At 60.8% G+C, this 43,443-nt stretch carries 44 protein-coding genes and 2 pseudogenes (1 of these 46 running past the window's edge); 30 read left to right on the top strand and 16 right to left on the bottom strand.

Features of this window, described 5'->3' with window-relative positions; genetic code table 11:
* The 11 genes from groEL to NKG99_RS10705 form a co-directional block, all read right to left on the bottom strand.
* Positions 1-892: chaperonin GroEL (gene groEL / locus NKG99_RS10755; protein ID WP_352867064.1), on the bottom strand; the 892-nt coding region annotated here is incomplete at its 3' end.
* Between the two features lie 63 nt (positions 893-955).
* Entirely contained in the window at positions 956-1,252 is a 297-nt protein-coding gene (groES, locus tag NKG99_RS10750; RefSeq protein WP_019863563.1) for a co-chaperone GroES, read from the bottom strand.
* Positions 1,253-1,682: 430 nt separating this feature from the next.
* On the bottom strand, positions 1,683-2,666 hold the full coding sequence (gene bioZ, locus NKG99_RS10745) for a 3-oxopimeloyl-[acyl-carrier-protein] synthase BioZ (RefSeq protein ID WP_023766585.1): 984 nt from the start codon (positions 2,664-2,666) through the stop codon (positions 1,683-1,685).
* The gene (locus NKG99_RS10740; RefSeq protein ID WP_352794782.1) at positions 2,663-3,928 is read right to left on the bottom strand and encodes an adenosylmethionine--8-amino-7-oxononanoate transaminase; all 1,266 of its coding nucleotides are present in this window, start codon (positions 3,926-3,928) and stop codon (positions 2,663-2,665) included. Before NKG99_RS10740 ends, bioZ begins: the two co-directional genes overlap by 4 nt.
* On the bottom strand, positions 3,928-4,563 hold the full coding sequence (bioD, locus tag NKG99_RS10735) for a dethiobiotin synthase (protein ID WP_023735844.1): 636 nt from the start codon (positions 4,561-4,563) through the stop codon (positions 3,928-3,930). Before bioD ends, NKG99_RS10740 begins: the two co-directional genes overlap by 1 nt.
* Entirely contained in the window at positions 4,560-5,714 is a 1,155-nt protein-coding gene (locus NKG99_RS10730; protein ID WP_352867060.1) for an 8-amino-7-oxononanoate synthase, read from the bottom strand. Before NKG99_RS10730 ends, bioD begins: the two co-directional genes overlap by 4 nt.
* The gene (bioB, locus tag NKG99_RS10725; protein ID WP_352867087.1) at positions 5,711-6,709 is read right to left on the bottom strand and encodes a biotin synthase BioB; all 999 of its coding nucleotides are present in this window, start codon (positions 6,707-6,709) and stop codon (positions 5,711-5,713) included. Before bioB ends, NKG99_RS10730 begins: the two co-directional genes overlap by 4 nt.
* Before the next feature lie 94 nt (positions 6,710-6,803).
* Positions 6,804-7,658 carry a carboxylating nicotinate-nucleotide diphosphorylase gene (nadC, locus tag NKG99_RS10720; RefSeq protein ID WP_023766589.1) on the bottom strand — a complete coding sequence of 285 codons (855 nt, stop codon included), beginning with the start codon at positions 7,656-7,658 and terminating at the stop codon, positions 6,804-6,806.
* Complete coding sequence (locus tag NKG99_RS10715; protein ID WP_352752706.1) at positions 7,658-9,199, bottom strand: L-aspartate oxidase; 1,542 nt, start codon at positions 9,197-9,199, stop codon at positions 7,658-7,660. The genes nadC and NKG99_RS10715 overlap by 1 nt, the downstream gene beginning before the upstream one ends.
* Complete coding sequence (nadA, locus tag NKG99_RS10710; RefSeq protein WP_352867057.1) at positions 9,196-10,170, bottom strand: quinolinate synthase NadA; 975 nt, start codon at positions 10,168-10,170, stop codon at positions 9,196-9,198. Before nadA ends, NKG99_RS10715 begins: the two co-directional genes overlap by 4 nt.
* A gap of 67 nt (positions 10,171-10,237) precedes the next feature.
* Positions 10,238-11,206, bottom strand: coding sequence for an NUDIX hydrolase (locus NKG99_RS10705; RefSeq protein WP_352867055.1), 969 nt, complete (start codon positions 11,204-11,206; stop codon positions 10,238-10,240).
* Between the two features lie 173 nt (positions 11,207-11,379).
* Between NKG99_RS10705 and panB the strand changes: the two genes are divergently transcribed.
* The 7 genes and pseudogenes from panB to NKG99_RS10670 all read left to right on the top strand — a co-directional run bounded on the left by panB (position 11,380) and on the right by NKG99_RS10670 (position 16,626).
* Positions 11,380-12,240 carry a 3-methyl-2-oxobutanoate hydroxymethyltransferase gene (gene panB, locus NKG99_RS10700; protein WP_352867052.1) on the top strand — a complete coding sequence of 287 codons (861 nt, stop codon included), beginning with the start codon at positions 11,380-11,382 and terminating at the stop codon, positions 12,238-12,240.
* Positions 12,237-13,100 carry a pantoate--beta-alanine ligase gene (gene panC / locus NKG99_RS10695; protein WP_352867049.1) on the top strand — a complete coding sequence of 288 codons (864 nt, stop codon included), beginning with the start codon at positions 12,237-12,239 and terminating at the stop codon, positions 13,098-13,100. The genes panB and panC overlap by 4 nt, the downstream gene beginning before the upstream one ends.
* Before the next feature lie 94 nt (positions 13,101-13,194).
* The gene (locus NKG99_RS10690) at positions 13,195-13,920 is read left to right on the top strand and encodes a LuxR family transcriptional regulator (protein ID WP_352867046.1); all 726 of its coding nucleotides are present in this window, start codon (positions 13,195-13,197) and stop codon (positions 13,918-13,920) included.
* A 93-nt stretch (positions 13,921-14,013) separates the two neighbouring features.
* A complete protein-coding gene (locus tag NKG99_RS10685; RefSeq protein WP_023766595.1) occupies positions 14,014-14,646 on the top strand; it encodes an acyl-homoserine-lactone synthase in 633 nt (210 codons plus the stop codon).
* 22 nt (positions 14,647-14,668) lie between these two features.
* Positions 14,669-15,043, top strand: a complete 375-nt coding sequence (locus NKG99_RS10680) for a transcriptional regulator domain-containing protein (protein WP_350314065.1) — start codon at positions 14,669-14,671, stop codon at positions 15,041-15,043.
* Between the two features lie 58 nt (positions 15,044-15,101).
* Positions 15,102-15,512, top strand: coding sequence for a DUF2285 domain-containing protein (locus NKG99_RS10675; protein WP_023766596.1), 411 nt, complete (start codon positions 15,102-15,104; stop codon positions 15,510-15,512).
* Between the two features lie 155 nt (positions 15,513-15,667).
* A pseudogene (locus NKG99_RS10670) lies at positions 15,668-16,626 on the top strand (hypothetical protein).
* 492 nt (positions 16,627-17,118) lie between these two features.
* Here NKG99_RS10670 and NKG99_RS10665 read toward each other — a convergent pair.
* The 3 genes from NKG99_RS10665 to NKG99_RS10655 all read right to left on the bottom strand — a co-directional run bounded on the left by NKG99_RS10665 (position 17,119) and on the right by NKG99_RS10655 (position 19,252).
* Positions 17,119-17,898: a Crp/Fnr family transcriptional regulator gene (locus NKG99_RS10665; RefSeq protein ID WP_023766597.1), complete on the bottom strand. Its 780-nt coding sequence runs from the start codon at positions 17,896-17,898 to the stop codon at positions 17,119-17,121.
* A 458-nt stretch (positions 17,899-18,356) separates the two neighbouring features.
* Complete coding sequence (locus NKG99_RS10660) at positions 18,357-18,815, bottom strand: hypothetical protein (RefSeq protein WP_023766598.1); 459 nt, start codon at positions 18,813-18,815, stop codon at positions 18,357-18,359.
* Positions 18,812-19,252, bottom strand: a complete 441-nt coding sequence (locus NKG99_RS10655) for a hypothetical protein (protein ID WP_156934443.1) — start codon at positions 19,250-19,252, stop codon at positions 18,812-18,814. The genes NKG99_RS10660 and NKG99_RS10655 overlap by 4 nt, the downstream gene beginning before the upstream one ends.
* Before the next feature lie 730 nt (positions 19,253-19,982).
* On the opposite strand from NKG99_RS10655, the pseudogene bluB reads away from it, so the two are divergent.
* The 5 genes and pseudogenes from bluB (at position 19,983) to NKG99_RS10625 (ending at position 24,109) form a co-directional block, all read left to right on the top strand.
* Positions 19,983-20,603: pseudogene (bluB, locus tag NKG99_RS35945) on the top strand (5,6-dimethylbenzimidazole synthase).
* Between the two features lie 315 nt (positions 20,604-20,918).
* Positions 20,919-21,095, top strand: a complete 177-nt coding sequence (locus tag NKG99_RS10640) for a class I SAM-dependent methyltransferase (RefSeq protein ID WP_352867041.1) — start codon at positions 20,919-20,921, stop codon at positions 21,093-21,095.
* A complete protein-coding gene (locus NKG99_RS10635) occupies positions 21,079-21,231 on the top strand; it encodes a hypothetical protein (protein WP_352867039.1) in 153 nt (50 codons plus the stop codon). Before NKG99_RS10640 ends, NKG99_RS10635 begins: the two co-directional genes overlap by 17 nt.
* A gap of 282 nt (positions 21,232-21,513) precedes the next feature.
* Positions 21,514-23,334, top strand: a complete 1,821-nt coding sequence (gene glmS / locus NKG99_RS10630) for a glutamine--fructose-6-phosphate transaminase (isomerizing) (RefSeq protein WP_352867037.1) — start codon at positions 21,514-21,516, stop codon at positions 23,332-23,334.
* Positions 23,335-23,854: 520 nt separating this feature from the next.
* Complete coding sequence (locus NKG99_RS10625; protein ID WP_023735822.1) at positions 23,855-24,109, top strand: helix-turn-helix domain-containing protein; 255 nt, start codon at positions 23,855-23,857, stop codon at positions 24,107-24,109.
* Between the two features lie 927 nt (positions 24,110-25,036).
* On the opposite strand, the gene NKG99_RS10620 is transcribed toward NKG99_RS10625, so the two are convergent.
* A complete protein-coding gene (locus NKG99_RS10620; protein ID WP_023735820.1) occupies positions 25,037-25,426 on the bottom strand; it encodes a hypothetical protein in 390 nt (129 codons plus the stop codon).
* A gap of 403 nt (positions 25,427-25,829) precedes the next feature.
* On the opposite strand from NKG99_RS10620, the gene queC reads away from it, so the two are divergent.
* From queC to queE, 3 genes are read left to right on the top strand one after another with little or no spacing between them, the layout of a single operon-like run.
* Positions 25,830-26,528 carry a 7-cyano-7-deazaguanine synthase QueC gene (gene queC / locus NKG99_RS10615; RefSeq protein WP_352867034.1) on the top strand — a complete coding sequence of 233 codons (699 nt, stop codon included), beginning with the start codon at positions 25,830-25,832 and terminating at the stop codon, positions 26,526-26,528.
* Complete coding sequence (gene queD / locus NKG99_RS10610; protein WP_023673552.1) at positions 26,528-26,884, top strand: 6-carboxytetrahydropterin synthase QueD; 357 nt, start codon at positions 26,528-26,530, stop codon at positions 26,882-26,884. Before queC ends, queD begins: the two co-directional genes overlap by 1 nt.
* The gene (gene queE, locus NKG99_RS10605) at positions 26,881-27,615 is read left to right on the top strand and encodes a 7-carboxy-7-deazaguanine synthase QueE (RefSeq protein WP_023735817.1); all 735 of its coding nucleotides are present in this window, start codon (positions 26,881-26,883) and stop codon (positions 27,613-27,615) included. The genes queD and queE overlap by 4 nt, the downstream gene beginning before the upstream one ends.
* A gap of 336 nt (positions 27,616-27,951) precedes the next feature.
* Here queE and hemN read toward each other — a convergent pair whose 3' ends face one another.
* Entirely contained in the window at positions 27,952-29,301 is a 1,350-nt protein-coding gene (gene hemN / locus NKG99_RS10600; RefSeq protein WP_352441141.1) for an oxygen-independent coproporphyrinogen III oxidase, read from the bottom strand.
* 152 nt (positions 29,302-29,453) lie between these two features.
* Between hemN and NKG99_RS10595 the strand changes: the two genes are divergently transcribed.
* From NKG99_RS10595 to NKG99_RS10525, 15 genes are all read left to right on the top strand, one after another.
* Complete coding sequence (locus NKG99_RS10595; protein WP_352631725.1) at positions 29,454-30,200, top strand: Crp/Fnr family transcriptional regulator; 747 nt, start codon at positions 29,454-29,456, stop codon at positions 30,198-30,200.
* Positions 30,201-30,747: 547 nt separating this feature from the next.
* Complete coding sequence (gene ccoN, locus NKG99_RS10590; RefSeq protein WP_352867030.1) at positions 30,748-32,358, top strand: cytochrome-c oxidase, cbb3-type subunit I; 1,611 nt, start codon at positions 30,748-30,750, stop codon at positions 32,356-32,358.
* An 11-nt stretch (positions 32,359-32,369) separates the two neighbouring features.
* The gene (gene ccoO / locus NKG99_RS10585) at positions 32,370-33,101 is read left to right on the top strand and encodes a cytochrome-c oxidase, cbb3-type subunit II (protein WP_352809714.1); all 732 of its coding nucleotides are present in this window, start codon (positions 32,370-32,372) and stop codon (positions 33,099-33,101) included.
* An 11-nt stretch (positions 33,102-33,112) separates the two neighbouring features.
* Positions 33,113-33,262 carry a CcoQ/FixQ family Cbb3-type cytochrome c oxidase assembly chaperone gene (locus NKG99_RS10580; RefSeq protein ID WP_023766610.1) on the top strand — a complete coding sequence of 50 codons (150 nt, stop codon included), beginning with the start codon at positions 33,113-33,115 and terminating at the stop codon, positions 33,260-33,262.
* Positions 33,263-33,264: 2 nt separating this feature from the next.
* Entirely contained in the window at positions 33,265-34,128 is an 864-nt protein-coding gene (ccoP, locus tag NKG99_RS10575; RefSeq protein WP_023809313.1) for a cytochrome-c oxidase, cbb3-type subunit III, read from the top strand.
* 129 nt (positions 34,129-34,257) lie between these two features.
* On the top strand, positions 34,258-35,817 hold the full coding sequence (ccoG, locus tag NKG99_RS10570; protein ID WP_352867028.1) for a cytochrome c oxidase accessory protein CcoG: 1,560 nt from the start codon (positions 34,258-34,260) through the stop codon (positions 35,815-35,817).
* A complete protein-coding gene (locus NKG99_RS10565; RefSeq protein WP_352867026.1) occupies positions 35,814-36,311 on the top strand; it encodes a FixH family protein in 498 nt (165 codons plus the stop codon). Before ccoG ends, NKG99_RS10565 begins: the two co-directional genes overlap by 4 nt.
* Complete coding sequence (locus tag NKG99_RS10560; protein WP_352867024.1) at positions 36,308-38,590, top strand: heavy metal translocating P-type ATPase; 2,283 nt, start codon at positions 36,308-36,310, stop codon at positions 38,588-38,590. The genes NKG99_RS10565 and NKG99_RS10560 overlap by 4 nt, the downstream gene beginning before the upstream one ends.
* The gene (gene ccoS / locus NKG99_RS10555) at positions 38,587-38,757 is read left to right on the top strand and encodes a cbb3-type cytochrome oxidase assembly protein CcoS (protein WP_023762793.1); all 171 of its coding nucleotides are present in this window, start codon (positions 38,587-38,589) and stop codon (positions 38,755-38,757) included. Before NKG99_RS10560 ends, ccoS (NKG99_RS10555) begins: the two co-directional genes overlap by 4 nt.
* 66 nt (positions 38,758-38,823) lie before the next feature.
* Positions 38,824-39,099, top strand: coding sequence for a CBS domain-containing protein (locus tag NKG99_RS10550; protein ID WP_245272648.1), 276 nt, complete (start codon positions 38,824-38,826; stop codon positions 39,097-39,099).
* Positions 39,099-39,266 carry a CBS domain-containing protein gene (locus tag NKG99_RS10545; RefSeq protein WP_348625571.1) on the top strand — a complete coding sequence of 56 codons (168 nt, stop codon included), beginning with the start codon at positions 39,099-39,101 and terminating at the stop codon, positions 39,264-39,266. The genes NKG99_RS10550 and NKG99_RS10545 overlap by 1 nt, the downstream gene beginning before the upstream one ends.
* A gap of 69 nt (positions 39,267-39,335) precedes the next feature.
* A complete protein-coding gene (locus NKG99_RS10540; protein ID WP_352656962.1) occupies positions 39,336-39,494 on the top strand; it encodes a BON domain-containing protein in 159 nt (52 codons plus the stop codon).
* 169 nt (positions 39,495-39,663) lie between these two features.
* Positions 39,664-39,780, top strand: coding sequence for a cbb3-type cytochrome oxidase assembly protein CcoS (ccoS, locus tag NKG99_RS10535; RefSeq protein WP_084025756.1), 117 nt, complete (start codon positions 39,664-39,666; stop codon positions 39,778-39,780).
* A 418-nt stretch (positions 39,781-40,198) separates the two neighbouring features.
* A complete protein-coding gene (gene ubiM, locus NKG99_RS10530; RefSeq protein WP_352867084.1) occupies positions 40,199-41,380 on the top strand; it encodes a 5-demethoxyubiquinol-8 5-hydroxylase UbiM in 1,182 nt (393 codons plus the stop codon).
* A gap of 294 nt (positions 41,381-41,674) precedes the next feature.
* A protein-coding gene (locus NKG99_RS10525) for a putative bifunctional diguanylate cyclase/phosphodiesterase (protein WP_352752676.1) crosses the window boundary here: on the top strand, positions 41,675-43,443 show its 5' portion. The gene runs 142 nt beyond the window's last position; only the first 1,769 of its 1,911 coding nucleotides appear in the window; it begins with the start codon at positions 41,675-41,677; the stop codon falls past the right edge of the window.

Genomic DNA, 43,443 nt, shown 5'->3' with positions numbered 1-43,443 from the left:
CACCGGTGAGGATGGCGATGTCTTCCAGCATGGCCTTGCGGCGATCACCGAAGCCCGGCGCCTTGACGGCGGCGATCTTCAGGCCGCCACGCAGCTTGTTGACGACCAGCGTGGCCAGGGCCTCGCCTTCGACGTCTTCCGAGATGATGAGCAGCGGCTTCGAGGTCTGCACGACGGCTTCGAGAACCGGCAGCATCGCCTGCAGGTTGGACAGCTTCTTCTCGTGCAGGAGGATGTAGACGTCCTCGAGCTCGGCAACCATCTTGTCGGCGTTGGTGACGAAGTAGGGCGAGAGATAGCCGCGGTCGAACTGCATGCCTTCGACGACCTCGAGTTCAGTCTCGGCGGTCTTGGCTTCCTCAACCGTGATGACGCCTTCGTTGCCGACCTTCTGCATCGCTTCGGCGATCATCTTGCCGACCGACTCGTCGCCATTGCCGGCGATCGTGCCGACCTGGGCAACTTCCTCGGAGGTCTTGATCTTCTTGGCAGCCTTGCCGAGCGCCGCGACGACTTCGGTCACGGCCAGATCGATGCCGCGCTTCAGGTCCATCGGGTTCATGCCGGCGGCAACGGCCTTGTTGCCTTCCTGGACGATCGACTGCGCCAGAACGGTCGCGGTTGTGGTGCCGTCACCGGCGATGTCGTTGGTCTTCGAAGCAACTTCGCGGATCATCTGCGCGCCCATGTTTTCGAACTTGTCGGAAAGTTCGATTTCCTTGGCGACGGTGACCCCGTCCTTGGTGATGCGCGGTGCGCCGAACGACTTGTCGATGACGACGTTGCGGCCCTTGGGGCCAAGGGTGACCTTCACCGCGTCGGCGAGGATGTTGATGCCGTGAAGCATGCGCTCACGGGCATCGCGGGAGAATTTTACGTCTTTAGCAGCCATTTTTTTACTCCTGGGCATCTCGCCCGAAATTCAGATTTGATGGTGCGAAGGAAAGGCCTGATATCAGCCGATGATGCCCATAATGTCGGATTCCTTCATGATCAGAAGGTCTTCGCCATTGAGCTTGACTTCGGTACCCGACCACTTGCCGAACAGGATGCGGTCGCCGGCCTTGACGTCCAGCGGGACCAGCTTGCCAGCTTCGTCACGAGCGCCGGAGCCGACGGCGATGATCTCGCCTTCCTGCGGCTTTTCCTTAGCCGTATCCGGGATGATGATCCCGCCGGCGGTCTTGGATTCGGATTCGACCCGGCGAACGACCACGCGGTCATGCAGCGGCCGGAAATTCGACTTTGCCATTTTTGGATGTCCTTGGTGCGGATGTTGAACGGTTCTCCGTTGCCGGAGCGTGCTTAGCACTCAGCGGAAGCGAGTGCTAACGCGGCAATGAGATAAGCCGCATGCTCCTGCTAGTCAAGACGAAAGAGCAAAGAGCAAAGAGAAAAGAGCAGACAGCAAAGAGAAGAGAGCAAAGAGCGTGTAAGCATCGAGCCTTTTATGTGAACAATGTCGGGTATCAGACATATATGGGGCGGCTCACCCTTTGTATTTGAGCTTTATTCAGATGGCACGAATGATGCAACAGGTGATGCATTTGATCTCATCCAGAGGCTCGCACGGGGTCGTGCTGCGTCAGCTCGGTCATGTCGAGCTTCAGAAGGCCATTTTGGCATTGGTTCTGTTGCCCTATTCCCATTCATGACCAGTCCTGCGCGCGTGAGCCGGCCGGCTAGATTCCAACCACGAGAGCGCCGCCGCTGAGACCCGCACCCGCCGCCGACAGAAGGATTTTCTCTCCAGGCTGGAATGGCTCCGTCTGGTTGGCGAGCGAGAGCGACAGCGGGATCGTCGCGGCCGAAGAGTTGCCGTATTCGGCAATCGTCTTGACAATTGCTTGGTCCGCGATGCCGAGGTTCCTCCCGACCGCGTCGAAAATCCGAGTATTGGCCTGATGGGGCACGAACCGGCCGAGATCGTGTGGCCGCACTCCGGCAGCGGCTAGCGCGCTTATTGAGCAATTGGTCATCATCTCGACGGCCTTTGCGAACACTTCGCGGCCGTCCGTCATCCTCATTCGGGTTTGCGCGAGATCGAGGTCACCGTGGAACGGCTTGTTGCTTCCTCCTGCGGGAATCTGGATCAGCCCGTATCGCGAGCCGTCCGAAGCCACCGAGGCACCGAGAATGCCCCGATCAGCATCATCGCACTGACCGATCACCAGGGCGCCGGCGGCATCGGCAAACAGGACCGAGCTTGCGCGCTCGGCTGGATTGATGCGGCGGCTGAGGATATTGGCGGCGATAACAAGGCTCGCTTTGCCGTGCAGGCGGGTAAATCCGTCCGCAAACATCAGCGCATAGATGAAGCCGGCGCAGGCGCCTGTCAGATCCACCGCGCCTGCGCTGCCAAGGCCAAGCTTGTGTGCGACCAGCGGCGCGCTCGGCGGCAGAAGATGGTCGGGCGTCGAGGTGGCAAGCAACAGCAGACCGATGTCGTGGCGCGCAATACCGGCGTTCGCCAGCGCCATGTCGCCGGCCTGCGCAGCAAGACCAGACAGCGTGTCTTCGTCGGTTGCCCAGAAGCGCGACCGTATCCCGGTACGCCTTTCGATCCAGCCTGGATCAAGACCGAGATTGCTCTCGATTTCGGCATTCGCCACCTTTCGCCCAGGCGCATGATGGCCAAACCCGAGAATGCGCGACGACTTGCTCATGGCCTGGACCCGAAGCGTTCGCCCGCCTCCTCAATGGCGTCATAGAGTCGCTCGAGCTCGTCGCCGGTGATGCAATAGGGTGGCAGAAGGTAGAGGACATTGCCGAGCGGGCGCACAAGTAGCCCTCGCTCGAGGAAGAAAGCGCGCAGTTTCGGTCCGATCTCGGCGAGATAACCTGCGGAACCGGTTCGCAGGTCGAGCGCCGCGATCGTGCCGGTCGCCCGGCAGTCGGTGAAGAAGCTGTTGTCGCGAAAGCGTCGAAGCCCGGTGGCCTGCATTGCGCTCAAGGCCGCAATGCGCTCGGCCACCGGCTCGTCCCGCCAGATCTCGACATTGGCAAGTGCTGCCGCGCAGGCAATCGGGTTGGCAGTGTAGGAGCTCGAATGGAAAAATGTCTTCTTCCGGTCCTCGGAATAATGAGCCTGGAAGATGGCATCGGTGGCAAGCGTTACGGCCAGCGGGATGGCGCCGCCGGTCAGGCCTTTCGAGGTGCACAGGATATCTGGAGAGATCGATGCCTGCTCGCAGGCGAACATGGTTCCGGTCCGCCCCCAGCCGGTCATCACTTCGTCGGCGATCAGCAGCGTGCCGGAGGCCTCAGTGATCTTCTTCAATTCGGCCAGAACTGAAGCCGGATACATCAGCATGCCGCCGGCGCCCAGCACCAGCGGCTCGACGATTAAGGCTGCGGCTCGTCGATCGCGGGTCACAGCCTCAAAACGATCCAGCGTCTCTTGCTCGCGCCCCGCTGCCGGAAAGGGGATGGTGGCGACCTCGAACAGCAAGGGTTCGTAGGCGGCGTTGAACACGCCACGCGCACCGACGCTCATCGTGCCGATCGTGTCGCCATGATAGCTGTGATCCATGACGACGATGCGCGAGCGTGGGGCGCCGATATTGCGGAAATAACCGAGCGCCATCTTCAGCGCTACTTCGACCGAGGTCGAGCCACTGTCGGAATAGAACACCCAGTCGAGTCCAGCGGGAGCGAGGCCGACAAGCGCCTTGGCCAAGCGCTCTGCCGGCTCGTGCGTGAAGCCCGCAAAGATAATCTGGTCGAGGCTCGACGCGGTTGTCTCGATTGCCTTCATGATGCGGGGATGGCGGTGGCCATGTGTGACGACCCACCAGGAGGAGATGGCGTCCAGGATGCGGGCGCCGTCGGCCCTGCGGAGATAGGCGCCTTCAGTCCGGACGATTTCTGGGATCGCAGGCTCGAGCGCGTGCTGGGTGAAGGGATGCCAGACATGGGACTGCGACATCAGTCACCTCCAGTAATCGAGGCGAAGGCGAAGCCGGCAATCATTGCGTCCCTCAGTGTCTTGCCGGTCAGCAGATCGAGGTGCGGCAGCCTGCCGAGCTGCGGCGCACCGCTGAATTCCACGATGGTCCGTTGCGTATCGGCCATCTCATCGCCGATGAAAGCGATGCCGGCCAACGGGATGGATCGGGCGCGGAGCGCCTCGATCGAGAGCAAGGTGTGGTTGATGGTGCCGAGCGTGGTGCGGGCGCACAGAATAACGGGCAGCCGCCATTCAGCGAAGATGTCGATGAGCCTTGTGCGCCGGTTAAGCGGCACCATCAGGCCGCCGGAGCCTTCGATGACGAGCGGCGTCGGTAGGACGGGAAAAGCAAGATCGGCAGCCTTGATCGCCACGCCGTCGATCTCGGCCGAACGATGCGGCGACAGCGGGCTCCGCAAGCGGTAGGCTTCCGGCAGCACGCGCTCTGAGGGCAAGCCGGCAAGCCGCGCGACCACTTCGCTGTCGGTCTCGCCGTCGAGGCCCGATTGCACCGGTTTCCAGTAAAAGCCGTCGAGCAAACCGGCGAGCCCAGCCGCAAACACGGTCTTGCCAACTCCCGTGTCGGTTCCGGTGATGACGATGCGTTGGGTCATACCGCCTCCGGTGATGTTTGGGCCAACACCTCGACCAGCGCCTCGACCATGGCGGAAATGTCGGCTTCGCCGATATTGAGCGTCAGTGAGATGCGCAGCCGCGACGTGCCCTCGGGCACGGTCGGAGGACGAATACCGCGTATGTCGAAGCCGCGGGCCTGCAGGCGCGCCGCCACTGCCATGGTGCGCCTGATATCGCCGATTACGAGGGGCTGGATCTGCGAGCCGCTGGGTATCACGCCGCAGCGCTCGGCCAGCTGGCGGCCGGCGAGGGCAACGCGTTCATGCAGCTGAACACGCCGCATAGGCTCGTCGGCGAGCATTGCGAGTGCTTCGCGCACTGCCACTGCCATCAGCGGCGATGGCGCGGTGGCGTAGATGAATGGCCGGCAACGGTTGATCAGATACTCGCACAGTGCCCTCGGCCCGGTCACGAGCCCACCAGATGCGCCGAGCGCCTTGCCGCAGGTGTGGAGCGCGACGATGTTGTCGCGGCCCTCGAAAGCGGCGGCAAGCCCCCGGCCGTCCGGTCCCCAGACGCCGGTCGAATGCGCCTCGTCAATGACGATGAATGCGCCGTGCCGATCGGCAAGCGCGACCAGGCTCTCCAAAGGCGCGCAGTCGCCATCCATGCTGTAAAGGCTCTCCACCGCGATCCAGACGCATCCCATGCCGCCTGCGGCGCGCCAACGTGTGATCGCATCCTCAACAGCGGTGGCATCGTTGTGCGCGGCCAGCACGAACTGTGCGCGCCCGGCCTGCGCACCCTCATGCATGCTGGCATGGGCGAGCTCATCGAGAACCAAAAGATCGCCCTTCCGCGGCAGGGCGCTCAGCAGAGCGAAGTTGGCGATGTAGCCGCTGCCGAAGAACAGCGCGCGGTCGGCTCCAAAGAATGCCGCCGCGTCTGCCTCGAGCTGCTCGTGTTCCGGTGCATTGCCGCGCAACAGCCGCGACCCGGTGGCGCCAACCGGCGTGCCCCGCGCAATCGCCGCCACAACAGCATCGCCAAGTCTCCTGGACGAGGCCAGCCCGAGATAGTCGTTCGACGAGAAATCGAGACCTGCGCGCGGCGTAAGCGTCCGCAGCCGGTCCTTGCGGGCCAGTCCCTGCAAGGTCGCGTCATAGCGGGCAAGCGGTGCCCCGTTCATTGCGCCTCGAGTTCCATCGGCTCAATGCCGAGACGGCGGAACAGAAGGCTATCCTTGTCCTCACCGGGATTGTCCGCCGTCAGCAGCGTGTCGCCGACGAAAATCGAGTTGGCACCGGCAAAAAAGGACAGCGCCTGCATCTCGTCGGTCATGGCGGTGCGGCCGGCGGAAAGACGCACATGCGATTTCGGCATCATGATGCGCGCCAGGGCGATCACGCGCACGAATTCGATCGGCTCGATGGGCTTGGCTTCGGCAAGCGGGGTGCCGGCGATCGGGATCAGCATGTTGATCGGGACGCTTTCCGGCGGATCGGGTAGGTTCGCCAGCGTCACCAGCATGTCGATCCGGTCCACCGGATCTTCGCCCATGCCGACAATACCGCCGCAGCAGACCTTGATGCCGGATCGACGAACCTGCTCAAGCGTGTCGAGCCGCTCGGCATAGCCGCGCGTGCTGATGATCTCGCTGTAGTAGCGTTCCGACGTATCGATGTTGTGGTTGTAGTAGTCGAGGCCCGCCTGCTTCAGTCGAGCGGCTTGCTCAAGATCGAGCATGCCGAGCGTCATGCAGGTCTCCATGCCCAGCGCCTTGACGCCTTCGACCATCGCCACCACCGCATCCATGTCGCGCGCCTTGGGGTTTCGCCAGGCCGCGCCCATGCAATAACGCGTGGCGCCGGCATCACGCGCCTTGGTCGCCTCGGCGATGACGCGCCGGACCTCCATCAGCTTCGACGCCTTCAGGCCGGTTTCGTGACGCGCCGACTGGCTGCAATAGCCACAATCCTCCGGGCATCCTCCCGTCTTGATGCTGAGCAGCCGGCTGAGCTGGACCTTGTTTGGATCGAAATTCTGGCGGTGCACCGTTTGCGCCAGGAAGAGGAGATTGTTGAAGGGGGCATGGTAAAGTGCCTGAGCCTTCTCCAGGGTCCACGCTCCGGGGTCAGGGGATTGAGCCTGTGGCGATGTCTGCGTTGAACTTGCCGTTTGCATGTCCATGCTGTTCCTCCGGTCTGTCTTGCGGGGTCTTTGCTATCTGACTGTTGACGATCGGAGAGGACAGTTGACCCAATCCTGACTCAGACAATCATGAGCCCCGATGGTCGAGGCCGATATCCAGGATCGGCGCGCTGTGGATGAGTCGGCCGACCGAAATCAGATCAACGCCGGTCGCGGCAACCGCCCGCGCTGTATGGGACGTGATCCCGCCAGAAGCCTCGGTGATAGCGCGGCCACCGACCATTGCGACGGCGCGGCGAAGATCGGGGAGGGACATGTTGTCGAGCAGAACCGCATCGGGAGCGAAGCCAAGTACCTCCTCCAACTGGGCCAGAGTATCGACCTCGACTTCGATCTTGACGAGATGACCGGCCGCTCTTCGTGCTCGCTCGAGCGCTGGGCGGACGCCGCCTGCGATGGCGATGTGGTTGTCCTTGATTAAGATTGCATCGTCCAGACCGAAGCGGTGATTGGACCCGCCACCTGCGCGCACGGCATACTTTTCGACTGCCCGCAATCCGGGCGTCGTCTTGCGGGTGCAGACGATCTTCGCGCCATACCCACGAACCGCAGCGACGATCGATGCCGTTGCCGTGGCGATGCCGCTCAGATGGCACAAAAAATTGAGTGCCGTCCTTTCGGCTGTGAGAATGGCCCGGGCCGGGCCAACCACTGATGCAATGATCTCTCCATCCACGACATTGCAGCCGTCTGCACGCTCCACCGAGATTTCGACAGCAGGATCAATCAAGCCGAAAGCGAGCATCGCCAGATCGAGGCCGGCGACAACTCCGGACTGTCGCGCCACCAACACGGTTCCCGCTTGGTATTCCTTCGGGACGATGGCCTGCGTGGTCAAGTCGCCGGCTCTGCCAAGATCTTCAAGAAGAGCTGCCCGTACAAGCGGCTCAAGCACGACCGTGGGTAGCGGTGAAAGTGTCATCACTTCGGCCCTTCGAGACTTGGCGAGTGTCCGAGTCCCCGCGCTGTAGCCAAGGCGGCTTCGAGGGTGATTTCGGACCGTCGGGCGGCAGTCGCATGATGAGGAAAATCTGTCCGGTAATGAGCGCCGCGGCTTTCTTCGCGCAACAAGGCGGCAACCGCGATCATTAGCCCGACAGCCGCCGGATCCGAGACCGCATCCTTGCTTTCGGCGAGCGGCAATAAGGCACGCGCGGCTGCTTTCAACCCTTCACCGTCCCGGACGATGCCGAGTGCGCGCGACAGGAAAACACGCACGGGTATCGGAGCGGGCGGTGGGTAAACGTTGGCAAACGCAGGCCTTGTTCTGCGCGCAGGCGTCCCGGCGACACTTTCAGCGACCCAGCGGGCGCACACGATGGCTTCTGTCAAGGAATTGCTGGCGAGCCTGTTGGCGCCATGCAGTCCTGTCGAAGCGACTTCGCCGCAGGCCCACAGCCCCTTGACGGAGGTTCTGCCGGAGCTGTCCACTGCAACGCCACCCATGTGGTAGTGTTGGGCCGGCCGAATGGGGATGAGATCGCGGGCGGGATTGATGCCCGCTCCACGACAGGCTGATGCGATTGTCGGGAAATGTCGAGCGAATGCCGGGCCAGGCCGTTGTCGGGCGTCGAGAAAAACACGGTGGCCGTCCGCAAGATGGTTCCACACGGCCCGGGCCAAGACATCGCGAGGCGCAAGTTCCGCCCCTGGCACGCTCTGGAGAAAAGCCTGGCCGGTTTCATCGATCAGGGCAGCACCTTCGCCTCGGACAGCCTCGCTGACCAGCGCCATAGGGCGTTCCGGGCCGTCAAGCGCGGTCGGGTGGAACTGGATGAATTCGAGGTCGGCTAGGACAGCTCCAGCGCGGGCCGCAAGTGCAAGGCCTTGTCCGCAACTTCCCCAAGGGTTCGTGGTGTCGAGAAACAGTCCCCCGATGCCACCGGTGGCGAGGACGACCCGCCGTGAGCCGAAGAAGAAAGGTCCGATCGAACAGCTCGCCCAGACGCCCCGGATCGCATTCTCTCGCACGGCCAGCCGGCGCGCTTCCACGCCCTCCACGACAACTATCGACGGAGTGGAACGCACAGCCGCGATCAGGGCACGCATGATCTCACGCCCGGTGCCGTCCCCATGCGCATGAACGATGCGACGTCGGCTGTGTGCGGCCTCCAATCCGAGGCACAGTGATCCTTTCGGCGTGCGGTCAAAGGGAACCCCAAAGGCCGCAAGCCCCTCTATCGCCTTGGGCGCGGCTTGGAGGATGCGGCTCGCCACGTCTCTGTCGCAGAGACCATCCCCGGCAGCAAGCGTATCGGCCAGGTGCATTGCCGGATCGTCGTCTTCGCCGAAACTTGCAGCCAGACCCCCCTGTGCCCAGGTGCTCGAATTGTCAGCTCCCAGCAGCGACCTTGACAGAAGAAGCACCGGCTCCGGCGACAGTTGAAGCGCGGTCATCAGTCCGGCGATGCCGCCGCCGATGATGATGGGACGCCCGAAGAAGCTGCGGAGGTCGGCGCTCAAACTGCCAGCATCCGTTCGACCGCAAGCCGCGCGCGCCCGGCGATCCCGGGTTCGATGGTTACGACATGTTGGTTCTGCTCGAGCGCCGTGCGGATGTTGGCAAGCGTGATCCGCTTCATGTGCGGGCACAAATTGCAGGGCCGGATGAACTCGACCTCTGGGTGCGCTAACGCGACGTTGTCGCTCATCGAGCATTCCGTCATCAGCACGACACGTGGCGGCCTTTGCCTTTCGACATAGTCGGACATGGCAGCCGTCGAGCCGGAAAAATCTGCTTCAGCCACGACGTCGGGCGGGCATTCGGGATGGGCGAGCACGACCACGCCGGGATGGCTTTCGCGCAACTCGCGGATGTCGGCCGGTGTAAAGCGCTCATGCACCTCGCAATGCCCTTTCCAGGCGATGATCTGTACATCGGTCTGGGCGGCGATATTCTGGGCCAGATATTCGTCCGGCAGCATGATCACCCGGAGAACCCCAAGGGATTCGACGACCGCCTTGGCGTTGCCGGATGTACAGCAGATATCCGACTCGGCTTTCACTTCGGCCGACGTGTTTACATAAGTAATGATCGGAACGCCGGGATAACGCTGGCGCATCAAGCGCACGTCTTCTGCCGTGATTGATTCCGCCAACGAGCAACCGGCGCTGAGATCCGGAATGAGCACGGTCTTGTCCGGATTAAGGAGCTTGGCCGTTTCGGCCATGAAATGGACGCCGGCCAGCACGATGACTTGCGCCTCGATCGTCGCAGCCCTGCGGGCTAATGCCAAGCTGTCGCCGACGATGTCGGCCACGCAATGGAAAATCTCGGGCGTCTGATAGTTGTGCGCCAGGATGATGGCATTGCGCTCGCGCTTCAGTGCAAGGATCGCCTCGATATCGTCGACGAAAGCCGGCCATTCGATCGGCGGGATCACTCGCCGGACGCGCTCGTAGAGCAACGCGGCCGCAGGCAGCATGGCGCTCATCAACCCTCTCCCGCTTATACTCTAATTGAAAATAACCAGCATATACTTGCTGTGAGTATAAGGGATGTCAACCCCGCGCCAGCGGCAATTTTGTCCCGGCGATGAGCCTATCGTCGAGAACGGCGTGGCGGAAACGGAAAAGCTTCGCTGGCCGGCCGCCGGTCTCAGTAGTGGCCTCTCCGGTCTCCTCGACCAGTTCCTGCTGTTCGATCAGTCGGCGAAAGTTCGGCTTGTGGATGAGCCTGCCGGCGAGCGCCTCCACGGTTCGCTGCAGCTGCAAAAGCGTGAAGACCGTCGGCATCAGCTCAAAGACGACCGGCCGGTATTTGATCTTGGAGCGCAGCCGCGCAATGCCGGTCGCCACGATGCGGCGATGATCGGCGACCATGGACTTGCTGGGCACCAGCGGAGGGGGCGCCCCGTCCCGCCCTCTTACGGCCTCTTGGACCAAGCCTGCTTCGTAAACTAACTCATAGCGTTGCAGCGTGAGTTCCTCGTTCCAAAGGCGGTCGTCGAAGCCAAAGGCTATCGTCGCCCGCTGCCAGCGTTCACGTCGCGTGGCCGCATCGCGGACGCCGTTTGCCCATTCAATCAGGCGTGGTCGCAGAACATCCAGCACGACCGGAGGCGTGCCGGAGCGATGGTCCTCCCATGGAAAATATTCATACCAACTCTGCCATCCGCACTTGGGCGGGCCCGCTGCCTGTTCCTTGCGGGTCAATGCAAGATAGCTGATGGAGATGACGCGCTGCTGGCGCTCGGCGCCGATGCGATCCCGATCAGCGAACGTGTAGAGTTGCTCAATGTACCCCAGCCGATGGCCGGTCTGCTGCTCGACCCACCCCCTCAAGCCGGATTGCAGCGATCGGTGCTCAAGCGCAAAGGGACCGGAGGGCAAGGTGTCCGCCTGGCCGATGGTGAGGACACAGGGTTCACTGTCGTTTACGGCGACCACAAAGGCGATCAGGTCCACTTTGACGTCGTCGGCATTCACGGCGGCTCTGTCTTTCCTGAGTCCTATTGCCTGATCGTCCATGTTCGCGAATTGGTTTGCCAGCTCGGGGGGGCACTTAATCGATTTAGTGTAAGCGCGCCTGTCGGCACGTCAACACCCCACAGCTGCACGGCCATTTTTTTGCTCTTCGCACCTGCACAAAAATGTGCGAAAGGCGACACCCGCGGTTGGTAACGTAGGGGAAGGAGGATCCATTGAGCGCGTTTGGTGATACCAAGGCGATCACACCGCCGGATATTCGTTCGCGCAAAGGTGGGACGCCGCTCGTCTGCCTTACCGCCTATACCACCCCAGTCGCGCGGCTTGTCGATCCCCATTGTGATGTGGTGCTCGTCGGCGACAGCGTCGGCATGGTTCTCCACGGTCTGCCCTCGACGCTCGGTGTCACGCTGGAGATGATGATCACGCATGGCCAGGCGGTTCGCCGTGGCATCAAGCAGGCGCTGATGGTCGTCGACCTGCCGTTCGGTTCCTTCGAAGAAAGCCCAGAGCAGGCTTTCCGAAATGCTGCGCGCGTCATGTCGGAGACCGGCTGCACGGCCGTCAAGCTCGAAGGCGGCGAAACGATGGCAGAGACGATCGGCTTCCTCGCCGCACGCGGCGTGCCGGTCATGGCTCATGTCGGCTTGACGCCGCAGGCCATCAACACCATCGGTGGCTACCGCGTGCAGGGCAGGGGCGGGGATGCCGAGCGCATCAGGCGCGACGCACTTGCCGTGAGCGAAGCGGGCGCCTTTGCGGTCGTCCTGGAGAAGGTTCCTGAGGCGCTCGCCCGCCGGATCACGGGGGAGGTGGCGGCCCCGACCATTGGCATCGGTGCCTCGGCAGCCTGTGACGGCCAGATTCTCGTCGTCGACGACATGCTGGGCTTCTTCGGCGACTTCCGACCCAAATTCGTCAAGCGCTATGCTGAACTGGGGGAGGCGGCTGCGGCTGCGATCGCTTCCTATGCGCACGAGGTGAAGGAGCGCCAGTTTCCGGCCGCCGAGCACGTGTTTGCCGATGCGCCCACGCCCGCCGACACGCAAGCCACCAAATGCGGAGAAGCAGCGTGAGCGTGCCGATCGTCAGGAGCGCTGACCAGCTTCGCGAAACCGTCGCCGCATGGCGCCGCGAGGGCGTGAGGATTGCCGTGGTGCCAACCATGGGCGTCCTGCATGAGGGCCATCTCAGCCTGGTGCGCGCTGCACTCGAGAAGGCAGACCGTGTGATCGTGACGCTCTTCGTAAACCCGAAGCAATTCAACAGCCAGGCCGATCTTGCCGCGTATCCGCGCACCGAGGACGAGGATGCCGCCAAACTCGCACCGCTTGGAGCGCACCTGCTTTATGCGCCAGATGCAGAGGAGATGTATCCGGCGGGCTTCGCCACCACCGTTTCGGTGTCCGGTGTCAGCGAGGGCCTGTGCGGTGCCTTCCGGCCGGGACATTTCGATGGCGTGGCGACCGTCGTCGCCAAGCTCTTCCTGCAGACCAGCGCTGACTTCGGCTTCTTTGGCGAAAAGGACTTTCAGCAAATTCACCTGGTCAGGCGCATGGCCCGGGATCTGGATATTCCAATCACCATTGTTGCCTGTCCGACAGTCCGTGAAGCCGACGGTCTTGCGCTATCATCGCGCAATGTGCGGCTCTCGCCAGCGCAACGCGCTGTTGCTCCCAAGCTATCATCGGTCCTGCTCAAGACGGCTGAGTGGCTTGGCCGCGGCTCACCCGTCCTGCCAACGCTTGCAGAATCTCGCGCAGCAATTCTGGCTGCAGGCTATCGCGAGGTCGAATACCTGGAACTTCGCGAGGAGGCAGATCTGCACCCGATAACAAGCCTTGATCGACCGGCACGGTTGCTTGTCGCGGCCTGGCTCGGCGGCACACGCCTCATAGACAACGTCAGACTATTTCGGATTGGTTCAACAGATTAGCCACGTTCTCGGCACGTGCTGTATCCCGCCGGGATCGTTCAAAACAACGTCTTTGCCTAGCACCGAGCGATCACGGAGGTTACGCACAGGGCAAATGCATCGCGTGTTTGAGAACTTCGTCGAGCAACTGTCTGCAAGTGTTGATGCTGCCGATCTCAGTGAGGCAATGGCCTCCGCTGCAGCCGGCTTTGACTTCCCGCTATTCGCCTATTTCACTTACCCGTCGGCCTCCGGCGACGCCCCCCAATTGATCTCGAACTACCCTTCATCCTGGACATCACGTTATCTGCAACAGCGGTACCATAGTCTCGATCCTGTCATCCTGCGCGGGCTCCAAGGCTGGGATACATTCGATTGGGGTGTGGATCGCGCTCGGCACTGTCTGCCGAATTCGCAGCAACAAATTCTGGAGAGTGCGGCTGAGTTTGGCATCTGCGGCGGCCTGACGATGTCCATGCATGATCATCTCGGCCGGTTTGCTGCCTTGACATTTGCTTCCGACGAGTCCCGTCCGCTTCTGTTGCGGTCACTGGCACGTTACGAAAAAGCATTGCAGCTGGTGGCCATCAACTTTCATATCCACGTCCGGCGCAGGCTCGCCGATGATCGCGTGGTGGATGGTGTAACGCTCACCCCGCGGGAGTTCGAGTGCCTGAAATGGGCGGCGCGCGGCAAGTCGGCTTGGGATATCAGCCAGCTTCTCGGCGTCTCAAAGCGCACCGTGACTTTTCACTTGGAAAACGCCAAGGCAAAGTTTGGCGTTCGAACGATCAACCAGGCCGTTGCACGCATGGCTGCCTCCGGCCAGACGAGATCCTGATTCTTCAGCCACGATACCTGTAAACCTCTACAGGCTGCATCGCTGTCAGCTTTGCCCTTCGATGGCGGGAACACATCCCACATGGAGGCGACCATGATGCAACTGATAACACCAGACTTTTACAACGAGTTTGCAGGCGAACTCAAAGAGATGCACGGGCTCAGGTTTCGGGTGTTCAAGGAAAGGCTCGATTGGGAAGTTGATACCGAAGACCAGATGGAATCCGATTCGTTTGATGCTCTGAAGCCCGTCTATCTGCTCCTCAAAGGATCCGACTGGCGAATTCGCGGTTGCGTGCGTCTTCTGCCCAGCACCGGACCCACAATGTTGCGCGACACCTTCCCGGTGCTGCTGGGTGCTGACGTCGTGCCCTCGACCACCGACATATGGGAGAGCAGTCGTTTCGCGCTCGATCTTCCTCCGTCGGCGCCCAAGGCTGCGGGCGGGCTGGCCCAGGCGACCTACGAGCTCTTCGCGGGCATGATCGAGTTCGGCTTGGCCAAGGATCTGACCCGGATAGTAACGGTGACGGATACGCGCATGGAGCGGATCCTCCGCCTGGCTACGTGGCCATTGTCGCGCATCGGAGAACCCAAATGCGTCGGCAAAACGGAGGCGGTGGCTGGGTTTCTCGAGATTTCCCACGCGAGCCTTTTGCGCATCCGCAGCAGGGGACGTCTGATTGGACCGGTACTGTGGCAACCGGTTCTAGGCCCGTCGGCATAGCGCTATAGTGGACACCTGAGCCATGAAGGATGCTGGTCTGTCCAAGGAAGCGACGGTCGGCCTTGTATGCTGGCCGGACTGGCGTCGCCACGACGCTTACCACTATGCCAGACGATTGCCACGCACTGGCTGGGCCTGGGAGTTTCTTCGGCGCAATCCACAATTCCAGCGCGACCACGCCAAAATGGCACCGTCCGCCTGCATTGTCGGACCCCAAGGCGACATGCAGATAATCGAGTTGACGACAGGATCAGCTCTCCTAAGACAATGGAGCCTTCTTTTTCGCCGACGCGCCACTTTCGGACGCTACATCGGCGAGGGTCTTTTGGGATCCGCGCGATTGCGCCTGTATTCTACGAGCGGCCGCGGAGCCGCTTGGGCTCGACCACGATTTTGAACCGCTTCACCTTTCTTCGCTCTCATGCTGCAAGGACATCCTGCTGACAGCTGCGGGCGTGCAGCACGTGCTGCTGAGGGAGAACTGCCGGAGTCTGCAGATCGCCGTTTCCGGTGCGTCCGTCCTCCGCCCGTTGCGGCTATATGTCGACGCGATCGTTCAGCCGCAGCACCTCAAGTTCCATGTCGCTGCCCTTCAGTTCTTGAACCACGTCAATGGTTGCGCCCGCCTGTCAGCTGCTTGCTTTCCGCCGGAACACCGCGGAGCGCGTCTGCGTATCGTACTCCAGGCTTTGGATGGCTCGCTTGCCGGAGCATCTCATCAGGAGGTCGCCATTGCCTTGTTCGGGACACGCCGCGTCGAAGAAGATTGGCGTCATCCAGGTGGCCATCTTCGCGATCAGGTACGTCGCGCCATCCAACGTGGCCGCTACCTGATGGGCGGCGGCTACAGACAGTTCCTGAGGTAATTGGGGCGGTTGCGATTGTCTTATTCGAACGCGCAACCTCCATTTCTGAGTGCAATTGTGCGTTGCACAAAACGTGGCAAGCGCCTAGTTCTTCCGCGGCGAAGCACTGGGACCCAACCTTCGTCGATGAGTGCATTCATGCCTTGAGGATCCCGATGACCGTTATGAACCCCGACAAAGCCGGCGCGGCAAGCCTTGAGACGATCGCGCGAAACGGCAGCATGCTGCGTCGCATAGCCGTACGCATTCCGACCTACCTGTCGGATATTCGCGAGAACCCGGCGTGGCTGCCCATGTTCATGTTGGCGCGCACCATGCCGGCACGGAGAATGCACTGGCGTGGTGCAAAGCCGGTCCGAAGGTCGCAAAGAGCCCAGGACACGATGTTTGCCGGTATCAATTGCCAGGACGTTGTCGACGCGCTGCGGATGGATGGGCTTTTTCCCGGCCTCGTCCTGCCAACAATGGTGGCTGAAGATGTAGCCGCATTCGCCAGGTGCACACCTTGTTTCGGCACGAATTCATGCCGGCGGAGCATGCGGAGGCTGAGGCGCGGTTTGGCCGTCCGTTGCTCAGCGGTCATTATTTCGAGCGCATTCTGGGCTGTAACTCGGCCGTTGCCATCCAAAACGATCCGCTGCTCATGGATATTGCCGCGCACTATCTCGGCGGCCAGGCGACGCTGATCACAACGCGCGTCTGGTGGAGCTTCCCGACCGGCCAGGCGTCGGACGCCGACAAGAACCTGGCTTCGCTCGGCAAATACCACTTCGATCTGGACGACTGGCGGATGCTGAAGTTCTTTTTCTATCTGGTGCCCGTCGACGAGGGGACCGGCCCGCATGTCTATGTCCGCGGCAGCCATGATCGCCGCGCCCTCAAGCACCAACTTACGCTTGTCGTCGGCCATCCCGCGCAAGAGATTCTGGACGTGTACGGCAAGCAGAGCCCGGTCACGCTGACCGGCGAGGCCGGTTTCGGTTTCGTCGAGGATCCGTTCGGGTTCCATATGGGCACCGTGCCGGCGCACAGGCCACGGCTGATGATGGAAGTTGGCTTCGGGGTTTCTCCTCCATCACGCCGCCGCTTCCATGGCGAGCCTGTGATCCGCTGATTTCGAAAAGTCCCGAAACAGCCTTCCCGGACCACAAGTCTTGTGAGGCAAGATAAGGCTATGCCGCCAATCGATCTGTTCGGCGCCCAAAGCGGTTGTCCGCACATGCCTTGAACTGGGCTGGTGCAATGAGTCTCGCCATTGCTCCAACCAGCGCATGAATGCCTGCTTAATCGAGGTTAGACGGCAGTGCGCCCCAAGATCCTCCTCGATATCGCCTCAGATGCTCTTCGAAAACCTCCTTTACGGACCGAGTCCATCTCGGGTCCCCTTTGCAGTGGCCGGAAGGTGGTGCACAGCCGTATCGTGCTTCGGAATCCTGAATGGATGCGAGGGGCGGTTTCCCTGGGGCGGCGCATGCAGCGGTGCCGGCATGACAGCTTCGTCTTGGATCTGATGCTCGGCAACGTCGGCGGTGAAGGCTCTGTTTAGGCGGCTTACCCGGACATGGCCTCAATGCAGGAGATCGGCCATCTCCCTGTTCGAGCACATTCATTGGCGATCAGGCGCCTGCGGCCAAGGCAGTTGGCTGATTAGCCGAGCGTATTCGGCTTCAGCCCTGCCATACGACCCGTCAGCCAGCGCAATCAGACGCGTGCGATCAAGGATAACGACCTCTCCTCGCATCGATCGTATCAGACCTTGCCCCTCTAACATTTGCAGCGCTATGGTGACGCCGGGCCGCCTGACACCGAGCATGACTGATAAGAACTCGTGCGTAATCGCCAAGCGGTTTCCGTCGACGCGATCATCACACATCACCAGCCATCTTGAGAGCCTATCGACGATGTTCATCCGGGCATTGCTGAGCGCGGTGAAGCTTGCCTGGAGGTGAAAGTAGTGAACGTAGCGGAGCAGAAAAGTTCGCAGGGTTGGGCTTGTCAAAAGCGCCTTGGTGAAGAGGCCCGCGTCGATAACAAAGGCGCGGGCTTCTAATTGCACGTAACAATCGTGCGTTGATCGGTCATCGCCCATGATAAGCGCTGAGCCGGTCATGCCCTCACAACCAATGATTCCGATCTCAGCTTCAATACCAGGCCGCAGTTCGCCCACCACTGACCCGAGACCGCTCTCGAAGAAGTACACGGTTCTGATTGGTGACCCCGCCACTTCGAGATGCGTCTTCAGTCCAAGGGAGACGCTTTCCAAGTGAGGTTGCAGCAATGCCAAATCTGCCGAGCACATTCGAAGCAGCAGCGAATTGCGATAGATGGAATTTTGGCGGGTGTCGCGTTGCGCGGCAGTGTGAGTTTGTGAACTGGAGTCTGTCATAGCTCCCTCTCCCTATTGGGGCGGAAGCATGTTGATCGCTCACAGCCGACGGACGCCCTTAGAGTTGCCGTCGATGGCACACTGTATGCCTGCGAACCCCGGATGTCCCATTTTTTTGATTAACTGCCTTGACCGGCGCGAGCCAAGGTTTGGCGCGCCCGCGCTAACACGGCATTCAGATACCCAGACCTTACGGAGGCCTCACCGCACAGGGCGGTGCGCACTCCGGCTCGACGACGGCTGTCGAAATCAGACTGCTGTGGATGCACTACCATTGACCGGTACTAGGATTCTCGACCTCGCCGATAAGCTCGTCTGTACAGCAAGCGACCTTCCTTCCTGCCTATCCCAATATCAAAAGTCAAACCCGTCCGCAGATGCATATGCCTGGCAGTATGTGTCGGTCTTTGGCCACCATCTGCGACACCGAAATCAAGTAGCCCGCCATGGCGCGACCCTCAATCTTCTACTTCAGGGAGCCTGCCCTGCCATTCAAGGTCAGTCAGCACTTCGGCCTCCACAGTCATGTTTTCCGCGAATTCACCGGCATGTTCGGCGAGAAGCTTTCTCGCCGCGACGACCGCTGAACGCTTTCCTTCGCACTTCTCGTGGAACCTGGCTACGCTCTGGCCTACGTGGTCGCCGTTCCATTTTATTACGCCCACTATGGCATACCAGACGCCTTTCCCGGTCCTGCGACGTCGCAGAATTTCGAGTCGCTGATCTGCCAATTGGGCGATGGCTTGGTAGAGAAGTTCGTGCTCCGGGCGGTCGGCACCTCTCGAACGAGCCTCATGGGCAAAGCCCTTCAGGCTAGGCTCCTTAAGTTCAGCTACTGCGTGCGAAATCTTCCACAGATTTGCGGTAGCCTCGTCGAGTGCGTGCCGAGCATCATAGGTAAGCGGCGGTCGCTTCACCGAACCCCCTGCGCGGATCTCATCTTGTCCGACTTCACCTTCGGCCAGATGTCTGCGGCAATCCTGTCGAGTTCGGCCTTGCCCACTACCCAGCGGTGCTCCTCCTCAGCCCTCTTCTTGGAGAGCTTTGGCTGAAGTGCCACCACCGTTCCCTTGTTGTCGGAATCATTGAAGGTGGCGCTCATAATGTCGCTAGTCGACCGTGTGAGGCCCTTTCGGATATCGCCCGCAGCATCGAAAACCCAATAGGCTCCTTGGGCATCTAGAATCCGATTCGGCGCGGTGCCTTCGTTCTCAACTATCACCGAGACGACCCGCTGGCGTGTGCCGGCGTATTGCGGGAGAGCGTCCTTTCCGAAGATCATTCCCTCTACAAGCCGCCGCGATAGCCGCAGAGGTTCGCTGTTCTCCGGGAATATGTAGTGACGACTGGACACCCGGCTTCGCTCCTTCGATCGCCGAAACGCGATGGCACATTCATGGTAGGCGGCTGTCTAAAGATTGCAGTATCAAAACTCATTGGCAGCATTTGATCAACTATCGCTCACGCTGCTGGATACGAGCAGCTGTCGCACTTCGCCGGAGACAAATAAGTCAACCGCGAATTGACTGTGAGAGGGATGAGTCCCAATTGGGTGATGCCTGACACTGGTGGAAGGCGAAACTGCGGGCGACTGGAAGCTCAGCAATGCCCATGAAATTGGGCAGCTGGTGCTGGTCCGGCGCTATGACGTCAGACGATGGTATCTGCCGAATGACCTGGGGAACCTTCGGGGACATCGAGGCCGACGTGGTCGGAAGCAAAATGAGTTACAGGCGGTGCGGCAGGAACGAGTATATGCAAGCTGAGACGCCTGTCGCCGTCGCCGCGTTCTAGGCCGACGTTCTCCGCATTCCGAGGCTTGGTGAGCGATACGGGTGCGCCTGAGTGTCAATGGCGCATTTAGCAAAGGCCCTGGCACATGATTCACCGCCATGCGAGCTGATCGAAACTGGTTTGCTGGATTGCATCGTAATAGCGCCGCCCACCAGGAAACATTTTTTTATCGTTTGCGGTTAGGGCCGCATGGCGCGCTTGTCGGACGCAACAAGCCAGCTTGGGCAATAGGCAGCTGGCAATCCACACCGTACTCCCTACTGCAATCCCTAGCCCCGAACGAGACCGCCATGCCGTCACCTCCCGATTTCGCCGACGATTTTCGGGCCGGGCTGATCACGCTGCTGCGCTGGCGCAGGGATGTGCGGCGCTTCGAGCCGACGGCTCTGCCGGAGGGCAAGCTGGAACGGCTGCTCGAGCTCGCCAGCATTGCGCCCTGCGTTGGCCTCAGCCAGCCCTTGCGCTTCGTAGTGGTCGACAGCCTCGAGCGGCGCACCGCCGGTGAGAGACTGCTTCGAACGCTGCAATGCCGAGGCGCTCACGTGCTTTTCGGGAGAGCGCGCTGCACTCTATGCCCGGCTGAAGCTTGCCGGTCTCAACGAGGCGCCCTGTCAGTTCGCGGTTTTCGCCGACCGCACGACCGGACAAGGCCTTGGGCTCGGTCGCATAACCATGCCGGCGACCATCGACTATTCGGCCGTCATGGCGGTGCACACACTGTGGCTAGCGGCGCGGGCGGAAGGCATCGGCATGGGCTGGGTGTCGATCCTCGATGTGACCGAGATGGCCGAGATTCTCGACACGCCGCCCGAGTGGACGCTGATCGGTTATTTCTGCCTCGGCTAGCCTGCGAGGAGCACGACATGCCCACCTTGGAACGCGAGGCGGCCGCCGGTGGTAATCAGCGGTAGGGGGGTGCCCATCACTTCGTCTCTTCCCTGGCGATGAGCTTGACGCAGATCGGGTCGCCCTTCGCCATCGGGGTACATTGCCATTCCGGACCGAAGCCGAAGTTCGTGTTCTTGCCAAGGCCAGGAAAGAGCACTGACAAACCGGACCGCAGCGAAGATGGCGCTGGCGGCAACCGGGCTGAAGCCGGGCATGGAGGTGGTCGACCTCTGCTGCGGCGACGGCTGTGCCGATCGCCACGGTCGCCCGCCATGTCGTCGCCATAGACATCGACGCCGACCAGCTGGAGGCCACGCAGCGCCGCTACCGGCGCCGGCGTGACCAATTGCGAATTCGTCGCCGGCGACGCCTATGAACTCGCTACTCTGGTGTCACGCCCCGTCGACCTCGTCTTCATGGCCAACGCTTTCCATGGCGTCCCGGACCGACCGCGGCTGGCACCTGCCGTGCGCGAGGCGCTCGCCCCCGGCGGGCATTATGCCATCGTCAACTGACACCGGCGCCGCGCAGACGACGGTCCTGGGCGAGCCGCGCGGCCCGCGAAGCGAACTCAGGCTGTCGCCGAGACAGACCATCGCCGATGCCGAAGTCGGCGGCACAATGCTTCTACATGCCGGACTGCCTGACTAGGGCTCGCAGGCCGGTCGTCCGTCCACTGTCCAAGGCCTGCTGGCCGTTTCTGAGGCCGTGATCCTGCCGCGGGTGAGTCTGCGATTCTTATAAGAGCGTCAGGCGCGAATAGAACTTTAGGTCCCCACAGCAGCCGACCTATCAATGGGGTGGATGGTAGTGATCACTACAATCAATTGTACCAATATCATGGAATACTACTACAAGGCCGCCACTTAAAGCGGCCGGATGGGTATCCGTCTCGCGTGGGCTGATGCTGCCCGCAAAAATGCGGAGACGAACATGTGCGGGATTGTTGGCATCGTTGGGCAACAGCCGGTGTCGGATCGGTTGATCGGCGCGTTGAAGGGTTTGGAATATCGCGGCTATGATTCCGCCGGCGTTGCGACGATCATCGACGGTGCCTTGCACCGCCGGCGCGCCGAGGGCAAGCTCGTCAATCTCGAGAGGCGACTGAAGGAAGAGCCGCTGAGCGGCAAAGTCGGCATCGGCCACACGCGTTGGGCAACCCACGGGGCCTCGACGGAACGCAATGCGCACCCGCACTTTACCGACGGTGTCGCCGTCGTCCATAACGGCATCATCGAGAATTTCACCGAGCTGAAGGGCGAATTGGCGGCGGATGGCGCCGAGTTCCAGACCGACACCGACACCGAGGTCGTTGGGCATCTCTTGGCAAGATACCGCCGCGAGGGCATGAGGCCGCAAGAGGCCACACGTGCCATGCTGAAACGCGTCAGGGGCGCCTATGCGCTTGCCATCCTCTTCGAAGATGAACCGTCGACCATCACGGCGGCGCGCAACGGACCACCGCTGGCGATCGGTCACGGCGACGGCGAGATGTTCCTGGGCTCCGACGCGATCGCTCTTGCGCCCTTCACCAATGAAATTACCTATCTCATGGACGGCGACTGGGCCATTATCGGCAATTTGGGCGCCCATATCTTCGATATCGACGGCCATCCCGTCGAGCGTCCGCGCCATATCTCCACGGCCGCGGCCGATCTGGCCAACAAGGGCAGCCATCGCCACTTCATGGAGAAGGAAATTTACGAGCAGCCCGAGGTCATCGCCCATGCTCTTCGTCATTACATCAAAATCATAGAGGGTCGCGACATGGTTCCTGGCATCGATTTCGCCAAGGTTCCGAGCTTGGCGATCTCTGCCTGCGGGACCGCCTATCTCGCCGGACTGATCGGAAAATACTGGTTCGAGCGCTATGCGCGCCTGACGGTTGAAATCGACGTTGCGTCTGAATTCCGTTACCGCGAGATCCCTTTGCCGCCGCAGTCCGCGGCTCTTTTCATTTCGCAGTCCGGCGAAACCGCCGATACGCTTGCATCGTTGAGGTACTGCAAGGAGCGTGGGCTGAAAATTGGCGCTATCGTCAATGCCTGCGAATCGACCATCGCTCGGGAGGCCGATACGGTCTTCCCGATCCTTGCCGGACCGGAGATCGGCGTCGCCTCTACCAAGGCTTTTACCTGCCAGCTTGCCGTTCTAGCCGCACTCGCCATCAGCGCCGCCAGAGCCCGCCGGACCGTCCCCGAAGGCGAGCTGCAGGCACTCGTCAGGAGCCTCGCCGAATTGCCGCGCGTCTTGGGCCAGGTACTCAACAGCATCCAGCCGGAGATCGAGTTCTTGTCGCGCGAACTGTCAAAGTGTCGTGACGTCCTGTATCTCGGCCGTGGCACCAGTTTCCCGCTAGCGATGGAAGGAGCGCTGAAGCTCAAGGAGATTTCCTACATCCATGCCGAAGGCTATGCAGCGGGTGAATTGAAGCACGGGCCAATCGCATTGATAGACGAGAACATGCCGGTGATCGTCATCGCGCCCCATGACCGCTTTTTCGACAAGACCGTCTCCAACATGCAGGAAGTGGCTGCCCGTGGAGGGCGGATTATCCTCATCACCGATAAAAATGGGGCAGCCGCATCGAAACTCGACACCATGCACACGCTCGTGCTGCCGGTAGTCGACGAGATTATCGCGCCAATGATCTTCTCGCTGCCGATACAGCTTCTTGCCTACCACACGGCGCTCTTCATGGGGACAGATGTAGACCAGCCGCGCAATCTCGCAAAATCGGTCACGGTCGAATGATTGTGAACCTGTACAGATGGCGAAGCTCTCGATGGAAAGCTACCCTTTGTCTGGATCCGGATGAAAACCAGATGACCAGTGTTTGCTGGAATTTGGAATCCCTTTTTTCGGCCGGTCGATCGGGGCACAGGGCGATCGAGCTTCCTAGAGCCGACGTCAGCACGCAGCCGGGGGCTTTCAAGAGTGGGTCTTTCGCTCCCCCGCCGGTGGAGATTGGCCGAAGGAAGCAGTGTCCGTACCGGGAGTTCGAGTTGGTGTTCAGAGTTCCAGGGCCCCCTCCTGAGATGGCCTGATCGGCTGTAGCGCATCCGACCTGCGATCCTTCGCGAATAATTCTCGCCGTTGGCTTTCTTGATTAGAAGGAGGTGAGCCGCCATATTCCGACCCAGCTCCTAATTCAGGCGGCCCATTCCATGGATGAGGCCGGTCCGGCTGAATGGACGTCCATTTTTTGATTTGCTTGGTCTGCGCCGCCGGGGGGGTATCTCCCGAGGGAGCTCCCATGTTCTTGGAGATGTTTATGAACGATTCGCGCATTCCCGAACCAGTCTTGACGGCTATGTCGCAGGGGACCCACATCGTCCGCGCTTATCGTGAGCACCTTGGGTATTCGATCGAGGACCTGACGGTCGCGAGCGGGCTTGCCGCTGAGGAAATTCAAAACATCGAGCGAGGTCTGAGGTACAACAAGGGATATCGGGATCGGATAGCGAGATCGCTTTCCATACCTGTGGGAATCCTTGAGGCAGAGTCGCACATTTCGGACGCCGCCTGATCAGTCGGATGATCCGCAATGGGTGGACTACCGCTCTTGTGATGTGAAGCTTGCGGCTGATTGTAGACGCTGATTCCGTTGGGATGCCTCTGGCGCAGTACCGCCAAGAGAATCTCGTCAACTTTCCGATGCAGGAACCCTTCACATGGGCTCGCGAACAACAAGGCGATGTAGCCGCCCGGAGTGCTACGAAACGTGCATGAGGGCATCGGCTCGCGACGAAGGATTGTAACGGCGAACTCTTGGTGGTTCGGCGAGGCGATGCTGGCGCTTGAGCATCAACTCGGCCTACGAGAGTGGCTACTCCTAGGCTGAATCGGCCAACATGGCCGGCATCGCGCCGCTCTGAAAATAACATGGCGGCATCCTGACGTTTCCGGGTTGACTATGGGTGTTCGAACCACGAAAAGGGGCCGCTCTTCGTGAGTGGCGTGCGCCGGCAGTCTAACCCCAAGCCCCCCCGCCCAGGCTGCCGGCGCGCTTCTAGAAAGATCGAGGTAGGCACTCGCTGCGCTCTGCCCGCCGACACCTTGTGCTTCCTCCAGCGAGTCCAGCGGACCACCATGGGTGTTGCCAGTTCTGGTGCTTACCCACGTCCATTTGCGATCTCGGGTCATTGAGAGTACCGCAAGCACCCTCTCTGCTGGATGGCAACGCGGCTCGCGCCGCCCGTATGCAGCGCAAGCTCCATGCATGAGGTCGTCCCTTCAAAAAACTTGATGCAGTTGCGCTTGCGTAGCTCCTTGCATGCGCTCGATGCCAGGAGGAGACCTCTGTCTAAACGCTCGCATCGATGCAACGCCGTTGATCACCATCATCGCGGCGACCGCTTCGCGGGGGGCCGCAGCCGTTTTGGAGCATGACGATCATGCCGGCGCCATCGCAGTGACGCACATGCAAAATTCACAGATGCATTCTCGCCCAATGCTAGGTGCCCAGCATATGTCCGGCATCCCGCAACGCGGCTACGAAGAGACGGGCATTGCCGTTGGCATCCATCTTGGCCTGCATCGACAGGGGCATCCTGTGCCAGCTCTCCAAGGACGCAATGTAATGTGAGAACATACCGTTAACGATGCAATAGTGGGTAACTAGGCCGTGTACATCCAACGCCAGCACGCCGAATTGGCCGCCGTGATATCGGATGGCTGCGACCCGCTGGACCTGCGCGTCACCGTCGATCCGCACGTCGAAAAGCAGGATGCCGCGGCTCCTGGTGGCTATCTCGGCGGCTTTTTCAGCGAAGCTCAACGAGAGCGAGCGGACGCTTTCGACTGCCATCTGTAAAACCATCAAGTTCAGTTCATCCACTGACATAAGGTACCTGTGCGCAAGACATGGGTGATTGCAATCGACCACACCGCTTGTTCACAGATGTCGGCTCATCACCGATTATTCAGGGTTTGCCGGTCATCTTTGCGGCAAGCCATCCGGGCTCCTTGTACCCTGCAACCGTTGCAGTGGCGTCCCTCGGCGCTCGGAACCGCCAGGCTCTGCTCGTCGAGAACTTTGTCCGCGAGCAGCGGCCGCTTGAGCATTCCGCTGAAGCGTGACGTCTCATCAGTCCGTGTCCTTGCAGCTCACCGCGAGGGCGTTTTGCGCACCGCACGCAAGCGCACGAAACTGGTCTCCGTTCACTTCACAAAATGGTTTTCCTGAAGTACTGGAGCGCAGAGAAATCTCCGGTCGCAGCCTACCCGGTTAAAACAAGGACCCAACGATGAAGACTCTCGTCGTCTGCTCCGGCGGATTGGATTCCGTTACTCTTGCTCACAAGGTGGCAGCGGAGCACCAGCTTACCGGCCTGCTATCGTTCGATTACGGCCAACGGCATAGGAAGGAATTGGGCTTCGCCACCCTTTGCGCGGAGCGCCTGGGCGTCCCGCAGCGAATCATCGAAATCCACGAGATCGGCGGCGGCCTTTCCGGCTCCGCGCTGACCGACAATGTGGACGTGCCCGATGGGCACTATGCCGAAGATACGATGAAGGTAACGGTGGTGCCCAACCGGAACGCCATCATGTTGGCCATTGCCTTCGGCCTCGCCGCAGCGCAAGACGCTGACGCGGTGGCGACGGCCGTGCATGGTGGGGATCATATTGTCTATCCCGATTGCCGTCCGGCCTTCATCGATGCTTTCCAGATGATGCAGGACCACGCGCTCGACGGCTACGCGCAGATTCGCCTTTATGCACCCTATGTGAACCTGACGAAGGCGGACATTGTTAGGGATGGAGCCACATACGGCACGCCCTTTGCGCAGACCTGGTCCTGTTACAAGGGCGCCGAGCGTCATTGCGGGAGGTGCGGGACCTGCGTCGAGCGGCGTGAGGCGTTCCACATCGCTGGGCACCCGGACCCAACCGAGTACGAGGACTCCGACTTCTGGCTCGGAGCGCTGCGAAGGACCACCGCGTAATGTTCCGCATCACCAAGGAATTCCACTTCTCAGCCTCGCATCAGCTCACCTCATTGCCACCCGATCACCAATGCGCGCGCCTGCACGGACATAACTACATCGTCGAAGTGGAGCTTTCAGCGGATGGACTGGACGATCACGGCTTCGTGCGCGACTACCACGATTTGGCGCCATTCAAACGCTACATAGACGAGAGCTTCGACCACCGACATCTCAACGACGTGCTGGGACACGAGCAAGTCACGGCGGAATATCTGGCCAGACATTTCTACGACTGGTGCAAGGCACGCCTGAGCGAAACCGCGGCCGTGCGGGTGAGCGAAACGCCGAAAACCTGGGCGGAATACCGGCCATGACCAATACGCATCCCGCAATCCGCGTTAGCGAGATTTTCGGGCCGACGATCCAGGGCGAGGGCGTGCTCATAGGTTTGCCGACGATCTTCGTCAGAACCGGCGGGTGTGACTTTCGCTGTTCCTGGTGCGACAGCCTGCATGCTGTGGACAATCAATTCCGCCATGAATGGGAGATGATGTCCGTCGGCGCGGTGTGGAAAAATGTGCTTGCGCTTTCCGGTGGCCGCCCGCTTATGGTGTCACTGTCAGGCGGCAATCCGGCCATCCAGCCGCTCGGCGCGCTCATCGACCGAGGCCATGGTGACGGTTACCGTTTTGCGCTGGAAACCCAAGGTTCGCTTGCCAGGGACTGGTTTGCGCACCTTGACGTGCTGATCCTCAGCCCAAAGCCGCCGTCAAGCCAAATGACGACAGATTGGGCCGCTGTCGAGGCGTGCCTCCAGGCGGCACAAGGCAAGCCCCAAATCGTGCTCAAGCTCATTGTTTTCGACGAAAGGGACTACGCCTACGCGAAAGACGCCGCTGCGCAATTTCCGCAACTTCCGATCTATCTGCAACCCGGCAATCACACGCCGCCACACCCGGCAAATGATGACGCGCCCGTCGACCTTGACGGAATATTGAAGCGCATGGAGTGGCTGGTTGACAGCGTGACCCGCGACAAATGGTTCGAAGCCCGCGTGCTACCGCAGCTGCACGTTATGCTCTGGGGTAACAAGAGAGCCGTCTAGGCCTAAGCCCTTTCCACCGGAACTGCACCGGCATATTCGGGTGAACGGGTGGTTCAACGTTGACCGCGCTGCCGGGGTGCTTGCGGACTTCTGCCACCGGCCCAAGTGTTGTCAGCCGCTTGCACGGCACCTTGCATTCTCCTTGCAAGGTCGAAGGGAGCTGTCGCCGACAACCATGATCTCACAGGCAGGGCATGAGCGGGCGACATCGTCGCCATGCCAAGACGCGTCTGGTCCGCTTCGAACCGTCTCGGCCGACGGTCGCCGGTCAACAGTGGAAAACGATCGCAATCGGTTCACGATCGAGTGAGAGCCATGACCGTTCCTCTGCGGTGCTCAGACTGCCGCCGAGTGCCTGGCCGTTCCAGTTTCGAAATATTTGTCGAACCTGGCCGCGATGCTTCGGACGAAAGGGCGACTTTCAGCCGGCACAACGAATCTGTCGCCATCAAGTTCAAGCAATCGAACCGGATCGTGGAGGGCCATGGAACTTGACTGAAGGAGGAGCCTCTGGCCGGCCTCGCCGAAGCGTTCCACCAGATCGATGGCCGAGAAGGCGAAGTCGCACATCAAACGTTCGATGATCCAGCCGCGAACGCGGTCGTCGTTGGAAAGTGCGATACCCCGAACAGCGGCCAGCCCGCCGTCATCAACCGTGCATCGATATTCGCTGGTCGAAGGCATGTTCTGCGCATAGCCCTGCCGAAACTGGCTGATGGACGATGGGCCTAGCCCAATCAAGGTTTCGCAGCAATCGTCGGTGTAACCCTGAAAGTTCCGGTGCAGTGTTCCGGCGCGGGCGGCAAGGGCCAGGGCATCGCCGGGTTTGGCGAAATGGTCGAGGCCGATTGCTTCGTACCCCTGGTCCACGATCGCCCGCGCCGCCAGTTGCAATTGAGCAAATCTCTCCGCGGGACCGGGCAGCCATGCCTCGTCTATCATGGTCTGATGTTTCTTGAACCACGGCACATGGGCGTAGCCAAAAAGCACTATCCTGTCGGGTTCCAAGGTCAGCGCCTGCGCGACGGTGGAGGAGACGCTCTCCCTCGTCTGGTGCGGCAAGCCGTAGAGCAGGTCTAGATTGACCGATTCGACGCCGCGCGAACGAACACCGTCGACTACCGCTTTGGTCTGCAAAAAGCTCTGCTCGCGGTTGATTGCCTTCTGAACCTTCGGATCGAAGTCCTGGACGCCGAGGCTCGCACGGGTCGTGCCGATTTCGGCAAGCGCATCGAGGCGGGCATCGTCCATATCATTGGGTTCGATTTCAACGCTGATCTTGGCGCCGGGAAGAAAGGCGAAGCTGTTGCGCAGGACGCTTCCCAGCGCCACAATATCCTCAGGTTCCAGCATCGTCGGGGAACCGCCGCCGAAATGAACCGCGCGAACTCGGCCCTTGCCGGTAACAAGGCCGCCAACCGTGGCGATCTCCGCATACAGCGAGCGCAGATAAGCGGCCACCGGCTCGTAGTGGCGGGTCTGTTTGGTATGGCACGCGCAGAACCAGCAGAGCCTGTCGCAATAGGGAATATGCAGGTAAAGCGATATCTCGTCACCACCTTCGAGCGCCTCCAACCAGCCTCGGTAAACGACGGCATCGACGCCCGCATGGAAATGGGGCGCAGTCGGATAACTGGTATAGCGCGGGACGTTCTCGCCAAATCTGGCAGCTAGCTTTTGTCGCATGTCGTGCCACCGTGTTTGCGTCGCCCGAACTGTGGATGCTTGGATGAGCCTAAGCCCTGATTTCGATCAACCTTCGGCACGGACAAACTGCCGCAAGGATTTTTCTACCGTGGATTGCTATCCTGCCCGCACTGGACCGGTAGAGCGATCGAATGACATTACGGCAGGATATTCACAGTTCCGGCATTCCCGTTCTTTGCCTGCCTTGCGAGGCACGGCGCCGCGGTGTCTGTGGCGCGCTCGAGCCAGACGATTTGGCTCAGCTCGCCAAGACGTCGTCGCGGCACAATATCGAGCCGGGGGTCGAACTGATCGGCGACGCCGAGGCGGTGGACTGTTATTCAAACGTGCTTTCAGGCGTGGTGAAGCTCACGAAGAGCCTTTCGGACGGCCGCCAGCAGATCGTCGGTCTCCAGTTCGCGCCGGATTTTCTGGGACGGCCCTTCAAGATGAAAAGTGCGATCAATGCGGAAGCGGCAACAGCTGTCTCGCTGTGCTCGTTTCCGAGAGCGGCCATCGAACGGATGATGAAGCAGTCACCCGAATTTGTGCATCGCCTGCTCAAGCAGGCGCTGAACGAACTTGACGGGGCCCGCGAATGGATGGTGACTCTGGGGCGCAAGACCGCACCAGAGAAGGTGGCGAGCTTTCTCCTCATGATTGCCCGGAACATCGACTCCAATGTTGACCCGGCGGCTAGGTCGGCGTGCTTCGAGCTGCCGATGACGCGTGCCGACATCTCTGATTTCCTTGGAATCACAAACGAGACCGTGAGCCGTCAGCTGACCAGCCTGAGAATGGACGGCGTGATTCGGATCGAGAACAACCGCCGCGTCACTGTGGACAGCATGAGCCGGCTGGAACGGCGCTGCGGCGGCCAAGGCGCAACAGCCGTTTGAATGACACGAAGCTGCATGGCCCACGCCACTTACTTCATTCGGGGCAGGGCATGCTCGCGTTGGGCTCAGAAGACATCGCGCAGCGACAGCCCGTTCTCCATCCGATCGTATGCGCCAGTTGCGTTTCGGCTCGTCGGCGAAGCATCCACACTTGGCCGAAGTCAATATGCCTCATACGCAGGCGAAAATCGCGTCCAAACCATAAATGTAACGAAGGCAGCGCAACGCTGGCGCTGGCTGTTCCAAGGCATTGAAACGATCGACGTTCGGTAAGGCATCGGCCTGCTTACCAGCGTCACAGAAGGTGCGCTTCCCCACACGCCCGCGATCGCCTCCATACCCGGGCCCCAACTGGGGACGCCGGGCCTGTCCATAAACCGGCGGCCGCTGCTGCACTTCCACATTCGACACGGTCTGATCGCACCGAACTCGATGCTGCTCGAAGCAAAATGGTGCGGCTCTGACATGGATCAGGGCGAGCAGGCGACGGCTGCGCAATAAGGCACCGCGGTTTGGCATCCGCCGGAATTGGAAATCGGGGCTTGCGATGAAATTCGGCAAAGAAATCGTGCTTCTAAGCCTGTTCGCATTCGCGGCTTTGGTGGCCGCTGGCGCTGGGATGGATGAACCCTTTCGCCAGCATATGTGGGTCTTGTTCTTCGCCTTGGCTGGCTTCACTGCGATCCTGTTGCGCAACACTGAGTTCAAGCCTGCCGCGCCGATCGACCCGTCCGCTTACATGGACGGGCCAATCCGCTATGGCGCCATCGCCACCATGTTCTGGGGTGTCATCGGCATGCTTGTCGGCGTGGTCATCGCGCTGCAGCTTGCCTATCCCGATCTCAACATCCAGCCCTGGTTCAACTTTGGCCGTTTGCGGCCACTGCATACGTCGGGAGTCGTCTTCGCCTTCGGCGGCAACGCGCTGCTTTGCACGTCTCTCTATGTCGTGCAACGCACCTGCCGCGCCCGGCTGTTCGGCGGCGATCTCGGCTGGTTCGTGTTCTGGGGCTACCAGCTCTTCATCGTCATGGCAGCGACTGGCTACCTGCTCGGCATCACCGAGAGCCGCGAATACGCCGAGCCCGAATGGTATGTGGACATCTGGCTGACCATTGTCTGGGTCGCCTATCTCATCCTGTTCCTCGGCACGATCCTGAAGCGCAAGGAACCCCACATCTACGTCGCTAACTGGTTCTACCTGTCCTTCATCGTCACCATCGCGATGCTGCATGTGGTCAACAACCTCTCCATGCCCGCCTCCTTCCTGGGCTCGAAGAGCTATTCGGCTTTCTCCGGGGTCCAGGACGCTCTGACGCAATGGTGGTATGGCCACAACGCCGTGGGCTTCTTTCTGACCGCCGGCTTTCTCGGCATGATGTATTATTTCGTACCCAAGCAGGCGAACCGGCCGGTCTATTCCTACCGGCTGTCGATCGTCCATTTCTGGGCAATCATCTTTCTCTACATCTGGGCTGGACCCCATCATTTGCACTACACCGCCTTGCCCGATTGGGCGCAGACGCTCGGCATGGTGTTCTCGATCATGCTGTGGATGCCGTCATGGGGCGGCATGATCAATGGCCTGATGACGCTGTCGGGCGCCTGGGACAAGCTCCGCACCGATCCGATCGTCCGCATGATGGTGATGGCCATCGCCTTCTACGGCATGTCCACCTTCGAGGGCCCGATGATGTCGATCAAGACGGTCAACTCGCTGTCGCACTATACCGACTGGACCATCGGACACGTCCATTCGGGCGCACTCGGCTGGGTCGGCATGATCTCGTTCGGCGCGCTTTATTACATGGTGCCGAAGCTGTGGAACCGTGAACGGCTCTACTCGCTGCGCCTCGTTACCTGGCACTTCTGGCTGGCGACGCTTGGCATCGTTGTCTACGCGTCGGTCATGTGGGTGTCCGGCATCATGCAGGGCCTGATGTGGCGCGAATACGACGAGCAGGGCTTCCTGGTCTACTCCTTCGCCGAAACCGTGGCCGCCATGCACCCCTACTACATCATGCGCGCCATCGGCGGAGCCATGTACCTGTCCGGCGCCCTGATCATGGCCTGGAACATCGCCATGACCATCCTTGGCTACCGGCGCGAGGAGGATCCGATGCCCGGCTCCGTTCCCGCCCTCCAGCTTGCGCGATGATGAGACAGAAAATGAGGTTGATGAACAGACACGCGGTCATCGAGAAGAACGCTACACTTCTTCTCCTCGGGTCGCTGCTGGTCGTGACAATCGGCGGCATCGTCGAGATCGCGCCGCTCTTCTATCTCGACAACACGATCGAGAAGGTCGAAGGCATGCGGCCCTACTCGCCGCTCGAACTCGTCGGGCGCAACATCTATGTGCGTGAGGGATGCTATCTATGCCATAGCCAGATGATCCGCCCGTTCCGTGACGAGGTCGAGCGCTATGGGCATTACAGCCTGGCGGCCGAGTCGATGTATGATCATCCCTTCCAGTGGGGATCGAAGCGCACCGGACCGGACCTCGCTCGGGTTGGCGATCGCTACTCAAATCTTTGGCATGTCGAGCACCTCACGGACCCTCGCTCCGTGGTGCCGGAATCCATCATGCCGAGCTATGGCTTTCTGAAGGATACGCCGATCGCGGTGAAGGATTTCTCGACGCATCTGGTTGCCAACAGGCGCGTCGGTGTCCCTTACACCGATGACATGATCGCTAACGCCAATGCCGATCTGATGGCGCAGGCCGATCCCAACGCTGACACGTCCGGCCTCGAGGCCCGCTACCCCAAGGCCAGGATAGGCGATTTCGACGGTGATCCGCAGCAAGTCACCGAAATGGACGCCCTGGTTTCTTATCTCCAGATGCTCGGCACGCTTGTCGATTTCAAGAACTACGATGAGACCGCGGGCTACCGCTGAGGACAATGGCGATGACGTACAATTTCATGCGGGAGTTTGCCGACAGCTGGGGCCTGCTTGCCATGGCTCTTTTCTTCATCGGATCCGTTGCCTTTGCACTTCGCCCCGGCAGCCGCAGGCAAGCCGGCGAAGCAGCTCAAATTCCTCTGAAGGAGGACTGATCATGAGCAGCGATCACATTGACGAGGTTTCCGGCATCTCGACGACCGGTCATGAGTGGGACGGCATTCGCGAGCTCAACAACCCGCTCCCGCGCTGGTGGGTCATCACCTTCTACATGACCATAGTCTGGGCGATCGGTTACACAATTGCCTACCCGGCATGGCCGCTGTTGCACTCCGCGACAAAGGGCGTACTTGGCTATTCCAGCCGCAACGAAGTCAAGAACGAGTTGTCCGCGGCCGAAGCGGCAAAGGGCAAATATGTCGCCGCAATAGAGTCGAAAAGTGTTTCGGAGATTGCTGCGGATGACACGCTGCGCGAATTCGCCGTCGCTGCCGGCGCCGCCGCGTTCAAGGTCAATTGCGTGCAGTGCCACGGTTCCGGCGCCCAGGGGTCCAAGGGCTTTCCGAACCTAAATGACGACGACTGGCTGTGGGGCGGCGAGGTGGACCAGATCCAGCAGACGATCGCTCATGGCATCCGCTTCGCCTCCGACCCGGCTACGCGCCTGTCGGAAATGCCGGCCTTTGGCGACATCATCACCGCCGATCAGATCAAACAGGTCAGCACCTACGTTGCCAGCCTGTCCGGCACTGTCGGCGATCAATCGTTGGTCGCGCCCGGCGCCAAGGTCTTCGCCGAAAATTGCGTGGCCTGTCACGGCGACAATGCAAAAGGCAACAAGGAACTCGGCGCTCCAGATCTGACCGACGCCATCTGGCTCTACGGGTCAGGCGAAGCGGCCATCGCCGCCCAGGTCACCGCGCCGAAACAGGGCGTGATGCCGGCCTGGGGCGCGCGCCTCGGCGAGACCAAGGTCAAGGAACTGGCGGTCTACATCCATTCGCTTGGCGGCGGAGAATAGGAGCAGAAGCCTATTCTCGTCCTCCCCCTCCCGCCAAGCGACGAGGCCCGGCGCAAGCCGGGCCTCGGCATCATCCAGAACCGATGAGTCGGTTTCCGGCGAAATCGTCGCTGGTGACTTGAGCTTCTCGTGCTTGATAACACGCAAATAGAAAGGATCGAACCCACGCCGGTCAACTCCGCCAAGGTGCGTCAGCCAATGTACGCCGCGCGCAAGAAGATCTTCCCGAAGCGGGCCTCGGGCAGCTTTCGTCAGTTCAAATGGCTGGTGATGGCCGTCACGCTCGGCATCTACTATCTGACGCCGTGGCTGCGCTGGGACCGTGGCCCGTTTGCGCCGGACCAGGCCGTGCTGCTCGATGTCGCCAACCGGCGTTTCTACTTCTTCTTCATCGAGATTTGGCCGCAGGAATTCTATTATGTGGCAGGCCTTCTGGTCATGGCCGGCGTCGGTCTTTTCCTGATCACGTCGACTGTCGGGCGCGCCTGGTGCGGCTATATATGTCCGCAGACGGTATGGGTCGATCTGTTTCTGGTCGTCGAGCGCGCGATAGAGGGCGACCGCAACGCCCGCATGAAGCTGGATGCAGGTCCCTGGACCGCGCGCAAGCTCGTGCTGCGGGTGTCGAAACACGCCATCTGGCTGATCATAGGCGCGCTGACGGGCGGCGCGTGGATCTTTTATTTCGCTGACGCGCCCAGCCTGCTTGGCGAACTCTTCACCGGCACGGCAGCGCCCGTCGCCTACATCACCGTCGCCGTGCTGACGGCAACGACCTACACGTTCGGCGGGCTGATGCGCGAGCAGGTCTGCACCTATATGTGCCCATGGCCGCGCATCCAGGCAGCGATGCTCGACGAAAGTTCGCTCACCGTCACCTACAATGACTGGCGCGGCGAACCGCGTTCGCGTCATGCGAAGAAGGTGCAAGCTGCAGGGCAGTCCGTCGGCGACTGCGTCGACTGCAATGCCTGTGTCGCGGTCTGCCCGATGGGGATCGACATTCGCGACGGCCAGCAGCTCGAATGCATCACCTGCGCGCTTTGCATCGACGCCTGCGACGGCGTCATGGACAAGCTCGGCAGGGAGCGTGGGCTGATTTCCTACGCGACGCTCTCCGATTACAACGCCAACATGATGCTGGCGACCGCGGGCGGCTCCAGTTCAGTCAACCCGTCGCTGGTCAGGACTGCTGGTGGCCTGTTCTCCGACAAGGTGGCGCATTTCCATGTCAGCAAGATCTTCCGGCCACGCATTTATGTCTACATGGGTTTGTGGTCGCTGATCGGTCTCGGCCTGCTCTATTCGCTGCTGACGCGCGACCGGCTCGAAATCAATGTCCTGCACGACCGCAATCCACAATTCGTGACGCTCTCCGACGGCTCGATCCGCAACGGCTACACCGTCAAGCTGCTCAACATGATCCCCGAGCCGAGGACGATCGTCGTAACCATGCAGGGCCTTGAAGGCGCTGACATGGTCGTCGTCGGCGACGACATCCCCGCAGGCCGTTCCTTCGCCATTCCGGTCGAACCCGACCGCCTGAAAATGCTGAGGGTCTTCGTTCGCCAGCCGGCGGACCAGATCCGCGCTCCGGCACAGACCTTCAAGTTCCGCGTCGAGGACAGAGCCAGCTTCGAGTCGAACGAGTACACCGCCACCTTCAACGCGCCGGAGACTGCCAGATGAGCGCCAGAACACAAAAAACCCGCGAATTCACCGGCAGGCACATGTTGGCCAGCATCCTGGCCTTTTTCGGTGTGGTCATCGCGGTCAATCTGACCATGGCGACGCTTGCCAACACGAACTGGACCGGCCTGGTCGTCGAAAACACCTATGTGGCGAGCCAGCAGTTCAACAGGAAGGCCGAGGAAGGGCGGGCGCAGGCAGCCCTCGGCTGGACCGGCAAGCTGACCATCGCATCGGGTGAAGTCCGCTACGGCCTCATCGACGCCGCCGGCAAACCGGTTCCCTTGCATGGCGTGAAGGCGCTGTTTCGCCATCCCGCTTACGAAAAAGAGGATGAATCCATCAAGCTCGTCCTCGCCTCGGGTCAGGAATTCGCCGCCCAGCATTTGCCGAAGGATGGTGTCTGGATCGTCGAAGTCGACGCCGATGCCGGCCTGGATAAACCGTATCGCGACGTCCGCAGGATCATGATTTCCAATGGAGCGCTGCAATGAGTTGTTGTGCACCGGGCGCCGAAATGGCGCTTGATCTGGTCAACGCCGGATCGGTCCTGCCGTCCAGCCAGGAGATCAGGCTGGCGAGCCGATCGCTTGGCGATGATCTCCGCCAGACCGATCTTTCGGTCCCCACGGTTCATTGCGCGGCCTGCATCCAGGCGATCGAGACAGCACTGGGAAAGCTCGATCAAGTGGAGAGCGCTCGTGTCAACCTGTCGACGAAGCGGGTCGCGGTCCGCTGGCGTGGAAACCAGGTACCACCATTCGTCGCCGCGCTGGGACGGCTGGGCTACGAGGCGCATCTGTTCGACCCCGAGGTCGACAACAAGGACAAGACGCTTTCGGAGCTGATCCGCGCCGTTGCTGTCGCCGGCTTTGCGGCGGGCAACATCATGCTGCTTTCGGTCTCTGTCTGGTCCGGTGCTGAAGGCGCTACCCGCGACCTGTTCCACTGGGTCTCGGCGCTTATCGCCATCCCGCCACTGGCCTTCGCCGGCGGCATCTTCTTCCGCTCGGCCTGGAATGCGCTGCGTCACGGCCGCATGAACATGGATGTGCCGATCGCGGTCGGGGTGTCGCTGGCCTACGCCATGAGCCTCTATGAGACGATCAACCATGGCGACCACGCTTATTTCGATGCATCGGTGTCGCTGCTGTTCTTCCTGTTGATCGGCCGCACGTTGGATCACGTCATGCGCGAACGTGCCCGGACCGCCGTGAAAGGCCTGTCCCAGTTGGCCGCACGTGGCGCCATGGTGCTGCGCGGCGATGGTGCACGCGACTATCTGCCGGTTGGCGAGATCGAACTTGGCATGCTGCTGTTGATCGCTGCCGGCGAGAGAATCCCCGTCGACGGCAAAATCTTTCAAGGGGCATCGGATCTGGACTGTTCGCTTGTCTCGGGCGAGAGCACGCCCCGAAACGTGGCGCCAGGCGAAGCCGTGCAGGCTGGTGTCCTCAACCTAACCGGCCCGCTGACGATTGAGGCCACAGCCGCCGCGAAGGATTCGTTCCTGGCGGAAATGGTACGCCTGATGGAAGCCGCCGAAGGTGGTCGCGCACGCTACCGCCGGATCGCCGATCGCGTTTCAGCGCTCTATGCTCCGGTGGTGCATCTCACCGCCTTCGTGACCTTCCTTGGCTGGATGGCGGCGACCGGCGACTGGCACCGGGCAATAACCATCGCCATTGCCGTTCTGATCATCACATGCCCGTGCGCGCTCGGCCTCGCCGTACCGATCGTTCAGGTGGTCGCGGCGCGGCGCCTGTTCGAGAGCGGCATCATGGTCAAGGACGGTTCGGCCATGGAGCGCCTGGCGACGATTGATAGAGCGGTGTTCGACAAGACCGGAACGCTCACGCTTGGACAGCCCCGGCTCGTCAATGCGTCGTCGATCGATCCGGCCATGCTGGCAATCGCGGCCGACATGGCCGCGCACTCGCGTCACCCGTTTTCAAAGGCCATAGCCGGTTTTGCCCGCCTTGGCGGGCAGCACAAATTCGATGGCGTCACCGAGCACCCGGGTTTCGGGATCGAAGCCACAGCCGCCGGTAGCACCTGGCGGCTGGGTCGACGCGGAGGATGGAAAGCCCGCACCGGCCGCGAAGGCAGACATGGCTATGGCGGGACGGTTCTGACCAAAGACGGGATCATTGTCGCGACCTTCGATTTTGAGGACGCGCTGCGCGCCGACGCCAGGGCGGCGATTGGGCAATTGAGCCATGCTGGGGTGTCGGTGGAAATGCTGTCGGGCGATACCGCGGGCGCCTGCGGCGAAGTTGCAAAAATGCTGGGTGTCGACATTTTTATTCCGTGCCTGCTGCCGTCCGGCAAGGTCGAACGCATTGAGACGGCGGCGAAAGACGGACACAGGGTTCTGATGGTTGGCGACGGTCTCAACGACACGCCTGCGCTGAGCGCTGCGCATGTCTCGATCGCTCCTGCCACCGCCGCCGACATTGGCCGCAACGCGGCCGATTTCGTATTCCTGCGCGAAAGCCTTCTGGCAGTGCCTCTCGCGCTGGATGTCTCGCGCAAGGCGGGAAGCCTGATCCGACAGAACATAACAATTGCGATCGTTTATAATGCTGTTGCCGTGCCGATCGCCATTCTGGGCCATGTTACGCCTCTTATCGCCGCGGTCGCGATGTCAGCCTCGTCATTGCTCGTGGTTGGAAATGCCATGCGTCTGCAAGGCTTCGCAACGGGTGCGTCGTCCGCGATTGCGCGGCAAGACAGGCCCGCGCGGGCCGGCGCCTTGGCTCAATCGTCATGACGACGCTCGTCTACCTCATCCCCGTAGCGCTATTCCTTGGCGCACTCGGCCTGTCCGGCTTCCTTTGGGCGTTGAGAAGCGGCCAGTACGAGGATCTCGATGGCGCGGCGGAGCGCATTCTCATCGACAGCGACGACGGCGCGGAGAATGCCACTCGTTCCAAGTGACTCAGATCAACGCGCCGCGGGTCGGGATGTCCTATCGTCGTCCGACGAAAGATCAGGAGGGTGAGGATGCAAGCCGAATCCTTAATGACAAAGCCAGTCATCACGACGCATGCGAACGCGACGATCGCCGAAGCGGTCATGCTTTCAAGCAAAGTCAGCTGCCTGCCGGTAACGACCAGCGACGGCACCTTGGTTGGCATTGTAAGCAAAAGCGACTTCTTGCGCCGAGAGGAACTCGGAACCCAGCGTGTGCGTCCGCGATGGCTGGAGCTTGATCTTGGCCCGGGCACAACCGCCAATGACTATGTGTGCGCTCGAATGGACGGATCATCCATCAGGTGATGACCACACACCTCATCTCGGCGCCTCCTGTCGACCTCATGATGCAACACCGCATCAACAATGTCCCGATTGTCGATCGGGAAAGGGTCGTCGGCATCATCACGCGAACTGATTTGCTGCTTGTCCTGATCCGCCATGCCGAAACAGGGAACCACGCCACCCGATGACGAACTGATCCGCAAGGCTATCCTTGCCGAACTGCAGCCACAAACCTGGAGCGGTGGGACTTGATCGATGTGAGGGTCAGCGACGGCCTTGTCGAACTGAAGGGGGCGATTGTCGACGAGCGTCAGCGGAAGGCAGCGATCGTTGCGGCTGAGAAGGTTGCCGGCGTCGGGCAAGTCAAGGACCGCCTCCTCCTCAGAACGGATCCGTTCTCAGTGATGGTTTCATAGCTGCGAAAAAAGCGGGGACGCCAAGCAGAGTCCCTTTGGTTTGCTCCCTTCCCACATCATTTGGACATGAGGCCGTCGGCGAGTTCCTTCGGCGTCTAGCGCGTTATGGTCGGAGAGCACGCTGTCGGCAGCAAGACGCCCGTCCTGACGGAAATGGGATGGCCGCTGCCTGTTTTGGTGGGGCTTGGACCGGGGCTTCCTGTGGATCTTGAAGAGCGGCCAATACGAAGATCTCGACGGCTCCGCCGAGCGGGTCCTTATCGATCGGGAAGAGCCGCGAGGCTGAACCGGTTGGCGGCGCCAACGACTGTGCGGATGCTGGTCGTCAGTCGACCGAATCTTTGCTGGCGATTGCCCGCGTCATGACGATATCGGCGCGCGTGCGAAGAACGGATCAGCCACAATGCGTTGCCGAACCTTTGGCCAGGAGGGGCACGCGATTGGGAAGCCGACCATTCAGAATGCCCAGACATGCAGACGTTTTCACGGCAATCGACCACTCGACCGTGAACCCGCCGCTGCCGGGTTTGTCGAGCCTGGTTGATCCAGATCAGCGTTATCTCTTCATCGGCATGGTTTCATTGACCAGGCTTCCAACGGAGAACGCATGTCTATCGAGTTGGGGAGATGAGCGGCAAACCGTGGGTGATTGCGATGCTTCAAAAGCGCTTCGTATCGAAGATAGCCGCTATGGCGGCACGCTGATGGCCGGCTATGTCGACACATTCGACATCATTGTCGTCGGAGCTGGGCCGGTCGGACTTGCCTTCGCAGCATCGCTCGCCTGGAGCCGACTCAAGGTGGCAGTGGTTGAACGGCAGTCGCTCGACAGCCTGGCGAATCCGGCTTTCGACGGTCGCGAGATCGCGCTGACCCACGCATCAGTGAGAATCCTTCGCGAGCTCGGCGCCTGGGATGCCATCCCCGCATCGGACAAATCACCGCTTCATGGCGCGCGCGTGCTCAACGGATCCAGCCCTTTCGCCCTGAGCTTCGATGCTCCCAGCGGATCTGGGGAACCACTCGGATTTCTGGTCCCAAATTGTCGGATCCGCGATGTCCTGTTCAAAATTGTCCACTTCCAGGATCATGCCCGGCTGCTGTGCGGCAACTCGGTCGTCAATGCAACAAATAGCGAAGACGAGGCGGTCATAACGCTTTCTGATGGCAGGCAATTGGCCGCTCGGCTGCTCGTAGCAGCGGATTCGCGTTTGTCCCCGATGCGCGACCTGCTCGGCATTGGCGCCAACATCCATCCGCTTGGCCACTCCATGCTGATTTGCCGAGTGAGGCACGAGCGCGTCCATCACCAGATCGCGGTCGAATGGTTCGACCACCATCAGACCATAGCGATGTTGCCGCTCATGCAAGGCGTGTCGTCGCTGCTTCTGACTTTGCGCTCAAGCGAGGCCGACAGACTGTTTGCTCTCGACGACGAATTGTTCCGCATGGAATTGATGAACCGGTGTCGAGGACGCCTCGGGCAGATGACCCTGGCAAGCACCCGCCATGCCTATCCGCTGGTCACGACCTGGGCGCACAAGTTCTCGGCTCCGAGTGCGGCACTGATCGGCGATGCTGCCATCGGCATGCACCCGGTGACGGCGCATGGCTTCAACATCGGCCTCGGCGGCCAGAAGCAACTCGCTCATAAAATACTGACAGCATGTCGCGCCCGCCGCGACATTGCCGATCCCGACATGCTCGGCAGATACGAAAGCCGGCTGCGGCTGTCGGCGGGGCCGCTCTATCATGCCACCAACATGCTTGTCGGTCTCTACTCAAGCGAGCACCCGGCGGCACGGCTTGCAAGACATGCTGCGCTCCGCTTTGCCCAACATTTTCCCTTTGTCCGCCATGGCATTTCGGCCATGCTCAGGCGGTGAATCGCACAGAGCGCTGCCGCTCTGGAACGCTGTCTCGGCGAGGCTTCCTTGTCTTGCTGGCGCGCGTCGTCGCGGGGCAAGGCTGTCTCCTGGTGACGTTGCCGATCATGGCATGATTCGGATCAAGGCACGCGCGCGGGCGAAGCCTTGATGATTCGGCAATGCTAAGCCAAAGGTGTGACCCGCAGCATGGTGAGCGCACTGGTTACCCTCGCTGGGTAGTTAACCCGTCCTTCAGTGGGCTTGCATAGGTTTGGTCCTCGCGAACAACGACGCAAGCAAGCTGGTCCATTCATGGCACCCCTAAAGGAAGAAGAATCGCTGGAGGCCAAAATCCGTCAGGATCAGCTTGCTGACCTGAGGGCCGGGCTCTTCGTGTCGATGCCGATAAGCGCGATCCTGTCAGGCCTGATTTGCGCGGTGCAGGCCCTTTCTGGCGGCGGCTTTGCCGCTGCAAGCTGGTTCCTGGTCGTCAATGCGCTAAATGCCGCCCGGCTTGCACTCGCCCGTTTTCAGCTAAAGGAAACGGGGCGCCATCAGGATTTGCTTGGCGTTTTGCCGCGCCTTCGCATGTTTGGCGTCCTTGCCCTTCTGGCAGGGTTTGCCTGGTCTTTCCCGGCCGTGCTGACTGTTGGATACACAACACCACAAGCACCGATGCATCTGGTCATACTGGCGGGCATTTCAGCTGGTGCGGTTACATATGGCAGTTCGTATGCCGCGGCGGCGACCAGCTTCATCACACCTCCACTCCTCATCACGGTGGCGTGCCTTTTGGCGAAAGGCAATTTTGAACGCTACATTCTGGCTTTCACCGTTCTGCTCTTCATGGGCGGCTTGGTCCGAGCTTCGTTTGTTGGGCAGGCGCGCTTCCGCGAAGCAAGCCGCCTGAGACATGAGGCAGAGCGATTTGCGTCGGAAATGGAGCGCAACTCCAGGGAGGACCATCTGACCGCCCTTCTCAACAGGCGGGGCCTTGAACACGCCATCGGTCGGTTCAAGACCGCGGATGGCCCCTTCGTGGCAATGCTGATTGATCTGGACGGCTTCAAATCTGTCAACGACACCTACGGTCACAGGACCGGTGATGAACTGCTTGTCATGATCGCCCGCCGCATAGAGCAGGAAGCACCCGAAGGCTCAACGCTCGCTCGTATCGGCGGCGATGAATTCGTGCTGGTTTTTCCCTCAACGAGAGCTTCGCTTTCTGCCAGTGATCTCGCCTCCAATATCATAGCCAAAATTGCTCGCCCCTATATCGAGGTCGCGTCCGTTCGGGTCGGGGCATCGATAGGGATATACTTGGCGCAGACGCCGAGCCTGACTGAAATGTTGTTGCGGGCGGATATCGCCCTGTATACGGCCAAGCGCCATGGCAGGAACGAATTTTGCCTGTTCGATGCCGAACTCGACAGGGAACTGCAACGTCGCCAGTCGATCGAACGGGATCTTCATTCGGCGATAAAGACGGGAAGATTGCAACCTTGGTTCCAGCCGATCGTGAAACTCGAAACCGAGACCGTGGTCGGTTTTGAAGCCTTGCTGAGATGGTCCCATCCGACGCATGGTGCCATCTCTCCACCCGAAATCATCACGGCCGCACGCGAAACCGGAATGCTTCAGCTGCTGACGCAAACCGTATTCGCCGACTGTTGTGCTTTTATCGACGGCTTGGTGAAAGCTGACTGTCGTGACATTCGTGTGGCGATGAATGTTTCCCCTCGCGAACTGGAAGCCGGCGATATCGACGACATGGTTCTGGACGGTCTGGCGGCAAGAGGCCTGCCTGCGACGATGTTCGAAATCGAGATTACCGAAGAATCGCCGGTGGACCCGGACAGAGTGGATGAAAAGCTCGGACGGCTTTCACATGCCGGTATTTCCATCGCGCTCGATGACTTCGGCACCGGCTTTTCTACCTTGGCATCTCTCAAGGACCGTCGGATACGCAAGGTGAAAATAGACCAGGGCTTCATTCGCGGCTTGGCCAAGTCCCGAGAGGACCGACTGCTTGTCAAATCGGTCATCGAACTCGGTGACATGCTCGGGATCGAGGTCATGGC

The sequence above is a fragment of the Mesorhizobium sp. M1409 genome, from assembly GCF_040317535.1.
Lineage (GTDB): Bacteria > Pseudomonadota > Alphaproteobacteria > Rhizobiales > Rhizobiaceae > Mesorhizobium.
The sequence above is the reverse complement of the archived record's forward strand: the minus strand, read 5'-3'. Positions and strand labels throughout refer to the sequence as shown.

Bases quoted from the DNA above. Each gene is read 5' to 3' on its own strand.
- NKG99_RS10595 (WP_352631725.1), top strand. From the start codon at position 29,454: ATGACATTACGGCAGGATATTCACAGTTCCGGCATTCCCGTTCTTTGC.
- queC (WP_352867034.1), top strand. From the start codon at position 25,830: ATGAAGACTCTCGTCGTCTGCTCCGGCGGATTGGATTCCGTTACTCTT.
- glmS (WP_352867037.1), top strand. From the start codon at position 21,514: ATGTGCGGGATTGTTGGCATCGTTGGGCAACAGCCGGTGTCGGATCGG.
- NKG99_RS10545 (WP_348625571.1), top strand. From the start codon at position 39,099: ATGACCACACACCTCATCTCGGCGCCTCCTGTCGACCTCATGATGCAA.
- NKG99_RS10685 (WP_023766595.1), top strand. From the start codon at position 14,014: ATGATGCAACTGATAACACCAGACTTTTACAACGAGTTTGCAGGCGAA.
- NKG99_RS10680 (WP_350314065.1), top strand. From the start codon at position 14,669: ATGAAGGATGCTGGTCTGTCCAAGGAAGCGACGGTCGGCCTTGTATGC.
- bioZ (WP_023766585.1), bottom strand. From the start codon at position 2,666: ATGAGCAAGTCGTCGCGCATTCTCGGGTTTGGCCATCATGCGCCTGGG.
- NKG99_RS10580 (WP_023766610.1), top strand. From the start codon at position 33,113: ATGACGTACAATTTCATGCGGGAGTTTGCCGACAGCTGGGGCCTGCTT.
- bioB (WP_352867087.1), bottom strand. From the start codon at position 6,709: ATGCAAACGGCAAGTTCAACGCAGACATCGCCACAGGCTCAATCCCCT.
- NKG99_RS10730 (WP_352867060.1), bottom strand. From the start codon at position 5,714: ATGAACGGGGCACCGCTTGCCCGCTATGACGCGACCTTGCAGGGACTG.
- bioD (WP_023735844.1), bottom strand. From the start codon at position 4,563: ATGACCCAACGCATCGTCATCACCGGAACCGACACGGGAGTTGGCAAG.
- nadA (WP_352867057.1), bottom strand. From the start codon at position 10,170: ATGAGCGCCATGCTGCCTGCGGCCGCGTTGCTCTACGAGCGCGTCCGG.
- queE (WP_023735817.1), top strand. From the start codon at position 26,881: ATGACCAATACGCATCCCGCAATCCGCGTTAGCGAGATTTTCGGGCCG.
- ccoO (WP_352809714.1), top strand. From the start codon at position 32,370: ATGAGGTTGATGAACAGACACGCGGTCATCGAGAAGAACGCTACACTT.
- ccoN (WP_352867030.1), top strand. From the start codon at position 30,748: ATGAAATTCGGCAAAGAAATCGTGCTTCTAAGCCTGTTCGCATTCGCG.
- NKG99_RS10705 (WP_352867055.1), bottom strand. From the start codon at position 11,206: ATGGACGATCAGGCAATAGGACTCAGGAAAGACAGAGCCGCCGTGAAT.
- NKG99_RS10620 (WP_023735820.1), bottom strand. From the start codon at position 25,426: ATGTCAGTGGATGAACTGAACTTGATGGTTTTACAGATGGCAGTCGAA.
- NKG99_RS10635 (WP_352867039.1), top strand. From the start codon at position 21,079: ATGCCATCGTCAACTGACACCGGCGCCGCGCAGACGACGGTCCTGGGC.
- NKG99_RS10690 (WP_352867046.1), top strand. From the start codon at position 13,195: ATGCATCGCGTGTTTGAGAACTTCGTCGAGCAACTGTCTGCAAGTGTT.
- ubiM (WP_352867084.1), top strand. From the start codon at position 40,199: ATGGCCGGCTATGTCGACACATTCGACATCATTGTCGTCGGAGCTGGG.
- queD (WP_023673552.1), top strand. From the start codon at position 26,528: ATGTTCCGCATCACCAAGGAATTCCACTTCTCAGCCTCGCATCAGCTC.
- ccoP (WP_023809313.1), top strand. From the start codon at position 33,265: ATGAGCAGCGATCACATTGACGAGGTTTCCGGCATCTCGACGACCGGT.
- NKG99_RS10740 (WP_352794782.1), bottom strand. From the start codon at position 3,928: ATGTCGCAGTCCCATGTCTGGCATCCCTTCACCCAGCACGCGCTCGAG.
- NKG99_RS10665 (WP_023766597.1), bottom strand. From the start codon at position 17,898: ATGACAGACTCCAGTTCACAAACTCACACTGCCGCGCAACGCGACACC.
- groES (WP_019863563.1), bottom strand. From the start codon at position 1,252: ATGGCAAAGTCGAATTTCCGGCCGCTGCATGACCGCGTGGTCGTTCGC.
- nadC (WP_023766589.1), bottom strand. From the start codon at position 7,658: ATGACACTTTCACCGCTACCCACGGTCGTGCTTGAGCCGCTTGTACGG.
- ccoS (WP_023762793.1), top strand. From the start codon at position 38,587: ATGACGACGCTCGTCTACCTCATCCCCGTAGCGCTATTCCTTGGCGCA.
- NKG99_RS10625 (WP_023735822.1), top strand. From the start codon at position 23,855: ATGAACGATTCGCGCATTCCCGAACCAGTCTTGACGGCTATGTCGCAG.
- hemN (WP_352441141.1), bottom strand. From the start codon at position 29,301: ATGCGACAAAAGCTAGCTGCCAGATTTGGCGAGAACGTCCCGCGCTAT.
- NKG99_RS10550 (WP_245272648.1), top strand. From the start codon at position 38,824: ATGCAAGCCGAATCCTTAATGACAAAGCCAGTCATCACGACGCATGCG.
- NKG99_RS10560 (WP_352867024.1), top strand. From the start codon at position 36,308: ATGAGTTGTTGTGCACCGGGCGCCGAAATGGCGCTTGATCTGGTCAAC.
- NKG99_RS10565 (WP_352867026.1), top strand. From the start codon at position 35,814: ATGAGCGCCAGAACACAAAAAACCCGCGAATTCACCGGCAGGCACATG.